The organism is Micromonospora sp. M61, from assembly GCF_018070245.1.
GTDB lineage: Bacteria > Actinomycetota > Actinomycetes > Mycobacteriales > Micromonosporaceae > Micromonospora > Micromonospora zamorensis.
Genome location: NZ_JAGPYA010000026.1, coordinates 1 through 57,671, shown reverse-complemented (window position 1 = coordinate 57,671; position 57,671 = coordinate 1). Strand labels below are relative to the sequence as shown.

48 protein-coding genes and 1 pseudogene (1 of these 49 running past the window's edge) are annotated in these 57,671 nt (G+C 70.2%); 22 read left to right on the top strand and 27 right to left on the bottom strand.

Translation table 11 applies throughout. The features are described from left to right. Together KBX34_RS16880 and galT are read left to right on the top strand one after the other, a co-directional pair. A protein-coding gene (locus KBX34_RS16880; protein WP_210795155.1) for a DeoR/GlpR family DNA-binding transcription regulator crosses the window boundary here: on the top strand, positions 1 to 46 show its final stretch. It extends 779 nt beyond the left edge of the window; 46 of the gene's 825 nt are visible here — the last part of the coding sequence; its start codon lies beyond the left edge, outside the window; it ends in the stop codon at positions 44 to 46. Beyond that, positions 43 to 1,119: a galactose-1-phosphate uridylyltransferase gene (gene galT, locus KBX34_RS16875; protein WP_210925763.1), complete on the top strand. Its 1,077-nt coding sequence runs from the start codon at positions 43 to 45 to the stop codon at positions 1,117 to 1,119. Before KBX34_RS16880 ends, galT begins: the two co-directional genes overlap by 4 nt. 325 nt (positions 1,120 to 1,444) lie before the next feature. On the opposite strand, the gene KBX34_RS16870 is transcribed toward galT, so the two are convergent. Then, positions 1,445 to 2,662: an NADP-dependent isocitrate dehydrogenase gene (locus KBX34_RS16870; RefSeq protein ID WP_091406326.1), complete on the bottom strand. Its 1,218-nt coding sequence runs from the start codon at positions 2,660 to 2,662 to the stop codon at positions 1,445 to 1,447. 138 nt (positions 2,663 to 2,800) lie between these two features. Here KBX34_RS16870 and KBX34_RS16865 point away from each other — a divergent pair, with 138 nt between their 5' ends. Then, positions 2,801 to 3,607, top strand: a complete 807-nt coding sequence (locus tag KBX34_RS16865; protein ID WP_210925762.1) for an MBL fold metallo-hydrolase — start codon at positions 2,801 to 2,803, stop codon at positions 3,605 to 3,607. A 152-nt stretch (positions 3,608 to 3,759) separates the two neighbouring features. Here KBX34_RS16865 and KBX34_RS16860 read toward each other — a convergent pair whose 3' ends face one another. Continuing rightward, complete coding sequence (locus KBX34_RS16860; RefSeq protein ID WP_088950131.1) at positions 3,760 to 4,710, bottom strand: malate dehydrogenase; 951 nt, start codon at positions 4,708 to 4,710, stop codon at positions 3,760 to 3,762. 140 nt (positions 4,711 to 4,850) lie between these two features. Continuing rightward, positions 4,851 to 5,711 carry a bifunctional methylenetetrahydrofolate dehydrogenase/methenyltetrahydrofolate cyclohydrolase gene (locus KBX34_RS16855; RefSeq protein WP_088950132.1) on the bottom strand — a complete coding sequence of 287 codons (861 nt, stop codon included), beginning with the start codon at positions 5,709 to 5,711 and terminating at the stop codon, positions 4,851 to 4,853. A 448-nt stretch (positions 5,712 to 6,159) separates the two neighbouring features. Between KBX34_RS16855 and KBX34_RS16850 the strand changes: the two genes are divergently transcribed. From KBX34_RS16850 to KBX34_RS16830, 5 genes are all read left to right on the top strand, one after another. Then, positions 6,160 to 7,761 carry an ABC transporter substrate-binding protein gene (locus KBX34_RS16850; RefSeq protein WP_210925761.1) on the top strand — a complete coding sequence of 534 codons (1,602 nt, stop codon included), beginning with the start codon at positions 6,160 to 6,162 and terminating at the stop codon, positions 7,759 to 7,761. 197 nt (positions 7,762 to 7,958) lie between these two features. Continuing rightward, positions 7,959 to 8,897, top strand: a complete 939-nt coding sequence (locus KBX34_RS16845) for an ABC transporter permease (protein WP_088950134.1) — start codon at positions 7,959 to 7,961, stop codon at positions 8,895 to 8,897. 17 nt (positions 8,898 to 8,914) lie between these two features. Continuing rightward, complete coding sequence (locus KBX34_RS16840; protein WP_088950135.1) at positions 8,915 to 9,871, top strand: ABC transporter permease; 957 nt, start codon at positions 8,915 to 8,917, stop codon at positions 9,869 to 9,871. A 65-nt stretch (positions 9,872 to 9,936) separates the two neighbouring features. After that, positions 9,937 to 10,968 (top strand): ABC transporter ATP-binding protein, encoded by a 1,032-nt coding sequence (locus KBX34_RS16835; RefSeq protein WP_099848537.1) that lies wholly within the window; start codon positions 9,937 to 9,939, stop codon positions 10,966 to 10,968. Then, positions 10,949 to 11,989 (top strand): ABC transporter ATP-binding protein, encoded by a 1,041-nt coding sequence (locus tag KBX34_RS16830; RefSeq protein ID WP_210795162.1) that lies wholly within the window; start codon positions 10,949 to 10,951, stop codon positions 11,987 to 11,989. Before KBX34_RS16835 ends, KBX34_RS16830 begins: the two co-directional genes overlap by 20 nt. A 111-nt stretch (positions 11,990 to 12,100) precedes the next feature. On the opposite strand, the gene purH is transcribed toward KBX34_RS16830, so the two are convergent. After that, positions 12,101 to 13,672, bottom strand: a complete 1,572-nt coding sequence (gene purH, locus KBX34_RS16825; protein WP_210925760.1) for a bifunctional phosphoribosylaminoimidazolecarboxamide formyltransferase/IMP cyclohydrolase — start codon at positions 13,670 to 13,672, stop codon at positions 12,101 to 12,103. Further along, a complete protein-coding gene (gene purN / locus KBX34_RS16820; protein ID WP_088950139.1) occupies positions 13,669 to 14,289 on the bottom strand; it encodes a phosphoribosylglycinamide formyltransferase in 621 nt (206 codons plus the stop codon). The genes purH and purN overlap by 4 nt, the downstream gene beginning before the upstream one ends. Before the next feature lie 329 nt (positions 14,290 to 14,618). Between purN and KBX34_RS16815 the strand changes: the two genes are divergently transcribed. Further along, positions 14,619 to 15,134 carry a DUF4190 domain-containing protein gene (locus KBX34_RS16815; protein ID WP_210925759.1) on the top strand — a complete coding sequence of 172 codons (516 nt, stop codon included), beginning with the start codon at positions 14,619 to 14,621 and terminating at the stop codon, positions 15,132 to 15,134. A 53-nt stretch (positions 15,135 to 15,187) separates the two neighbouring features. Here the strand turns inward: KBX34_RS16815 and KBX34_RS16810 are convergent, their stop codons facing one another. Beyond that, entirely contained in the window at positions 15,188 to 16,477 is a 1,290-nt protein-coding gene (locus tag KBX34_RS16810) for a DUF6350 family protein (RefSeq protein WP_088950141.1), read from the bottom strand. Between the two features lie 198 nt (positions 16,478 to 16,675). Here KBX34_RS16810 and KBX34_RS16805 point away from each other — a divergent pair, with 198 nt between their 5' ends. Next, positions 16,676 to 16,942 carry a hypothetical protein gene (locus tag KBX34_RS16805; RefSeq protein ID WP_088950142.1) on the top strand — a complete coding sequence of 89 codons (267 nt, stop codon included), beginning with the start codon at positions 16,676 to 16,678 and terminating at the stop codon, positions 16,940 to 16,942. A 96-nt stretch (positions 16,943 to 17,038) separates the two neighbouring features. On the opposite strand, the gene sucD is transcribed toward KBX34_RS16805, so the two are convergent. From sucD to KBX34_RS16790, 3 genes are all read right to left on the bottom strand, one after another. Then, positions 17,039 to 17,926: a succinate--CoA ligase subunit alpha gene (gene sucD / locus KBX34_RS16800; RefSeq protein ID WP_088950143.1), complete on the bottom strand. Its 888-nt coding sequence runs from the start codon at positions 17,924 to 17,926 to the stop codon at positions 17,039 to 17,041. Between the two features lie 2 nt (positions 17,927 to 17,928). Further along, on the bottom strand, positions 17,929 to 19,107 hold the full coding sequence (sucC, locus tag KBX34_RS16795) for an ADP-forming succinate--CoA ligase subunit beta (protein WP_088950144.1): 1,179 nt from the start codon (positions 19,105 to 19,107) through the stop codon (positions 17,929 to 17,931). Between the two features lie 426 nt (positions 19,108 to 19,533). Beyond that, positions 19,534 to 19,938 carry a cobalamin B12-binding domain-containing protein gene (locus tag KBX34_RS16790; protein WP_088950145.1) on the bottom strand — a complete coding sequence of 135 codons (405 nt, stop codon included), beginning with the start codon at positions 19,936 to 19,938 and terminating at the stop codon, positions 19,534 to 19,536. 504 nt (positions 19,939 to 20,442) lie between these two features. Here KBX34_RS16790 and KBX34_RS16785 point away from each other — a divergent pair. Both KBX34_RS16785 and KBX34_RS16780 read left to right on the top strand, forming a co-directional pair. After that, positions 20,443 to 21,150 (top strand): M23 family metallopeptidase, encoded by a 708-nt coding sequence (locus KBX34_RS16785; protein ID WP_210795165.1) that lies wholly within the window; start codon positions 20,443 to 20,445, stop codon positions 21,148 to 21,150. Positions 21,151 to 21,423: 273 nt separating this feature from the next. Then, a complete protein-coding gene (locus KBX34_RS16780) occupies positions 21,424 to 22,194 on the top strand; it encodes a M23 family metallopeptidase (protein WP_210925757.1) in 771 nt (256 codons plus the stop codon). A 96-nt stretch (positions 22,195 to 22,290) separates the two neighbouring features. Here KBX34_RS16780 and pcrA read toward each other — a convergent pair whose 3' ends face one another. Beyond that, the gene (gene pcrA, locus KBX34_RS16775; RefSeq protein ID WP_210795169.1) at positions 22,291 to 24,696 is read right to left on the bottom strand and encodes a DNA helicase PcrA; all 2,406 of its coding nucleotides are present in this window, start codon (positions 24,694 to 24,696) and stop codon (positions 22,291 to 22,293) included. 326 nt (positions 24,697 to 25,022) lie between these two features. Between pcrA and KBX34_RS16770 the strand changes: the two genes are divergently transcribed. Further along, positions 25,023 to 25,418 carry a chorismate mutase gene (locus KBX34_RS16770; protein WP_172862108.1) on the top strand — a complete coding sequence of 132 codons (396 nt, stop codon included), beginning with the start codon at positions 25,023 to 25,025 and terminating at the stop codon, positions 25,416 to 25,418. Between the two features lie 140 nt (positions 25,419 to 25,558). On the opposite strand, the gene KBX34_RS16765 is transcribed toward KBX34_RS16770, so the two are convergent. The 7 genes from KBX34_RS16765 to KBX34_RS16735 all read right to left on the bottom strand — a co-directional run bounded on the left by KBX34_RS16765 (position 25,559) and on the right by KBX34_RS16735 (position 33,804). Continuing rightward, complete coding sequence (locus KBX34_RS16765; RefSeq protein WP_210795171.1) at positions 25,559 to 26,572, bottom strand: ABC transporter ATP-binding protein; 1,014 nt, start codon at positions 26,570 to 26,572, stop codon at positions 25,559 to 25,561. Beyond that, the gene (locus KBX34_RS16760) at positions 26,565 to 27,608 is read right to left on the bottom strand and encodes an ABC transporter ATP-binding protein (RefSeq protein ID WP_371409660.1); all 1,044 of its coding nucleotides are present in this window, start codon (positions 27,606 to 27,608) and stop codon (positions 26,565 to 26,567) included. The genes KBX34_RS16765 and KBX34_RS16760 overlap by 8 nt, the downstream gene beginning before the upstream one ends. 10 nt (positions 27,609 to 27,618) lie before the next feature. After that, the gene (locus tag KBX34_RS16755) at positions 27,619 to 28,587 is read right to left on the bottom strand and encodes an ABC transporter permease (RefSeq protein ID WP_088950151.1); all 969 of its coding nucleotides are present in this window, start codon (positions 28,585 to 28,587) and stop codon (positions 27,619 to 27,621) included. Beyond that, the gene (locus KBX34_RS16750) at positions 28,580 to 29,506 is read right to left on the bottom strand and encodes an ABC transporter permease (RefSeq protein ID WP_088950152.1); all 927 of its coding nucleotides are present in this window, start codon (positions 29,504 to 29,506) and stop codon (positions 28,580 to 28,582) included. The genes KBX34_RS16755 and KBX34_RS16750 overlap by 8 nt, the downstream gene beginning before the upstream one ends. A gap of 148 nt (positions 29,507 to 29,654) precedes the next feature. Continuing rightward, on the bottom strand, positions 29,655 to 31,295 hold the full coding sequence (locus tag KBX34_RS16745) for an ABC transporter substrate-binding protein (protein ID WP_210925755.1): 1,641 nt from the start codon (positions 31,293 to 31,295) through the stop codon (positions 29,655 to 29,657). A gap of 581 nt (positions 31,296 to 31,876) precedes the next feature. Next, positions 31,877 to 32,563: a response regulator transcription factor gene (locus tag KBX34_RS16740; RefSeq protein WP_088950154.1), complete on the bottom strand. Its 687-nt coding sequence runs from the start codon at positions 32,561 to 32,563 to the stop codon at positions 31,877 to 31,879. 2 nt (positions 32,564 to 32,565) lie between these two features. After that, positions 32,566 to 33,804, bottom strand: coding sequence for an ATP-binding protein (locus tag KBX34_RS16735; protein WP_210795175.1), 1,239 nt, complete (start codon positions 33,802 to 33,804; stop codon positions 32,566 to 32,568). A 182-nt stretch (positions 33,805 to 33,986) separates the two neighbouring features. Between KBX34_RS16735 and KBX34_RS16730 the strand changes: the two genes are divergently transcribed. From KBX34_RS16730 to KBX34_RS16720, 3 genes and pseudogenes are all read left to right on the top strand, one after another. Further along, positions 33,987 to 35,810, top strand: a complete 1,824-nt coding sequence (locus KBX34_RS16730) for a PspC domain-containing protein (protein WP_210925753.1) — start codon at positions 33,987 to 33,989, stop codon at positions 35,808 to 35,810. Beyond that, positions 35,807 to 36,052: pseudogene (locus tag KBX34_RS34275) on the top strand (hypothetical protein); the annotation flags it as partial. The gene KBX34_RS16730 and the pseudogene KBX34_RS34275, both read left to right, overlap by 4 nt. Positions 36,053 to 36,615: 563 nt before the next feature. Further along, on the top strand, positions 36,616 to 37,869 hold the full coding sequence (locus tag KBX34_RS16720; RefSeq protein WP_210795178.1) for a phosphatidylserine decarboxylase: 1,254 nt from the start codon (positions 36,616 to 36,618) through the stop codon (positions 37,867 to 37,869). 126 nt (positions 37,870 to 37,995) lie between these two features. Here KBX34_RS16720 and KBX34_RS16715 read toward each other — a convergent pair whose 3' ends face one another. The 3 genes from KBX34_RS16715 to KBX34_RS16705 all read right to left on the bottom strand — a co-directional run bounded on the left by KBX34_RS16715 (position 37,996) and on the right by KBX34_RS16705 (position 41,710). Next, entirely contained in the window at positions 37,996 to 38,934 is a 939-nt protein-coding gene (locus KBX34_RS16715) for a phosphatidylcholine/phosphatidylserine synthase (protein WP_210795180.1), read from the bottom strand. Between the two features lie 347 nt (positions 38,935 to 39,281). Beyond that, a complete protein-coding gene (locus KBX34_RS16710; RefSeq protein WP_210925751.1) occupies positions 39,282 to 40,184 on the bottom strand; it encodes an NUDIX hydrolase in 903 nt (300 codons plus the stop codon). Positions 40,185 to 40,759: 575 nt separating this feature from the next. Further along, positions 40,760 to 41,710 carry an NUDIX hydrolase gene (locus KBX34_RS16705; RefSeq protein WP_099848569.1) on the bottom strand — a complete coding sequence of 317 codons (951 nt, stop codon included), beginning with the start codon at positions 41,708 to 41,710 and terminating at the stop codon, positions 40,760 to 40,762. 143 nt (positions 41,711 to 41,853) lie between these two features. Here KBX34_RS16705 and KBX34_RS16700 point away from each other — a divergent pair, with 143 nt between their 5' ends. After that, complete coding sequence (locus tag KBX34_RS16700) at positions 41,854 to 42,174, top strand: PspC domain-containing protein (RefSeq protein ID WP_210925749.1); 321 nt, start codon at positions 41,854 to 41,856, stop codon at positions 42,172 to 42,174. Positions 42,175 to 42,181: 7 nt separating this feature from the next. Here the strand turns inward: KBX34_RS16700 and guaA are convergent, their stop codons facing one another. Both guaA and KBX34_RS16690 read right to left on the bottom strand, forming a co-directional pair. Beyond that, positions 42,182 to 43,738 (bottom strand): glutamine-hydrolyzing GMP synthase, encoded by a 1,557-nt coding sequence (gene guaA / locus KBX34_RS16695; protein WP_099848573.1) that lies wholly within the window; start codon positions 43,736 to 43,738, stop codon positions 42,182 to 42,184. Positions 43,739 to 43,804: 66 nt separating this feature from the next. After that, the gene (locus KBX34_RS16690; protein ID WP_210925747.1) at positions 43,805 to 45,502 is read right to left on the bottom strand and encodes an FAD-dependent oxidoreductase; all 1,698 of its coding nucleotides are present in this window, start codon (positions 45,500 to 45,502) and stop codon (positions 43,805 to 43,807) included. Between the two features lie 161 nt (positions 45,503 to 45,663). On the opposite strand from KBX34_RS16690, the gene KBX34_RS16685 reads away from it, so the two are divergent. After that, positions 45,664 to 46,767 (top strand): LCP family protein, encoded by a 1,104-nt coding sequence (locus KBX34_RS16685; RefSeq protein ID WP_247668365.1) that lies wholly within the window; start codon positions 45,664 to 45,666, stop codon positions 46,765 to 46,767. Between the two features lie 6 nt (positions 46,768 to 46,773). Here KBX34_RS16685 and KBX34_RS16680 read toward each other — a convergent pair whose 3' ends face one another. Both KBX34_RS16680 and KBX34_RS16675 read right to left on the bottom strand, forming a co-directional pair. Continuing rightward, positions 46,774 to 48,231, bottom strand: a complete 1,458-nt coding sequence (locus tag KBX34_RS16680) for a M1 family metallopeptidase (RefSeq protein WP_210795192.1) — start codon at positions 48,229 to 48,231, stop codon at positions 46,774 to 46,776. Positions 48,232 to 48,341: 110 nt separating this feature from the next. Next, positions 48,342 to 49,763: a M1 family metallopeptidase gene (locus KBX34_RS16675; RefSeq protein ID WP_210925746.1), complete on the bottom strand. Its 1,422-nt coding sequence runs from the start codon at positions 49,761 to 49,763 to the stop codon at positions 48,342 to 48,344. Between the two features lie 184 nt (positions 49,764 to 49,947). Here KBX34_RS16675 and KBX34_RS16670 point away from each other — a divergent pair, with 184 nt between their 5' ends. Continuing rightward, positions 49,948 to 51,057, top strand: coding sequence for a sugar phosphate isomerase/epimerase (locus tag KBX34_RS16670; protein WP_210925743.1), 1,110 nt, complete (start codon positions 49,948 to 49,950; stop codon positions 51,055 to 51,057). A 72-nt stretch (positions 51,058 to 51,129) separates the two neighbouring features. On the opposite strand, the gene KBX34_RS16665 is transcribed toward KBX34_RS16670, so the two are convergent. Continuing rightward, positions 51,130 to 52,248, bottom strand: coding sequence for a GuaB3 family IMP dehydrogenase-related protein (locus KBX34_RS16665; protein ID WP_088950166.1), 1,119 nt, complete (start codon positions 52,246 to 52,248; stop codon positions 51,130 to 51,132). A 30-nt stretch (positions 52,249 to 52,278) separates the two neighbouring features. After that, positions 52,279 to 53,841 (bottom strand): IMP dehydrogenase, encoded by a 1,563-nt coding sequence (guaB, locus tag KBX34_RS16660; protein WP_088950167.1) that lies wholly within the window; start codon positions 53,839 to 53,841, stop codon positions 52,279 to 52,281. Positions 53,842 to 54,027: 186 nt separating this feature from the next. Between guaB and KBX34_RS16655 the strand changes: the two genes are divergently transcribed. Then, entirely contained in the window at positions 54,028 to 54,447 is a 420-nt protein-coding gene (locus tag KBX34_RS16655) for a DUF5319 domain-containing protein (RefSeq protein WP_088950168.1), read from the top strand. 191 nt (positions 54,448 to 54,638) lie between these two features. Here the strand turns inward: KBX34_RS16655 and KBX34_RS16650 are convergent, their stop codons facing one another. After that, on the bottom strand, positions 54,639 to 55,457 hold the full coding sequence (locus tag KBX34_RS16650) for a helix-turn-helix transcriptional regulator (RefSeq protein WP_099848589.1): 819 nt from the start codon (positions 55,455 to 55,457) through the stop codon (positions 54,639 to 54,641). Positions 55,458 to 55,710: 253 nt separating this feature from the next. Between KBX34_RS16650 and KBX34_RS16645 the strand changes: the two genes are divergently transcribed. Then, entirely contained in the window at positions 55,711 to 56,094 is a 384-nt protein-coding gene (locus KBX34_RS16645; protein ID WP_088952018.1) for a WhiB family transcriptional regulator, read from the top strand. Positions 56,095 to 56,851: 757 nt separating this feature from the next. Next, positions 56,852 to 57,412, top strand: a complete 561-nt coding sequence (locus tag KBX34_RS16640; protein WP_210925741.1) for a hypothetical protein — start codon at positions 56,852 to 56,854, stop codon at positions 57,410 to 57,412. The last annotated feature ends 259 nt before the right edge of the window (positions 57,413 to 57,671 follow it).

Here is a 57,671-nt window from a genome sequence, read left to right as displayed (position 1 = left end):
GGGCCGCGCGACGCGCACGCCGACGAGTGAGGGGACGGCGCCGTGAAGCGCACCGCGATCGACCTGGCCGACGGCCGGGAGCTGATCTACTTCGACGAGCGCGACGACGCCGTCCGCGACCAGCCGGACCGCCGCGACCTGCCGCCGCCGCCTCCCGCGTCCCAACTGCGCTACGACCCGCTGACCGACGAGTGGGTGGCGGTCGCCGTGCACCGGCAGACCCGCATCTTCCTCCCGCCGGCGAACGAGTGCCCGCTCGACCCGTCGGTGGGCGACCGACTGACCGAGATCCCCGCGCCCGACTACGACGTGGTGGTCTTCGAGAACCGGTTCCCGTCGCTGAGCGGCCGGTTCGCCGACGAGCCCGGGGAGATCACCCCGTTCACGTCGGTCCGGCCGGGCCTCGGGCGGTGCGAGGTGGTCTGCTTCACCTCGGACCACAACGCGTCCTTCGCCAGCCTGCCCCCGCGCCGGGTCCGCACGGTGCTGGACGCGCTCGCCGACCGCACCGAGGTGCTCGGTGACCTGCCCGGCGTGGAGCAGGTCTTCTGCTTCGAGAACCGGGGCGTCGAAATCGGCGTCACGCTGCACCACCCGCACGGGCAGATCTACGCGTACCCCTTCGTGACGCCGCGCACCCGCGCGCTGCTGGCCGCGGCCCGCCGGCACGCCGAGCGGACCGGCGGGGGCAACCTGTACGCGGACGTGCTGACCGCCGAGCGCGCCACCGGCGACCGGGTGGTCACCGAGAACGAACACTGGACGGCGTTCGTCCCGGCGGCGGCCCGTTGGCCGTTCGAGGTGCACGTCGCGCCGCGCCGGGTGGTGCCGGACATCCCGGCGCTCAGCGACAGCGAGCGGGACGCCTTCGGGCCGCTCTACCTGGATCTGCTGCGCCGCTTCGACGGCCTGTTCGACATGCCGATGCCGTACATCTCGGCCTGGCACCAGGCGCCGGTGCGCATCGACCGGGAGCTCGGCCACCTGCACCTTCAGCTGTTCAGCATCCGGCGCGCCAAGGACAAGCTGAAGTATCTGGCGGGCTCCGAGTCCGGGATGGGTGTCTTCATCAACGACATCTCCCCGGAACGCGCCGCCGAGTTGCTGCGCGCCGCCTGAGCCGCGCTGCTTTCCCGCCCTGCGGTGAGCGCTGCGAAACCCCTGCGGTGAGCGCTGCGAAACAGGGCGCGGGGGGCCCGGGACAGGGCCCCCCGCAGGGAAGGGACGGCTGGCTGTGCACGGCACAGCCGGGAAGGCTGGCTGATCGGCGCACGGGTGCCGCGGGTCGACCGAGGTCAACCTTCCTGGACGCGACTGGCATCTCGTCCATCCTGGTCAACGAGGCGCGCCGACGGCGGTGACGACCCTCGGCGCGTCAGCCCCGGACACGCCGAAGCCCGCCGGCTGAGACGCCGGCGGGCTCCGATGATGCGGTACGCCTGGATCAGGCGGCGATCTTGCGGGCCAGGTTCTCGTCGAGCGCGTTCATGAACTCGTCGGTGGTCAGCCACGGGGCGTCCCGCGAGATGAGCAGCGAGAGGTCCTTGGTCATCTGGCCGCCTTCGACGGTGTCGACGATGACCTGCTCCAGGGTGTTGGCGAACTCGGTGACCGCCGGGGTGCCGTCCAGCTTGCCCCGGTGGGCCAGGCCCCGGGTCCAGGCGTAGATCGACGCGATCGGGTTGGTCGACGTCTTCTCACCCTTCTGGTACTGCCGGTAGTGCCGGGTGACAGTGCCGTGGGCGGCCTCGGCCTCGACGGTACGACCGTCGGGGGAGAGCAGGACGGAGGTCATCAGACCCAGCGAGCCGAAGCCCTGCGCGACGGTGTCGGACTGCACGTCACCGTCGTAGTTCTTGCAGGCCCAGACGTAGCCGCCCTCCCACTTGAGCGCGGCGGCGACCATGTCGTCGATCAGCCGGTGCTCGTAGGTGATGCCGGCGGCGTCGAACTCGGCCTTGAACTCGGCCTCGAACACCTCGGCGAAGAGGTCCTTGAACCGACCGTCGTACGCCTTGAGGATGGTGTTCTTGGTGGACAGGTAGACCGGGTAGTTGCGGTCCAGCCCGTAGCGGAACGACGCCCGGGCGAAGTCCCGGATCGACTCGTCGTAGTTGTACATGCCCATGGCGATGCCGCCGCCGGGGAAGTTGGCGACCTCCATCTCCATCGGCGCGCCACCGTCGGCGGGGGTGTAGGTGATGGTCACCGTGCCCGGGCCGGGGACGACGAAGTCGGTGGCCTTGTACTGGTCACCGTGGGCGTGCCGGCCGATGATGATCGGCTTGGTCCAGCCGGGGACGAGCCGCGGCACGTTGGACATGATGATCGGCTCACGGAAGACGACGCCGCCGAGGATGTTGCGGATCGTGCCGTTGGGCGACCGCCACATCTTCTTCAGGCCGAACTCCTCGACCCGGGCCTCGTCCGGGGTGATGGTCGCGCACTTGACGCCGACGCCGTGCTCCTTGATGGCGTTGGCGGCGTCGATCGTCACCTGGTCGTCGGTCTCGTCGCGGTGCTGGATCGACAGGTCGTAGTAGTGCAGGTCGACGTCGAGGTAGGGCAGGATCAGCTGCTCCCGGATCTGCTTCCAGATGATCCGGGTCATCTCGTCGCCGTCGAGTTCAACGACCGGGTTGTTTACCTTGATCTTCGCCATCGACCGGCGCTCCTCTCGGGGGACACGTGCTCAAGCAGTACGAGCGTACTGCAATTGGGCCGGCAGCCCCCAGCCGGCCTCGACCGACCGGCGGAAACCGGGCTGCGCGGAACAGGAATGCCCTGGAATCATCGCCCGATGCCACTGAACCGCACCCTTGGGTCTATCACGGTCACCGCACTCACCGACGGTGAGGGTGCCTTCTTCCAGCCCCGCGCGGAGGCGTTCCCGCAGGCCACGGCGGCGCACTGGGCGGAGGCCGACCGGCGCGACCCGGGCTCGGTGACCGCCGACGGGCAGTGGTGGCTGCCGTTCCGCAGTTTTGCGATCCGCTCCGGCGACGGGCCGGTCACCCTGGTCGACGCCGGGATCGGGCCCGTCGACGCGCCGGCCGCGAGCTGGGCGCCCGTGCCCGGCCGGATGCCCGCCGAGCTGGACGCGGCGGGCATCGACCCGGCCGACGTCGACACTGTCGTGCTGACCCACCTGCACAGCGACCACATCGGTTGGGCCGTCACCGGCACGCCGGGCCGGCCATACTTCCCGAACGCCAGCTATCTGGTGCAGCGCGCCGAGCTGGACGCGGCGGAGACGCTCAACCCCGGACTGCCGGCCGGCCTGATCGCACCGCTGCGCGCCGCCGGCCAGCTCCGGGTGGTCGACGGCGAGACCACTCTCACCCCGGCGGTACGACTGCTGCCCACCCCCGGCCACACCCCGGGCCACCAGTCGGTGCTCCTGACCTCGGCCGACGAACGGATGCTGGTCACCGGCGACCTGCTGGTGCACGCCGTGCAACTCGTCGACCCCGACCTCGCGTACGCCCACGAGGTGGACCCGGACCTGGCCCGCACCTCCCGGCGGGCCGCCCTGCGCACCCACTCCCCCACCGTCCTGGCCACCCCCCACCTGGCCACCCCCTTCACCCCGCTTCCCCACCCCTAACCCACCTTCCGAGTTGGTTGATCATGAGGTTGACGGGGTTTTCGATCTCCATCACTGCCGCCAACCTCATGATCAACGGCGGATAGGGGGTGGGACGGGGAAGGGCCCGCCGGTTTGCCGGCGGGCCCTTCGGGTGGTTCTGGTTCGGGGAACTACATGCTGGAGATGTCGCCCTGCTTGGCGCGGACGGCTTCGGCCGCCTCCAGGAGGCTGGCGCGCTCGTCGGCGTCCAGGTCGGTCTCGACGACCCGCTTGACGCCCTCGGCGCCGATCTCGGCCTCGACACCCAGGTAGACACCGGAGATGCCGTACTCGCCGTCGACCCAGGCGCAGACCGGCATGACCTCGCCCGAGTCCTCGGCGACGGCCTTCGCCATCCGAGCCGCGGCGGCGGACGGGGCGTAGTAGGCCGAACCGGTCTTGAGCAGCGCGACCACCTCGGCGCCACCGTTGCGGGTCTTGACGACCAGCTCCTCGATCTGCTCGGCCGGCATCGCGTCACGCAGCGGCTTGCCGTTGACGGTGCTCTTCGAGGGCACCGGGACCATGGTGTCGCCGTGCGAGCCCAGGGTCAGCGTGCGTACCGACGCCACCGGCACGTTCAGCGCCTCGGCGACGAAGTTGCTGAACCGGGCGGTGTCGAGCATGCCGGCCTGGCCGAGCACCCGGTTCTTCGGGAACTGGGTGGCGAGCTGCGCCAGCGCGGTCATCTCGTCCAGCGGGTTGGAGACCACGATGACGACGGCGTTCGGGGCGTACTTGGCGACGTTCTCGGCGACCTGGCGGACGATCTTGGCGTTGGTCTCCAGCAGGTCCATCCGGCTCATGCCGGGCTTACGCGGCAGACCGGCGGTGATCACGACGACGTCGGAGCCCTCGATCTGCTCGTAGCCCTCACCGTTGGGGCCGGTGGTGACACCGACCACCTTGGTCTCGAAGCCCTCGATGGCCCGGGACTGGTTGAGGTCGAGCGCGAGGCCCGCGGGCTTGCCCTCCACGATGTCGGTGATCACTACGGTGTCGAAGACGTCGTACTCGGCCAGGCGCTGTGCGGTGGTGGAGCCGTAGAAGCCAGCCCCGACGACAGTGACCTTCTTACCCATGGTCGTCCCACTCCCTGATACCAGTCGGTTTTCCGGACCGTATCAGTCATCCTGGCACCGATCAGGCCAGGGGCGGCGGCCATCGCCGGGATGGGGCGAACGTCACCGCCGTCCTGGTTCGGCGCTACCGGCGCGCGGGCTCAGCCGCGCTCGGCGCGCTCGACGACGTTGGTGAGCAGCATGGCCCGGGTCATCGGCCCGACTCCGCCGGGCATGGGGACCAGGGCGCCGGCCGTCTCGGCCACCTCCGGGTCGACGTCGCCGGTGTAGCGGCCCTTGCCGTCCGCGCCGATCACGCGCGTGATGCCGACGTCCACCACGACGGCGCCGGGGTTGATCATGTCGGCGGTGAGCAGGCCCGGCACGCCGGCCGCGACGATGACGATGTCGGCGGCCCGGGTGTGCGAGGCGAGGTCGAGGGTGCCGGTGTGGCAGAGGGTGACGGTGGCGTTCTCGGAGCGGCGGGTGAGCAGCAGGCCGAGCGGTCGGCCGACGGTGTTGCCCCGACCGACCACGGCGACGGTCGCGCCGCGCAGCGCCACGTCGTGCCGGCGGAGCAGCTCCACGATGCCGCGCGGGGTGCAGGGCAGCGGGCCGTCGTAGCCGAGGACGAGCCGGCCCAGGTTGACCGGGTGCAGGCCGTCGGCGTCCTTGTCCGGGTCGATCAGCTCCAGCACCCGCTGGGTGTCGAGATGGGCCGGCAAGGGCAGCTGGACGATGTAGCCGTGGCACGCCGGGTCGGCGTTCAGCTCGGCCAGCACGTCGTCGACCTGCTGCTGGGTGGCGTCGGCCGGCAACTCCCGGCGGATCGAGGCGATGCCCACCTCGGCGCAGTCGCGGTGTTTTCCGTTGACGTACGCCTGGCTGCCCGGGTCCGCCCCGACCAGCACCGTGCCCAGCCCGGGGGTGATGCCGCGTTCCGCGAGTGCCTTCACCCGGATTCGCAGCTCGTCCTTGATCTCCGCCGCGGTTGCCTTGCCGTCCAGAAGCGTCGCCGTCACGTCCAGATCGTCTCACGGCCACCGGCCGCAGTTCCGACGGACCTCGCCCGCGCGGCTCGTCGCCACCTCGGCCACCACCGTTACACATGACCGTAAGTAACGTGTTGCACGTCACTCTCAGTCACTTTCTGTTCATTCGGTCACCGTCGAACCAGACAGGCGGGCCGAGCACGACGGAGATCGGATGGCCCGCCCGGGGAGCCCCATCCCGCTTCAGACCGGCACTGTCGCCCCCACGAACGACAAGACTTTTGCAGGCTGGCGAGGTTTACGGCGGTTTTCGCTAGCAGGCGGACCCGCCTTCGACAAGGGGACCACCCCCGGACCGTTACCCACCCGCAACCGCGTCGTTGTCAAAGGCCTATCCCCGACCTACCGTTGCCGCTTGTTGCGCAGCGTAACCCAGCGTCGGGCCTGACTGCGCAGCGTGAGGAGATGAGGAGGCTCAATGCGAGTTCGTAGACTCGCCGCCTGGACCGCCCTCCCGCTCGCGGTGACGCTGGGCCTCGCGGCCTGCGGCAGCGGCGGCGACGGTGGATCCAGCGGCAACGGCAATTCGGCGGTCAGCATCCAGATCGGCGAGCCGAAGCACCTGGTTCCCACCAACACCACCGAGACGTCCGGCTCGCAGGTGATCGCCGGCCTGTTCAGCCCGCTCGTCGACTACGACGCCCAGAACAAGCCTTACGAGGTCGCGGCCCAGTCGGTGACCTCGTCGGACAACAAGGTCTGGACGATCAAGCTCAAGGACGGCTTCACCTTCCACAACGGTGAGAAGGTCACGTCCGAGGACTACGTCAACGCCTGGAACTACGGCGCGTACGCCCCCAACGGTCAGGACAGCAACTACTTCTTCGAGAAGATCGCTGGTTACGACGACCTCCAGGGCAAGGCGCCGAAGGCCAAGGAGATGTCCGGTCTGAAGAAGGTCGACGACCTCACCTTCACCGTGACGCTCTCCGAGCCGTACATCGACTTCAAGACGGTGCTCGGCTACAACGCGTTCTACCCGATGCCGGACGCCGCGTTCTCGACCCCGGGCGTGCTCAAGGACTCCTACGAGCAGGCGCCCATCGGGCAGGGCCCCTTCAAGATGAAGGGCACCTGGCAGCACGACAGCAAGATCGAGGTCGAGCGCTATGACGCGTACCCGGGCGAGAAGCCCAAGGTCAAGAACGTTGAGTTCCGGATCTACCAGCAGCTGACCGCGGCCTACGCGGACGTCCTGGCGGACAACCTGGACGTGCTGCCGACGATCCCGACCGAGAGCCTGAGCACCGCGCCGAGCGACCTGGGTGACCGGTACCAGACCAGCCCGATGTCGTCGTTCCAGTTCCTCGCGTTCCCGACGTTCGACAAGGACTACAGCAACCCGGACGTGCGTAAGGCCATCTCGATGGCGATCGACCGTGACGAGATCACCAAGTCGGTCTTCAAGGGCTCTCAGCAGTCGGCGCGCTCCTTCGTCTCGCCGGTCCTGCCGGGCTACCGGGAGAACACCGCGGGCACGGCCGGCGAGTTCAACCCGACCGAGGCCAAGAAGCTCTACCAGGCCGCGGGTGGTCCGTCGAAGATCGTCATCTCGTACAACGGCGACGGCGGCCACAAGGACTGGGTCGACGCCACTGTCAACCAGCTCAAGGCCAACCTGGGTGTCGACGCCGTCGGCTCGGCCGAGCCGAAGTTCGCCGACCTGCTGACCAAGGTCGAGAAGAAGACGCCGGTGGGTGCGTTCCGGATGGGTTGGGTCATGGACTACCCGACCATGGAGGACTACCTCGGCCCGCTGTACAGCACGAACGGCTCGTCGAACTACTACGGCTACAGCAACCCGGAGTTCGACAAGCTGGTCAAGGAGGGTTCCGCCGCCAAGACGCAGGACGAGGCGATCGCCAAGTACCAGCAGGCGGAGGACATCCTGGCCAAGGACATGCCGGTGATCCCGCTCCGCTTCGGCGAGAACGTGTTCGGCCACTCGTCCAAGGTCAAGAACGTGCAGATGGACCTGTTCCAGCGGGTCAACCTCGTCAAGATCGAAGCGGCCAGCTGAGCTGACCACGGTGCGGGCCACCCGGGCGACGACGCCCGGGTGGCCCAAATCGCGCCACCGGAGCCGGGCCGCAGCAGCGGACCCGGCGTCGGTGGTGCCGGCTCCCCCGGGCCTGACGGCACGTCTCGGATATTTCGGGTACGACCAGAGATGCCGTCCTGCGACCCTTTCGCACATTTCCGGAGAGACTGCTAAGCATGTTCCGCTACATCTTGCGGCGCCTACTGCAGATGGTCCTGGCGTTCTTCGGGACCACCCTGATCGTCTACGCGCTGACATTCGCCGGACAGGGCGACCCGATCCAGGCGCTCGCCGGTGAGCGGCCGGTGACGCCAGCCCAACGGGCCTACCTGACCGAGAAGTACAACCTGGATCAGACGGGCGTCGGCGGCTTCTTCTACCGCTACTTCGACTACGTGAAGGACCTGCTCCAGGGCAACCTGGGCGAGTCGCTCACCGGTCGGAGCATCGGTGACATCCTCCAGCAGGCCTGGCCGGTCACCGTGCGGCTCGCGCTCATCGCCCTCGCCGTGGCGATCATCTTCGGAGTCAGCGCGGGCGTGATCGCCGGTATCCGCCGAGCCAGCATCTTCGACAACTCGACGCTGGTGCTGACCCTGCTGGTGCTGGGCATCCCGACGATCGTGCTGGCGCCGCTGGCGCAGTATTTCCTGGGCGTCAAGTGGCAGCTGTTCCCGCCCACCGCCGGCTCGGACCCGACGTTCTACGCGCTCCTGCTGCCGGGCATCGTGCTCGGCTCGCTGTCGCTGGCCACCGCGCTGCGGCTCACCCGGGCCTCGGTGGCGGAGAACCTGCGCGCGGACTACGTCCGGACCGCCCGGTCCAAGGGCCTGGTCAAGCGCCGCATCGTCATCGTCCACGTGCTGCGCAACTCACTGATCCCGGTGGTCACCTTCCTCGGTGTGGAGCTGGGCAACCTGATGAGCGGCGCGATCATCACCGAGGGCGTCTTCAACATCCCCGGCGTCGGCTTCAACCTCTTCCGCGGCATCCGCACCGAGGACGGCCCCCTCGTGGTGGGCATCGTCAGCGTGCTCGTCGTGGTCTACCTGGTCTCGAACCTGGTGGTGGACGTCCTGTACGCCGTACTCGACCCGAGGATCCGCTATGAGTGAGCGCAGCGAGGTGCCGCATGAGTGACTTCGAGACTGTGGCGGCGACCGAGAACCAGGCCGCGCGGCGTGGCCCCTCGGGCGAGCCGGGCACACCCAATCAGGTCGGCGCCGCGAACAAGCCCCGCAGCCTGGCCGGAGACGCCTGGCGGGACCTGCGCCGCAACCCGATCTTCTGGATCTCGCTGACGCTGGTCGTCATCTTCACCCTGATGGCGCTGCTCCCCGGGGTGTTCACCGCCAACAACCCGAACGACTGCCTGCTCTCCCGGCAGCACGCCGGGCCGTCCGGCGGGGCCATCTTCGGGTACGACTTCCAGGGCTGCGACACGTACTCCCGTGCGGTCTACGGCACCCGCGCCTCGCTGCTGGTCGGCGCGCTCGCCGCTCTCGGCACCGGGATCATCGCGCTGGTGATCGGCATGCTGGCCGGTTACTTCGGCCGGTGGGTCGACGCGGTGCTCTCCCGGGTGATCGACGTGGTGCTCGGCATCCCGCTGCTGCTGGCCGCGATCGTGCTGCTCAAGCGGGTCTCCAGTGACAGCCAGTGGGCACGGATCGGCGCTGTCGTCTTCGTACTCGCCCTGCTCGGCTGGACCACCGCCGCCCGCGTGGTCCGCTCCTCGGTGATCACCGCAAAGGAGCAGGACTACGTCGCGGCGGCCCGGATGCTCGGCGCCGGCAACAGCCGGATCATGTGGCGGCACATCCTGCCGAACTCGCTGGCCCCGGTCATCGTCGTGCTGACCATCGCGCTCGGCTCGTTCATCGCGGCCGAGGCGACGCTCTCCTTCCTGGGCATCGGCCTGAAGGCGCCCACCATCTCGTGGGGCCAGGACATCGACACCGGCCGCATCCACATGCGCGAGGCGGCCACGCCGCTGATCGTCCCGTCGGCATTCCTCGCGCTGACCGTGCTGGCGTTCATCATGCTCGGCGACGCGATCCGTGACGCCTTCGACCCGAAGCTGCGGTGACTCATGCGAGCGCGAGGAGTGAGCGAAGCGAGCCCCGCAGTCGCGAGCGAAAGGCAGGCACAGCCATGACCGTTCAACCGACGCCCGCCTCCGCCACGCCCGAGGGCGGCCACCTGCTGGAGTTGCGGGACCTGCACGTCGAGTTCCGCACCAACGAGGGCGTGGCCCGGGTGATCAACGGCGTGTCGTACCACCTGGACGCCGGCGAGACACTGGCCGTGCTCGGCGAATCCGGCTCGGGCAAGTCGGTCACCGCCCAGGCGATCATGGGCATCCTGGACACCCCGCCCGCGTTCGTGCGCTCCGGCCAGATCCTCTACCAGGGTCAGGACCTGCTCACCCGCTCCGAGGAACAGCGCCGGCAGGTACGCGGCAAGGAGATCGCGATGATCTTCCAGGACGCGCTCTCGGCCCTGAACCCGGTGTTTCCGGTCGGCTGGCAGATCGGTGAGACGCTGCGTCAGCGCTCCGGCCTGTCCCGGTCCGACGCCCGACGCCGTGCCATCGAGCTGATGGACCTGGTCAAGATCCCCGGTGCCGCCAAGCGGATCGGCGACTACCCGCACCAGTTCTCCGGTGGCATGCGGCAGCGCGTCATGATCGCCATGGCGCTGGCGCTGGACCCGAAGGTGCTGATCGCCGACGAGCCGACCACGGCGCTCGACGTGACCGTCCAGGCCCAGATCATGGACCTGCTGGCCGACCTGCGCCAGGAACGCAACATGGCGATGATCCTGATCACCCACGACCTGGGCGTGGTCGCCGGTGTCGCGGACCGGATCGCGGTCATGTACGCCGGCCGGATCGTCGAGCACGCCGACGTCCGCTCGCTCTACAAGGCGCCCGCCCACCCGTACACCAAGGGTTTGTTGGAGTCGATCCCGCGCCTGGACGTCCGCGGCGAGGAACTGTCGACGATCAAGGGGTTGCCGCCGAACCTGATGCGCATCCCGTCCGGCTGCCCGTTCCACCCCCGGTGCCCGTACGTCCAGCAGGTCTGCGTGGACGTCGTGCCGCACGACCTGGTCCTCGGCGACGGCCGGACCAGCGCTTGCCACTTCGCGCAGGAGGTCCGTGATGACAGCGCCGCCCGCTAGCCCCAACAAGGTCCGCGGCGAGACGATCCTCTCCGTCGACAACCTGGTGAAGCACTTCCCGATCACGCAGGGGGTGCTGTTCCAGCGGCAGGTCGGCGCGGTGAAGGCCGTCGACGGGGTGAGTTTCGAGCTCCGACGGGGCGAGACTCTGGGTGTCGTCGGCGAGTCCGGCTGCGGCAAGTCCACCCTCGCCCGGCTGCTGATGCGCCTGGAGACGCCCACCTCCGGAGGCGCGACCCTGGAGGGCAAGGACCTGTTCAAGGCCTCCGGGGGTGAACTGCGCCGGGTGCGCCGCAACATGCAGATGGTCATGCAGGATCCGTACACGTCGCTGAACCCGCGGATGACCGTCGGCGACATCATCGGCGAACCGTTCGAGATCCACCCGGATGCCGCGCCCAAGGGCAGCAAGCAGAAGCGGGTCCAGGAACTGCTCGACGTGGTCGGGCTCAACCCGGAGCACATCAACCGGTACCCGCACCAGTTCTCCGGCGGTCAGCGTCAGCGCATCGGCATCGCCCGCGCGCTCGCGCTGCGACCCGAGGTGATCGTCTGCGACGAGCCGGTGTCGGCGCTGGACGTCTCCATCCAGGCCCAGGTGATCAACCTGCTGAAGCAGTTGCAGAACGAGCTGGGGCTGTCGTACATCTTCATCGCCCACGACCTGTCCGTGGTGCGGCACATCGCCGACCGGGTGGCCGTGATGTACCTCGGCCGGATCGTCGAGATCGGCACCGAGGACGAGATCTACGAGCGGGCCACCCACCCGTACACCCAGGCTCTGCTCTCGGCGGTGCCGGTGCCCGACCCGGAGGCCCGCGACCAGCGCAACATGATCCGGCTGGTCGGCGACGTGCCCAGCCCGGCCGACCCGCCGAGCGGCTGCCACTTCCGCACCCGCTGCTGGAAGGCCCAGGAGATCTGCGCCGTGGAGGACCCGAAAACGGTCCCGAGAGCGGCGGACCCCCACCCGTCCGCCTGCCACTTCGCCGAACTCCGCCCCACAACCCCAACGGCCTGACCCGCCCGCCTCACACGTCGATCATGGAGTTGTGGTGGCCGATTTCTTGGCCGGCACCCCTTTTGCGGGGCACCACAACTCCATGATCGACGCGGACGGGGGTCTCGCGGCCTAGTGGAAGAAGTGGCGGGTTTTCGTCAGGTACATCGTTACGTTGGCCTTTTTGGCCGCTGCGATGACTTCTTCGTCGCGGATCGAGCCTCCGGGCTGCACGATGGCGCGGACGCCGGCGTCGATGAGGATCTGCGGGCCGTCGGCGAACGGGAAGAACGCGTCCGAGGCGGCGACCGAACCCCGAGCCCGCTCGGCGCCGGCGCGGTTGACCGCGAGCTGCGCCGAGTCGACCCGGTTGACCTGACCCATACCGACCCCGACGGTGGCGCCGTCCTTCGCGAGCAGGATCGCGTTGCTCTTCACGGCACGAACCGCCCGCCACGCGAACGCCAGGTCCCGCAGCAGCTCCTCGTCGGCGGCCTCGCCGGTCGCCAACTGCCAGGTCGCCGGGTCATCGCCGGGGGCGTCCACCCGGTCGGCGACCTGGGCCAGCACGCCACCGGTCACCGGCCGCAACTCCACCAGCGCCGGCGTCCAGACCGGCGCCCGCAGCAGCCGGATGTTCTTCTTGGCCTGCAACACCTCGACCGCGCCCTCGTCGAAGCCGGGCGCGACCACCACCTCGGTGAAGATCTCGGCCACCTGCCGCGCCAGCTCGACCGAGACCGGCCGGTTGACCGCGATGACGCCGCCGAACGCCGACACCGGGTCACAGGCGTGCGCCCTACGGTGTGCCTCGGCCACGTCCACGCCCACCGCGATGCCGCACGGGTTGGCGTGCTTGATGATCGCAACGGCCGGCTGGTCGGCGAAGTCGTTCGCCGCCCGCCAGGCAGCGTCCGCGTCGACGTAGTTGTTGTAGGACATCTCCTTGCCGTGCAGCTGCTCGGCCTGGGCCAGCCCCGCCGGGGCGTCCGGGTCGGTGTAGAGCGCAGCCGGCTGGTGCGGGTTCTCGCCGTAGCGCAGCGCCGCCGACTTGCGCAGCGCCAGCCCCGCGAACTGCGGCCACCAGTCGTCGGCGGGCGCCAGCTCCTGCGCGCACCACCGGGCCACGGCCACGTCGTACTCGGCGATGTCGGCGAACGCCCGGGCGGCCAGCGCGCGCCGCTGGGCCAGGGTGAAGCCCCCCTCGCCGAGCGCGCCGATCAGCGCCGGGTAACCAGCCGGGTCGGTGAGCACGGCGACCGAGGCGTGGTTCTTGGCGGCGGCCCGCACCATGGCCGGGCCACCGATGTCGATCTGCTCCACGCACTCCTCGACGTCGGCGCCGGAGGCGACGGTCGCCTGGAAGGGGTAGAGGTTGGAGACCAGCAGGTCGAACGCCGCAACCCCCAGCTCGTCGAGCTGCGCGACATGCGTGTCCTTGCGCAGGTCCGCGAGGAGACCCGCGTGCACCTTCGGGTGCAGGGTCTTCACCCGGCCGTCGAGCACCTCGGGGAACCCGGTCACCGTCTCCACCGGCGTCACCGGCACACCGGCGGCGGCGATGGTGCCCGCCGTGCTTCCGGTGGACACGATCTCCACACCGGCGGCGTGCAGGGCCTGAGCCAGCTCGACCAGCCCGGTCTTGTCGTAGACGCTGACCAGCGCCCGCCTGATCGGGCGGCGCCCGTCCTGAGTGGGACTCACGGAACCGTGACCTTCCTTCCGGTGATGGTCCAGCCTTCGCGGACCAGGCGACCGACCTGCTCGACGAGCTGGCGCCGCTCGGCTTCCTTGATGCGCTCGGTGAGCGTGTCCACGTCGTCGTCGTCGAGCACCGGCACCGCGACCTGCGCGACGATCGGCCCGGTGTCCATGCCTGCGTCGACGAAGAAGAGGGTGGCCCCGGTGAGCTTCACGCCGTAGGCGAGGGCGTCACGCGGACCGTGGATGCCGGGAAACGCCGGCAACAGGGTGTTGTGGGTGTTCAGGTAGCGGTCGCCGAAGGCAGCGAGGAAGTGCGGGCCGACCAACTTGAGGAAACCGGCGGAGATGACCAGGTCCGGTTGGTGCTTCGCAACGTGCGCGGTGAGCGCCCGGTCCCAGTCCTCCCGGGTGTCGTGATCACGGACCCGCTCGACGAAGGTCGGCACCCCCGCGGCCTCGGCCCGGTCCAGGCCCGCGATGCCGTCACGGTCCGCGCCGACCGCGACGACCTGCGCACCGTACGCGGGGTCGACGGCGGCATCCAGCAGCGACTGGAGGTTGCTACCGGAGCCGGAGATGAGGACGACGATGCGGGCGACAGGCGCGGGCTCGGTCACCGGGCCACCCTATCGGGCAGGTCAGGAAGCCCTCCGGCTGGGCGGCGCGCCGATCTTTGACAGTGCCGACGTGCATCGACCCGGTACGCTGCCGCTCGCTCGGACTTGACACCTCGTCGGTCCGAACCCCCGCACCGATCGGCACACCAGCGGTGTCGCTGCACTGAGGAGCACCGCGTGTCGCCCGGTCACCACCCCAACGGCAACCGTCGATCGGCAGCACCGTGACGATGTCGTGGTGCTGCCGCGCTGTGCATTCCGAGGACTGACAGCGATCATGGGTGGCAACAACAGCAGTAACTGACGGAACCAGTTCAAGGAGCTCTCGAATGCAACCCGGTAACCCCGGCCAGGACCCGTACGGCCAGCAGCCCAACCAGGACCCGAACGCACCCCAGCCGCCGCAGTACGGCCAGCCGCCGGCGGCCCCGTACGGCCAGCAGCCGATTTCGGGTCAGCCGTACGGCCAGCCGACCTCGGGACAGCCCTACGGCCAGGACCCGTACGGCCAGCAGCAGCCCCAGTACGGCGGCGGCGGTCCGACGTACCCGAACGCCGGCTACCCGCAGGGGGGCCAGGGGCAGAACAACACCCTCGGCCTGGTGTCGATGATCCTCGGTATCGCGTCGATCCCGCTGATCTGCTGCTTCTACCTGGGCATCCCGGTCGGCATCGCGGCCGTGGTGACCGGTTACCTCGCGCGGCAGAAGGTCGCCCAGGGCCAGGCGAACAACGCCGGGCAGGCCAAGGCCGGCCTGATCTGCGGCGCGATCGGTGTCGGGTTGGGCATCATCCTGATCATCCTCGGCATCGTGGCGAACGTGGCCCTGCCCACCCAGCCCTGACAAGCTCGGATCGACGGGGCGCTCCGGATTCGTCCGGGGCGCCCCGCGCGCGTCTACTGGGCGGGGGTGCGGGTGAGGGCCCGGGTGGCGGCGGCGCCGAGCAGTGCGCCGACCGCGATGACGACAGCGGCCACCGCACCGACCTGCCAGCCCACCGGCCCGACCTGTGCCAGCCGGCCGGCGCCCAGTGACCCGCCGGAGACCGCGGCGGCCACACCGAGCAGCACGCCGGCCACCAGCCCGGCCAGCACCGCCGGGGCCAGCACCTCGGCCCAGCGCTGCGGGGCCCGCTCCGGCCCGGCGAGTCGGGCCACCCGGCGGGCGAGCAGGCAGCCGGCCACCATTCCGGCCAGCACCGGCACCGCGAGCAGCAGGGCGCCCAAGCCGTCCACCGGGCCTCGTGGCAGACCGGCGAGCAGTGGCACGGCTGGCAGTGCGCCGACCGACACCTCGCTGGTGCGAACCGCGGTGTCGGTGCCGACCGCGAAGCCCGGCCCGAGCAGATAGCTGGCCGACCAGATCGCCGCGTTCGGCGCGTACGCGACGCTGACCAGGGTGATCCCGGCCTGCCCGGCGACCCCCGTCCGGTACGCCCCGATCATGTCCGCCGCGTCGCCGCCGCCGGTGGCCACCGCCAGGCCGGCCGCACCGGCACCCGCGCCGAGCAGGAGCAGCCCTGCCACCAGGCCGGTGCGAATGCCGTCCCGCACCGGGTTTGACAGCCGGGTGACGAGGAGCCGGGTCACGGCGGTGATGCGGGTGGCGCCGATCAGTGCGGCGAGTGTGCCGACCACCGCGAACGTGGCGCCCGCCCGGATCGGGGACACCGTCGGCCCACCGGCACCCACCAGCACTGCCGCGAGTGCGCCCAGCAGCGCGTACGCGATGCCGACCGCGCCTGCGGCGAGCAGCGCGCGGCGTGGTGAGCGGGTGTCCCGGGCGCCGATCGCGCGGCTGACGTGCACACCGGCCCGGCTGAGCCGCCAGAGCGCGAGCACGGTCAGCGCCAGCGGGGCGAGCCCGAGCGGGCCGGAGTCGGTGTGCAGCGGCACCCCGTGGCCGAGCAGCCAACCGGCCAGCGCCGTGCGCAGGGTGCTGACCAGTGTCGTCGAATCCGTGCCGAGCTGGACCAGGCCGAGCACGATGGCGACCGGCAGGTAGGAGGTGAGGGCGGCCCAGCCGGCCGCTACCCCCGCGGCGACGGGCAACGGCGCGCGCCCGCGTGGCGCCCCACCCGCGCGGGGCGCGGGCACCCGTCGGGCCCGGGCGGCACGATCGACCGGCCGGTCGTCGGCGCTCACACCGCCGGGACGGCTGGGACGGTCAGGGGTGACGGGGGACATCCGCTCTACTCTGGCACGTCGCGCGGGCGGTGGCAGTCCGTTAAGCCGCCCGAAGGGCGGCGAGTTGACCGAACCGGGGCCCAGGCCATCCGGCCCGGTCTAGCCTCGGCCAGAGGGGGCGCGAGTCGCCGCCACCCGGGTCGGGTCCGCCGGTCGCGGTCCGGCCGGCTCGCCGCCCACGACCGCCCGGAGGACGCCGTGACAACGCCGTACGCGCCATCCCCGCCCCCACCGGCCCGGGGACGGGACCGGACCACGCTCTGGGGCGTGCTGGGCATCGTGCTGGGGCTGATCTGCTGCGGCATCCTGGGCATCATCTTCGGCTACCTGTCCATCCGCGACGCCCGTCGGTACGGGCAGTCACCGCTACTGGGCTACCTCGCCATCGTGTTCGGCGTGATCAACATCATCGGCGGCGCGATCCTGCGCGCCACCGGCAACTACCCGTTCTGGAACAACGACTGAGCGGGCTGCGCCACCAGCGGGACGCGCCGGCAGCGCAGGTACGCCGAAGGGGGCCGACCGGCTGCGGTCGACCCCCTCCGGTGTTGCCTGACCGGCTCAGTTGCCGGACATGATCTCCCGCATCAGCTTCGCGGTCTCGGTCGGCGTCTTGCCGACCTTGACGCCGACAGCCTCCAGCGCCGCCTGCTTCGCCTCGGCGGTGCCGGCCGAGCCGGAGATGATCGCCCCGGCGTGACCCATGGTCTTGCCGGGAGGAGCGGTGAAGCCGGCGATGTAGCCGACCACCGGCTTGGTGACGTTGGTCTTGATGAACTCGGCGGCCCGCTCCTCGGCGTCGCCACCGATCTCACCGATCATGACGATGGCGTCGGTCTCCGGGTCGGCCTCGAACGCCGCCAGGGCGTCGATGTGGGTGGTCCCGATGATCGGGTCACCGCCGATGCCGACGCAGGTGGAGAAGCCGATGTCGCGCAGCTCGTACATCATCTGGTAGGTCAGCGTGCCGCTCTTGCTGACCAGGCCGATCCGGCCGGAGCCGGTGATGTCGGCCGGAATGATGCCGGCGTTGGACGCGCCGGGCGAGGCGATGCCGGGGCAGTTCGGCCCGATGATCCGGGTCTGCTCACCCTTCGCCACGTTGTACGCCCAGAACGATGCGGTGTCGTGCACCGGCACGCCCTCGGTGATCACCACGGCCAGCGGGATCGCGGCGTCGATCGCCTCGACCACTGCGGCCTTGGTGAACTGCGGCGGCACGAAGATGACAGTGACGTCGGCCCCGGTCTCGGCCATCGCGTCCGCTACGGACGCGAAGACCGGCAGCTCGGTGCCGTCGAAGTCGACCTTCTGGCCCGCCTTGCGCGGGTTGACGCCGCCCACCACGTTCGTGCCGGCGGCCAGCATCCGCCGGGTGTGCTTGGAACCCTCGGAACCGGTCATCCCCTGGACGATGACCTTCGAGTCCTTGGTCAGCCAGATAGCCATGATCAGACCCCCGCAGCTGCCAGCTCGGCGGCCCGCTCGGCCGCACCGTCCATGGTGTCCACCCGCTGCACGAGCGGGTTGTTCGCGCTGTCCAGGATCGCCCGGCCAGCCTCGGCGTTGTTGCCGTCGAGACGGACGACGAGCGGCTTGCTGACCTGCTCGCCCCGCTGCTCCAGCAGCGCCAACGCCTGGATGATGCCGTTCGCGACCTCGTCACAGGCGGTGATGCCGCCGAAGACGTTGACGAAGACGCTCTTCACGGCCGGGTCGGAGAGCACGATCTCCAGCCCGTTCGCCATCACCGCGGCGCTCGCGCCACCGCCGATGTCGAGGAAGTTGGCCGGCTTGACGTTGCCGTGCCGCTCACCGGCGTACGCGACCACGTCGAGGGTCGACATGACCAGACCCGCGCCGTTGCCGATGATGCCGACCTCGCCGTCGAGCTTGACGTAGTTGAGGTCCTTGGCCTTGGCGGCCTGCTCCAGCGGGTCCACCGCAGCCTGGTCGACCAGCGCCTCGTGGTCCGGGTGCCGGAACGCCGCGTTCTCGTCCAGGCTGATCTTGGCGTCGAGCAGGAGCATCCGGCCGTCGCCGTTCTTGGCGAGCGGGTTGACCTCGACCAGGGTGGCGTCCTCGGCGACGAATGCCTGCCACAGGCCGACGGCGATCTCGACCACCTGGTCGGCGACCTCGGCCGGGAAGCCGGCGGCGGTCACGATCTCGCGGGCCTTGGCCTCGTCCACGCCCTTCACGGCGTCGATCGGGGCCTTCACGACCTTGTCGGGGGTGTCGGCGGCGACCTGCTCGATGTCCATGCCGCCGGCGACGCTGGCGATGCAGAGGAAGGTGCGGTTCGCTCGGTCGAGCAGGTACGAGAAGTAGTACTCCTCGGCCACGTCCGCGGTCACCGTGATCATGACCTTGTGGACGGTGTGGCCCTTGATGTCCATGCCGAGGATGTCGGTGGCGCGGGCCACCGTCTCCTCGGCGCCCTCGGCGAGCTTGACGCCGCCGGCCTTACCTCGGCCGCCGACCTTCACCTGCGCCTTGACGACCACGCGACCGCCGAGGCGTTCGGCGATCGCACGGGCCTCTTCCGGGGTAGTGGCGACGCCGCCGGCCAGCACGGGCAAGCCGTGCCGCTCGAACAGGTCCCGCCCCTGGTACTCGTACAGGTCCACGATTGCGCGTCCCGTCCCGTCTCCGCGGCGCGCCGTCGCGCCGCCACCAGCGTTCAAAAAACAGTTTGACGCCTGTCATCAGTTGAAACAGGCCATTGGCCGCAGCCTAGCGAGGTCGGCACCACCGGCAACCGAGCGGGTGCGCGGTGTGCGGTAATGCACAACCGGACATCAGACGCGGCTGGTTTGCGGCCACGACACGGATGGCATCAACCATCCGGGCGATGTTGTCCGGCTTGCGTAACCCGGCCGTGGGGGCGTCGTTGAGTCAGATGTCGGAGCGCTGAGAAGCGTGACGACGGGAGACGGCCGATGCCCTGTCGGTCGAGGGGTGGCGGCGGGGCATCGTGCATAGAGGGGCCGGACGTGTGAGGGGTGCGTCCGGCCCCTCCCCCGTGCCCAAATCCGGGCGCTGAGCAACGAGACTCAGGAAACCGGCTGCGCCACGTTCTGCCGGACCCACTCGACAATCGCCTGAGTGGTGGCGCCCGGCGTGAAGATCTTCGCGACGCCCAGCTTCTCCAACTCGGGAATGTCGCCGTTCGGAATGATGCCGCCGCCGAACACGACGATGTCGCGGGCGTCCCGCTCACTGAGCAGTTCCAGCACCCGCCGGAAGAGCGTCATGTGCGCGCCGGAGAGGACGGACAGGCCGACCGCGTCGGCGTCCTCCTGGATGGCGGTCTCCACGATCTGCTCGGGAGTCTGGTGCAGGCCGGTGTAGACGACCTCCATGCCCGCGTCCCGCAGAGCGCGTGCGACGACCTTCGCGCCCCGGTCATGGCCGTCCAGGCCGGGCTTGGCGACGACGACCCGAATACGAGAGCTCATCAGCGCACACCTTTCACCGGCTTCACGGGCCTTCACCTGAACGAACGGTAACCCGGCGGGCCCGGCCCAGGAAATCGGGGCCGGAAACCGGGCTCCGCCGCCGGTCCCTGCCCGGCATTGTCGTACGGGCGCACCCGAAGTGGCGGGCAGCGGACTGGGGGCCGTCCGGGGAGGCCGCCGAGCCAGATCCGGGAAGGCTCGCCAAGGCACTCTGGCACTGCCCCGAGTCAAGTCGGACGACTCCGCCGGATCGGTCACGCTCGGCGACGAACGGGCAGCATCGGGGGCACCGTTTAGGGGCGCGATGCGTGACAATCATGGACGCAAACGGACAGATCGACACGCCAGTTTGGCGGTCTAGCTTGTGACTCGCCTGGTGGTTGGCTAACGTGTCCACGGTTGTCATCAGGTCCATGGACGGGTGACGACGCGGTCAGCGGACGTTCATTCGAGCTTCACGAACGCCCACCGGCCGCTTCGGAACCCCGACAACGGAGGGTGTGCGTGCGCCAGCGCCTGTCGTCTGAGCCCGATCGATATCGCGGTCGTCGCCGTGTGCCCACCCCACCGCGCAGCCGTTACGCCGCTGTCGTCACCACGGCGTTCGTCGGGGCCGGCATCGTCGCCCTCGGCGCGAGCGCTCTGCCCGACGCCAAGGACGTCAGCCCGTCGGTGCTCGACGAGCTCAAGCAGGCGTCGGTCACCAGTCAGGACGCTGCGGCCCGGGCCGAGAACGCCGACCGCGCCTCGCGGGACAGCCGCAGCAAGGACAGCGCCGAGCCCGAGGTCTGGCTGCTGCCGCTGCAGGGCTACGACTTCAACTCTCCCTACGGGATGCGCTGGGGCAAGCTGCACACCGGCGTGGACCTGGTTGCCGGCGAGGGCACTCCCTACGTGGCGATCCACGACGGGCTGGTCACCAAGGCCGGCTGGTTCGGCGGGTACGGCAACGCGGTGATCGTTCAGCACGCCGACGGCAGCGAGGCCATCTACGGCCACTCCTCCTCGGTGAGCGTGAAGGAAGGCCAGCAGATCAAGGCCGGCGACCAGCTTGGTCTGGTGGGCCAGACGGGCCACGCCTACGGCACGCACCTGCACCTGGAGATCCATGTCAAGGGCCAGCCGGTCGACCCGGTGCCATTCCTCCAGGACCGCGGAGTGGACATCCAGCTGCAAGTCGAGGCAATTTACAACGAGGTAGCCGCCTCCTGACGTTGCGTAACGACCGTTGACCGCCCGGATCTGTTGATCCGGGCGGTTTTTCGTTGCCCCGGCCGGATGGATGTATCCCGGGTCACAGCCACAATTGTGACCGGCGACACCACGGCGCATGATCACTTTTCCGGATAGAACACCATGGAGCGGGTCATATCTGGGCAGCCATCACTTCACGCGCCGCGCGGTCACCCGGTCCCCGCGCCCACCCCGGCTAGGTCCGACACCAGTATTTCGAGGTCAAGTGCCCCTCGACTGTGAAGGTCCGCCGTGCAGGAAGACAGCCCCGTCCAGAACGAGAACACCCCCGACGCCCCCCACACCGGGCAACCGCAGCGCGCCGGCCGGCGGAACCGCCTCATCGTGCTCAGCGCCGCCGCCCTGGTGGCCCTCGGCCTCGGTGGCGTCGCGGTCGCCACCACCGGCGGCGACCACCCGGCACCCGCAGCCGTCTCCCTCGACGCGCAGAGCCGGGCCGAAGCCGCCAGCCGAGCGGACCGCTCCGCCCGCGAGTCGAGCACACCGGTCACCCCCTCGGCCAGCCCGACACCGAGCCCGTCCGCGGCCACCGCCAGCCCGACGCCCGCGAAGACGGCCACCGCTAAGGCCAAGCCGAAGCCGAAGAAGACCACCAAGCCCACGCCCGCCTGGGTCAACCCGATGCCCGGCGCAGCCGTCACCTCCTGCTACGGGCAGCGATGGGGCACCCTGCACGCCGGAATCGACCTGGCGCTGCCCTCCGGCACACCACTCCGCGCCGCAGCCGCAGGCACCGTGACCCAGGCCGGCGACGCCTCCGACGGGTACGGCAACTCCGTCTTCATCGACCACGGCAACGGGTACCTGACCCACTACGCCCACCAGAGCCGCATCGCGGTCACCGTCGGCCAGAAGGTGAAGGCCGGCCAGGTCATCGGCTACGAGGGCGCCACCGGCGACGCCACCGGCCCACACCTGCACTTCGAGGTGCACCAGGGCATGTGGAACCAGATCGACCCGGCCCCGTTCATGCGGACCCGCGGCGTGGACCTCGGCTGCTGAGGCGACACCCCTGCGCGATTCGAGCGCAACAGCAGGGATGGAGGGGCCTGAGGCCCCTCCATCCCTGCTTCAGTGCAATGGTGCGGGCGCGACGGGTCAGAGCTTGTCGACCGGGGCGTGCCGCAGCACCAGCCACATGGTCTGGTCACCGAAGTCGATCTGCGCGCGAGCACCCGGGCCGTGCCCCTCGACGGCGAGCACCCGCCCCAGCCCGTACCGCTGGTGGTTGACCCGGTCCCCGGCTGCCACCTTGGGCCCCTGTGGCAGCTCGCTGGCCGTGGTCAGCCGGCTGGCGTCCACGCCGAGCCGCTGCGCCAACTGGGCCGCCTTCGGCGTACCCCCGGTGAAGTTGCCACGCGCGCCGGGCGTGCGGTCCGCGCGGCCTCCGACGCCGCCGCCCCCGCCGGCCCACGAGGTGTACGACCCTTCGGTGCGCTCCCAGTGCACCAACTCGGTCGGCAGCTCCTCCAGGAACCGCGACGGCGGGTTGTAGGACGGCTGCCCCCAGGCCGAGCGGGTCACCGCCCGGGAGAGGTAGAGCCGCTGCCGGGCGCGGGTGATGCCGACGTACGCCAGCCGGCGCTCCTCCTCCAGCTCGCGGGTGTCGCCCAGCGAGCGCAGGTGCGGGAAGACGCCGTCCTCCAGCCCGGTCAGGAAGACCACCGGGAATTCCAGACCCTTGGCGGTGTGCAGCGTCATCAGGGTGACCACCCCCTGGTGGTCGGGGTCGTCGGAGGGGATCTGGTCGGCGTCGGCGACCAGCGCCACCTGCTCCAGGAACCCGGCCAGGGTGGCCCGCTCCCCCTCCTCGCCCAGCGCCTCGATCCGCTCGGTGTACTCCCGGGCGACGCTGACCAGCTCCTGGAGGTTGTCCACCCGGCCGGCGTCCTGCGGGTCCAGGCTCTCCTCCAGCTCGGTGAGGTAGCCCGAGCGGGTCAGCAGTGCCTCCAACACCTCTTCCGGGGTGCCGGTCTCGGACAGCTCCCGGGCCCCGTCCAGCAGCGCCACGAAGTCGGCGATGCCATTGGCTGCCCGGCTGGAGATGCCCGGCGCCTCCCGGGCCCGCCGCAGCGCCGCGCCGAACGAGATCCGGTCCCGACTGGAGAGCGCCTCGACGCACGCCTCGGCGCGGTCGCCGATCCCCCGGCGGGGGGTGTTGAGCACCCGCCGCAGGCTCACCGTGTCGTCGTCGTTGACCACCGAACGCAGGTACGCCAGTGCGTCGCGGACCTCCTTGCGCTCGTAGAAGCGCACCCCGCCGACCACCTTGTAGGGCAGGCCGACGCGGATGAACACCTCTTCGAACACACGGGACTGGGCGTTGGTGCGGTAGAAGACCGCGACGTCGCCGGGGCGGGTCTCGTCGGCGTCGACCAGCCGGTCGATCTCCCGGGCCACCCAGTCGGCCTCGGCGTGCTCGGTGTCGGCCACGTAACCGACGATCTGCTCACCGGCGCCGGCCTCGCTCCACAGCCGCTTGGGCTTGCGGGAGGTGTTGCGGTCGATCACCGCGTTGGCCGCGTTGAGGATGGTCTGGGTGGAGCGGTAGTTCTGCTCCAGCAGGATCGTCCGCGCGTCGGTGAAGTCGCGTTCGAACTCCAGGATGTTGCGGATCGTCGCACCGCGGAACGCGTAGATCGACTGGTCCGCGTCGCCGACCACGCACAGCTCGGCGGGCTCCAGCCCGTCGGTGCCGGAGACCAGCTCCTTGATCAGCGTGTACTGGGCATGGTTGGTGTCCTGATATTCGTCCACGAGCACGTGCCGGAACCGCCGACGGTAGCTCTCCGCGACGTGCGGGTGCGACTGGAGCAGGTGCACCGTGGTCATGATCAGGTCGTCGAAGTCCAGTGCGTGCGCCTCACGCAGTCGGCGCTGGTAGAGCGTGTACGCCTCGGCCAGCGCCCGCTCGTTGGGCCCGGTGGCCCGTGCGGCGAACTGCTCCGGGTCGACCAGCTCGTTCTTGAGGTTGGAGACCTGGGCGGCCAACCCCCGCGCCGGGTAGCGCTTCGGGTCGAGATCCAGCTCGCGGGTGACCAGCTGCATCAGTCGCCGGGAGTCGTCCGCGTCGTAGATGGAGAAGGTCGACTTGAGGCCGGCGTGCTCGTGCTCGGCGCGCAGGATCCGGACGCACGCGGAGTGGAACGTCGACACCCACATCAGGCGCGCCCGCGGACCGACGAGCGCGGCGACGCGCTCCTTCATCTCGCCGGCTGCCTTGTTGGTGAAGGTGATCGCGATGATCTCGCCGGGATGGACGTCCCGTGCGGCGAGCAGGTAGGCGATCCGGTGCGTGAGCACCCGGGTCTTGCCGGACCCGGCGCCGGCCACGATCAGCAGCGGCGAGCCGGCGTGGCTGACCGCGTCGCGCTGCGGCCCGTTGAGCCCGGCGAGCAGCTGCTGCGGATCGAGGCGGACGGCGGCGGGCCGGGGCCGGTCCGGGCGGGCCGGCGCGGACTCCGGCGCAGGCGGGGACGCGGGAATGTCGAAGAGAGGATGCATCGCCCGACAAGTCTATGCCGCCAGTCGGACACTACGGTCTCTGGCGCTCGGCGGCTCGTGCCCGACCGCGTGCTCCCACCGCACTGCCCGCCAGTCGGGCAAAGATCGGCGTCTCCCCGCGGAATGCTTGCGCACCCGGCGCCGACGTGGGCATACTCGACGGCGTGATCGCTGCGCGCTACTACTTTTACTACGGCACCGGGAGTCCGGCTGCCGTAGGTCGCGCCTGATCGATTCAGACCTACGAAAGCCCCGGGCTCCTGGAGTCCGGGGCTTTTTCCGTCCCGGGTTCCGGGCACCGGGCACCACAGTGCGAGAGGTACCCGATGATGACAGACGTGATGGAGCAGAGCGGCGGCCCGACCCGACCGAAGGCCGAGCAGCCCGCGGCCAACGGGAGCGAGCCGGCGGCACCCCTGTCGCCGACGGCCGAGGCCGCCGGGCCGCCAGAGGCACGGACCGGCACCGAGGAGCCGTCCGCCTCCGCTCGGATCGTGCAGATCAGAGAACGGATCGACGAGATCGACCACGCCCTGATCACGCTCTGGCAGGAGCGGGCCGCGTTGTCCCAGGAGGTCGGGGTGACCCGGATGGCGTCCGGCGGGACTCGCCTGGTGCTCTCCCGCGAACGCGAGATCCTGGAGCGCTTCCGGGTCGCGCTCGGCGCCGACGGCACCCAGTTGGCCCTGCTGCTGCTCCGCGCGGGCCGCGGCCCGCTGTGAGCCGCGCCGGCCCACAGTGACTCACCCGGCCCGTGGGCCCCTCGTGGGCTCCCCTGCGCCACGCGGCGCCGGCCCCGGGGCACGGACAGACGAAACCGCCTGCCGTCGTCGTGGTGACGTCGGCAGGCGGTTCCGGTGACTCACGCCTCGTGGGTGGCGACGATCTGGCGCCGCTCCGCGAAGTGGCAGGCGCTCGGGTGGTCCGAGTCCCGTCGGATCTCCAGCAGCGGGACCTGCTCGGCGCAGACGTCCTGCGCCTTCCAGCAGCGGGTCCGGAACCGGCAGCCCGAGGGCGGGCTGATCGGCGACGGCACGTCACCCGTGAGCCGGATGATCGTCTTGTTGTTCCGCTGCGTCGGGTCCGGCACCGGCACCGCGGAGAGCAGAGCCTGGGTGTACGGGTGGGTCGGCCGCTCGTAGATCTCGTCCTCGGTGCCGATCTCGACGATCTTGCCGAGGTACATCACCGCGACCCGGTCCGAGAGGTGGCGGACCACCGACAGGTCGTGCGCGATGAAGACGTACGACAGCCCGAACTCGCCCTGGAGCTGCTCCAGCAGGTTCATCACCTGAGCCTGGATGGAGACGTCCAGCGCCGACACCGGCTCGTCGCAGACGATGATCTCGGGCCGCAGCGCGAGCGCGCGGGCGATGCCGATGCGCTGGCGCTGACCGCCGGAGAACTGGTGCGGGTACCGGTTGATGTGCTCCGGGTTGAGCCCGACCAGGTCGAGCAGTTCGCGGACCTTGGCCCGGCGGCTGCCCTTCGGCGCCACCTCCGGGTGGATCTCGAACGGCTCACCGAGCAGGTCGCCGACGGTCATCCGCGGGTTCAGCGAGGTGTACGGGTCCTGCATGACCAGCTGGATCTGCCGGCGGAGACGCCGCAGTGCCCCACCGGACAGCTTGGAGGTGTCCTGGCCCTTGTAGACCACGCTGCCGGCGGTCGGCTTCTCCAGGTTCATCAGCACCCGGGCGAGCGTCGACTTGCCGCAGCCGGACTCGCCGACCACACCGAGCGTCTCACCGGCGCGCAGACCGAACGAGACCCCGTCGACCGCCTTGACCTGACCGACGGTCTTCCTGAACACCACACCCTGCGTGACGGGGTAGTGCTTGACCAGGTCGTTGACCTCGAGGATGTTCTCAGACACGGTTCACCAGCTCCTCGGCGAAGTGGCAGGCGCTGGCCCGGTCGCGGCCGACCTGCAGCAGCGGCGGGATCTTCTCCCGGCACACCGGCTGAGCCATCGGGCAGCGTGGGTTGAACGGGCAGCCCGGCGGGATGTTCATCAGGTTCGGCGGGAGGCCCTTGATCGTCCGGAGCTGCTGCCCCTTCTCGTCCAGGCGCGGGATCGATTCGATCAGACCGATGGTGTACGGGTGCGCCGGCTTGGCGTACAGGTCGTACACGTTGGCTTCCTCGACGATCCGGCCCGCATACATGACCGCGATCCGGTCCGCGACGTCGGCGACCACGCCGAGGTCGTGGGTGATCAGGATCATGCCCATCTGCCGCTCACGCTGAAGCTCGGCGAGCAGGTCCATGATCTGGGCCTGCACGGTCACGTCGAGGGCGGTGGTCGGCTCGTCCGCGATCAGCACCTCCGGGTCGAGCGCCAACGACATCGCGATCATCGCGCGCTGCCGCATACCGCCGGAGAACTGGTGCGGGTAGTTGTTGAACCGGCTCTTGGCGTTCGGGATCTTGACCTGGTCGAGCATGTCGATCGCGCGCTTCTTGGCCTCCGCGCGACCCATGCCCCGCCGGACCCGGAACTGCTCGGCGATCTGGAACCCGACGGTGAAGACGGGGTTCAGCGCGGAGAGCGCGTCCTGGAAGATCATCGCGATGCCCTCGCCGCGGATGCGGCGGCGCTCCTCGTCGGACATGCGGAGCATGTCCTTGCCGTGGAAGCGGACCTGGCCACCGGTGACGAAGCCGGGCGGCGTGTCGAGGATGCCCATGATGGTCTGCGCCGTGACGCTCTTACCGGAGCCGGACTCGCCGAGCACGGCGAGGGTCTCCCCCGCGTCGACGTGGTACGTGACCCCGTTGATGACCTTTGCGACGCCGTCCCGGGTGCGGAACTCCACCCGCAGGTCGTCGACCTCGAGCAGCCGGCCGGAGGGACGTCCGGACCCGCCGGGTCCCGGCGCGGACTGCTCGGACACGAGAATGTCGGACACTGGATATCCCCTAGCGGAGTTTCGGATCGAGGGCCTCGCGGACCGCCTCACCGAGCATCACGAAGCTCAGCACTGCGGTGACGAGGAACGCGGCGGGGAAGAAGACCAGCCCTGGCGCGACTCGGAGGAAATCCTTACCGTCGCTGATCATGATGCCCCAGGACACCACCGGAGACTTCAGACCGACGCCGAGGAACGACAGGGTGGCCTCGGCGCCGATGAACGAGCCGACCATGATCGTGCCGTAGACCAGCAGCGGGGCCAGGCAGTTCGGCAGCAGGTGCTTGAGGATGATCCGGCCGGTGCCGGCGCCCAGGGCGCGGGCCGCGACGATGTAGTCGGCTTCCTTGGTGGCGAGCACCGAGGAACGCATGAGGCGCATCACGACCGGCCAGCTCAGCACGATCAGCGAGACGATCACCAGGCCCATGATCTGGGCCTTGCTGTTGCCGGAGCCCGAACCGTTGAACGTGGTCAGGATGACGATCGCACCGAGCACGAAGGGCAGACCGAAGAAGACGTCGGCGATCCGGCTCAGCAGCCCGTCCACCCAGCCACCGCGGTAGCCGGAGATGATGCCCATGGCACCACCGACGAGCAGGGTGCCGACCACGGACAGCACGGCGACGATGACGGATGCCCGCGCGCCGTAGATGACCCGGGCGTAGACGTCGCGGCCCTGCACGTCGTAGCCGAACCAGCCATTGGCGGACGGCTTGTCGAGGCTGCGGGACAGCGATCCGTTGACCGCGTCACCCGGGGCGAACAGCGCCGGGAAGGCCGCCATCAGCAGGAAGATCAGAATCAGGACGCTGGCGATCCAGAACAACGGCTTGCGGCGGAGGTCCCGCCAGGCGTCACCGAGCAGGCCACGGGGCTTTTCGTTGCTCTGCGGCTGACCTGCGGTAGCAGGGGCGGCGGAGTCGGTCGGGTGCGCGCCAGGGGTGCTGACGATTGATGCGGTACTCGGGTCACTCATAACGGATCCTCGGGTCCAGGGCGGCGTAGAGCAGGTCAACCAGCAGGTTCATCACGAGATAGACCAGCACCAGGACGACCACAATGCCCACCACGGTGGCGCTCTCCTTGGTCACGATCGCGCGGTACACCGCACGGCCGATCCCGTTGATGCCGAAGATCCCCTCGGTGACGATCGCACCGCCCATCAGGGCACCGAGGTCGGTGCCGAGCAGGGTGACCACCGGGATGAGCGAGTTACGCAGCAGGTGTACGCCCACCACCCGGCGCATCGGCAGACCCTTGGCGATCGCGGTGCGCACGTAGTCGGCGCGGCGGTTCTCCGCGATGCTCGTACGTGCAACCCGGGCGATGTAGGCCACTGACGCACTGCCCAGCACGAAGCCCGGCACGATCAGCTCGGACCACCGCATCTCGGAGGAGACGGTCGGCTTGACGATGCCCCACTGCACGCCCAGGAGCCACTGGAGCACGAAGCCGACGACGAAGACCGGCAGCGCGATCAGGAAGAGCGTGGAGACCAGGACCAGGTTGTCCAGGAAGCCGTTGCGGCGCAGACCGGTCAGCACGCCGGCGCCGAGGCCGATCACGGCCTCGATGGCGAGTGCCACCAGGGCCAGCTTCAGCGTGTTCGGGTACGCCGTGGCGATGATGTCACCGATCTCGCGCTGCGAGAACGTCTGACCGAAGTCACCCTGGAGCAGGTTCTTCATGTAGTTGGCGTACTGCACGAAGACGTTCTGGTCGAGGTGGTACTTCTCGGTCATGAAGGCGATGTACTGGTCCGGGCAGCGTCGCTCGCCGCACTTGCCGGCGAACGGATCGCCCGGAACGGCCCAGACGAGCCAGTAGATCAGGAACGTCGTACCGATGAAGACCGGCACGAGTTGGAGCAGCCGTCTCAACAGATAACGGCCCATGGGGTGGTCCTCCAGACAGGGGGCGCGTCGGACGGCCGACACGGTGGTGACAACGTGCGAGTGGAGTGTTGTAACACCCAGTCGCGGAACGGCCCCGGGTCGGGCTCACCGGATGTGGCGAGCCCGACCCGGGGTCAGACCGTTCGGATCAGAGCTCGACCGAGGTGATGTCGAGTTCGCCGACGTTGTTCAGCTCGAGCTTCTTGATCTTCTCCGAGTGGCCGGACTGCTGACCGTAGAAGTAGATCGGGATGCTCGGGACGTCCTGGTCGACCAGCTCGACGGCCTTGGAGAACGCGTCGTGCGAGGCCTCCAGGCTCGGCGCGGAGCTGGCCTGCTTCGCCAGGGTGTCGACCTCCTTGTTGCTGTACAGACCGTCGTTCGAGGAGCCACCGGTGACGTACAGCGGGTTCACCCAGTTCTCGACGTCCGGGTAGTCCTGCTGCCAGGCAGCGCGGTACGGACCCTTCATCTGGTGGGCGTTGATGGTCTGGCGGAAGACCGCGAAGGTCGGCACGCCCTCGGCCCGAGCGTTGATGCCCAGGTTGGTCTTGATCTGCTGCGCAACGGCGTCCATCCAGTCCTTGTGGCTGGAGTCCGAGTTGTAGTAGAAGACCATCTCACCGGTGAAGCCGCCGGCCTCGGTCAGCAGCGTCTTGGCCGTGGCCGGGTCGAACTTGCAGGCGGTGCAGTTGCCCGGCTTGGCGCCCGGGGTCAGCGGGTTCGCCCAGCTGTCGGCCGGCTTACGGGTACCGAAGAAGATCTTGTCCGAGATCTCCTGCCGGTTGATCGACAGCGACACGGCACGACGCAGCTTCGGGTTCTGGAAGCGCTTGTCGTAGGTCGGGAACGCGATCAGCGCGGTCGACGGCGTGACGGTCGACAGGCCCCGGTCACCGAGGTCGGTCTTCCACTTGTCACCGGCGAGCGCCGAGGTGGGGACAACCTCCATGAAGTCGAGGTTGTTCGCCAGCAGGTCGGCGTAGGCGGCCGTCTCGTCCTGGTACAGCTTGACGTCGACGTCCTTGACCTTCATCTTGTCGCGAAGGTTGTAGTCGTCGAAGCGCGTCAGCTTGATGAGGACGTTGTCCTCCCACGACACGAACTTGACCGGGCCGTTGCCGACCGGCTTCTTGCCGAACTCTTCCGGCTTCTGGGTGAAGAAGACGTCCGGGAGCGGCATGAAGGCGCTGTAGCCGAGCTTGGTCGGGAAGACCGCGGTCGGCGCCGCCAGGGTGACCTCGAAGGTCTGCTCGTCGACGACCTTCAGGCCGGACATCTTGTCGGACTTCGGTGCCGGGGCCTTCTGGGGGCCGTCCGCGCCGTCCGGGTCCGTGGTGTAGGTGTCCTCGAAGCCCAGGATGTCGGAGAAGAAGGTGCCGTTCTGCGCGCCGTTCGGCGAGTAGGCGGCCCAGTTCCAGGCGTCAACGAAGTTCTTCGACTTCACCTCGGTGCCGTCGTGGAACTTCGTGCCCTTCTTGATCTTGATCGTGAAGACCTTGGAGTCCGTGGTGTTGATGGACTCGGCCAGCGCGTTGCGCGGGGCCCCACCGTCGTTCGGGTACTCGACCAGGCCGGTGAACAGCCAGTCGATCACCTTGCCGCCGCCAGTCTCCGTGGTGTTCGACGGGACCAGCGGGTTCTCCGGCTGGACGCCGTGGACGGTGATCGCGCCGTCCTTGCTGGCGGCAGCGTCGTCGTTGCTGTCACCGCTCGAGCAACCGCTCGCGACAAGCGCGGCAGCCGCGCTGAGCGCGATTGCGCTCGTCGCCCGCTTCGAGACTCTCATTCCGAGGGGCCTCCTCTTTCTAACCAGGTTCCGTCGTGGGTTTCACGCACGTTTGGGGGTGACACCGCCCGACCACCCCGAGGCGCGGGTCGCCGGGACCACAGGGAATTTGGGGACACCCTGATGTTCCGATCCGCCGGGCTCCCTCACCGACGAGGCGCGACACGACGCAGGAGGCACAGCCACGAATCGCCGCGAGCGGCGAGGACGTGGTCGTTGGCCGTACGGAGTGCCACACACCGATGGTGAGGTGCTGCCACTGTGACACCAACTGGCCTCTTCCGTGAAGGTGCCGTTATCAAGCCGTTAGTTGCCCGCCGCGTTGCCGATACTTGAAAAATGATCATAAAACGGTCGGTGCAGGCAGCATTGAGCAGGAAATACGTTGCGCCACCCGTGAACCTGGGTTCGGCCCACGCGTACGAGGCGGGCCTCACCTCTGCCCGATGGGACGTACGTCACCATCCGTTTTTCGACCCGTCCGGATGAGGTCTACTACGGCTGCACGGGCACCATCACACGGCTGGGTGGCCGAGGGCGCAAAGATCGTCTGTCTGATCCTCCGGCCCGGTGACGTGCTGTCACACGAGCCGGCGGTCCGCCGCCCAACGGGAGAGCTCGTACCGGTTGGACATCTGGAGCTTGCGCAGCACGTTCGACACGTGCGTCTCCACCGTCTTGATGGAGATGAACAGCTCCTTCGCGATCTCCTTGTACGCGTACCCACGGGCCAGCAGCCGCAGCACCTCCCGCTCACGGTTGGTGAGCTGGTCCAGCTCGGGGTCGGCCACCGGCGCGTCCGGTCGGGCCGCGAAGGCGTCCAGCACGAAGCCGGCCAGCCGCGGGCTGAACACCGCGTCCCCGTCCGCCACCCGGCGGATCGCCGCCGCCAGCTCGTCCGGGGAGATGGTCTTGGTGACATACCCCCGGGCACCGGCGCGGATCAGCCCGATCACGTCCTCCGCCGCGTCGGAGACACTCAACGCGAGGAACTTGACCTGCGGGTGGGTGCGGCGCATCGCCTCCAGCACCGCGCGTCCGCCGCCGTCGGGCATGTGCACGTCGAGCAACACCACGTCCGGGCCGACGGCGGCGATCCGCGTGACCGCCTCGGCCACAGTGCTCGCCTCGCCCACCACCTCGACGTGGGCGCCCAGCTCCGCGCGCACCCCGGCCCGGAACATGGCGTGGTCGTCCACCAGGAACACCCGCAGCCGCTCGGGGCGGGCCTCCGCCGGGTCGAGGTGCTCGGTCGACTGCTCGGCCATGGTCATCTGTTCCTCTCCGCTGCGGACGAGTCCCGGGAGATCGGCAGGATCAACCGAACCTCGGTCCCCTCCCCCGGGCCGGACCGGATCTCGGCCCGTCCGCCGTGCCGCTTCATCCGCCCGATGATCGAGCCGCGTACGCCGTGCCGGTGGTCCTCCACGGTATCCGGATCGAAGCCCTTGCCCCGGTCCCGGACGAAGACGCTGACCTGATCCGGCTCCACCTCGGCGTAGAGCGACACGGTCTGCACGCCAGCGTGCCGGGCCGCGTTCACCAGCGCCTCCCGCGCGGCCGCGACCAGCGCCCCGACCTTCTCGTCGGTCTCCCGGTCCCCCACCACGACGGTCTCCACGGTGATCGCGAAGGTGTCCTCGACCTCGGCGGCGGCCTGCTCCAGAGCGGCGGCGAAGCGTTCGCTGGGCGACGCGGTGGGCTTGTAGAGCCAGTTGCGCAGGGAACGCTCCTGCCCTCGGGCCAGCCGCTGCACCGTCTTGACGTCACCGGCGTTGCGCTGGATCAGCGCCAACGTGTGCAGCACCTGGTCGTGCACCATCGCGGCCAACTCGGCCCGCTCCTGCTCGCGGATGCGCCCCTCGCGCTCCGAGCGGAGCTGGCTGTACGTCCGCCAGAGCACCGGCGCGGCGACCACGCCGACCCCGGCCAGCCCGACCAGCGCGAAGATCACGCCATTGATCACCGCGTCGAAGTTCTGCGCCGGCGAGTAGACCGCCGCGACGCCGATGATGCCGACCGCGACCAGCACTCCCCCGCCGATGAACCGGAGCACGAAGGCCCGCCGGTCACTCTCCTCGACGACCGCGCCGAGCCACGGCACCGGCATCGTGTCGCCCCACTGCCGCCGCCGTTCGGGCGCGGACTGGTGCCAGATGACCCCGGCGCCGACCGCGATGATGGCCACCAGCCAGCCGGCGGTGCCCGCCGCGCCGACCGAGTCGAAGACAATCACCTGGATCAACAGGACACCGAGCCCGATCCCCACGAACGGCAGGAGCTGGGCCACGTCGCGCCGGAGCGGCACCGCGGTGTCACCGGGCCGCAGCGGCACCACGGCCCAGAAGGCCGCGTAGAGCAGCAGGCCGAGCCCACTCAGCCCGAGCAGCACCATGAACGCGACGCGCACCCGCAGCACCGAGATGCCGAGATGGTCGGCGATACCGGCGGCGACGCCGGCGGCCATCCGGTGCTCCGGTGCGCGGTAGAGGCGCGGAGGCGAAGTCACGGTGCTGATCGGAAGCTCCCTGTCACGGTGGCGGGATGGGTCGAGGTCGGTGATTCGATCGTCACACGCTGCGGCGCTCACGACCACGGGGACGCCCCCGACATTCCGGCCCCCGGATCTCAGGGTGGGGTCAGGGTCGGGTCCTGAGGTCGAACGGGTGCACCGGGCAGCAGGATCGAAGCATGACCGAGGAAGCTGCCCCGCCACCCCGTCCCGGGTCGGCACAACCGGGAGGCACATCGCCGCCCACACCGGCCGCGACGGCCGGCGGATGGACCGAGCCCGGCACGTCCGGTCCGCACCCCGGCGCATCACCTACCGATCCGTACGGCGGCTACCCGCCGCCCCCCGGCCCGGGCCCCAGCTTCGCGGCCGGCACCGGTTACGGAGCCGGCGGCGCCGCGGGCACACCACCCGGGCAGGGTGGCGGTCCCGGTCCGTCCGCGCCGCCACCGCCGCTGGGCGGCACCGGCTTCACCTCGCGGTACGGGCTGGTCCGGCCACGCGAGGGACGGTATCTGGCCGGCGTCTGCGCGGCGATCGGGCGAGCCACCAATACCGATCCGGTGCTGTGGCGGGTGCTGCTCGCGGTGCTCGGGTTCTTCGGGGGCATCGGCATCCTGGTGTACGTCGCCGCCTGGCTGATCATCCCGAACGAGGGCGACACCGCGTCCCCGGTCGAGTCGATGCTCGGGCGCGGGCGTTCCAGCATGTCGCCGGTGACCGTGATCGTCCTGGGCATCCTGGTCGCGGCCAGCTTCGGCTACATCGTCACCGACGCCTTCCGTGCGGTGCTGCTCGGCGCGGCCATCCTGGTCGCCGGCGCGCTGCTGCTCAACCGGGACAGCCGCAACTCGCAGCCCGGTGCTCCGAGCGGGCCGGCGCCGTCCGCGCCGACCGGCTCCCCGCCCGGTCCCGTTCCGCCGGTGACCTGGCCAGCGCCGTCGTACGGCGTCGCGCCGTCGACCGGCCCGCTGACGACGACACCGGGGGCCGGCGGCGATCCCGCGTACGTCACCGCGACGACGGGGGGAACACCCACCATGGCGTACGACGTGCAGCCGACCGCTGGTCCGCAGCTCTCCGCCCCCACGCAGCCGGTGTCCGGGGTCGGTCCCGTGTCCGGAGTTGGTCCCGTGTCGGGGCAACCGGCCGGCACGACGGCTGTCCAGCCCGACTGGCCGACACCTTCCACCGGCTGGCCGAGCACCGCCGCCCCCAGCGTCGGCTGGCCGTCGGCACCCGTGACCGGCGCACCCGCTGCCCCGTCCGGCTATCCGACCGCCCCTCCGCCGTCCGGATACCGGCCTCCGTTCGCGCCGCACGGCCCGTACGCCTCGCCGACTCCGGCCGCGCCCCCTCCGCCCAAGCCACCCAAGCCGCCGAAGCGCCCCAAGGAGCGTTCGCCGCTCGGCGCGGTGACCTTCTCGTTGATCTTCCTGGTCCTCGGTGTGGTCGCCCTGCTCGACCTGCTGGACGTCTTCGCCATCAGCGCCTCGTCATACTTCGCGGCCGCGTTGGCCACGATCGCGCTGGGGCTGCTGGTCGGCACGTGGTTCGGCCGGGCCCGCTGGCTCATCGCGCTCGGCCTGGTGACCGCGGCGGCGCTGGGCACGGCGACGGTCGCCGAGTCCTACGACCGGATCCGGGGAGTCGACGGTGCGGTGACCTGGGCGCCCACCGACTATCGCGACCTCGCCGACCGATACGAGAACAGCTTCGGTGACGCGGTGCTCGACCTGCGCGGCATCGACTTCACGAAACGGGACAGCCAGGTCACAGTCGCCATCAACTTCGGCCAGGCGACCGTTGTCGTACCGCCGAACGTCGACGTCACCACGGTGGCCGACGTCAACGCCGGCGACGCCAACATCTTCGGCAACCGGTCCGGCGGGTTGGACGGTCGCCTGCGGGAGACCACCGACGTCGGCGCGGACGGGCCCGGCGGCGGGACCCTGCGCCTCTACGTCCACGTCAATGCCGGAAATCTGGAGGTGACCCGGTGAAGGCTCACCGCACTGATCTGGTGTCTTTCGCCTTCGGGCTCGTGTTCCTGGCGCTGTCCGGCTGGTGGCTGCTCGCCCAGCTGCTCGGGCTCGCGCTCCCCGCGGTCGGCTGGTTCCTGGCCAGCGCACTCATCCTGATCGGGGTCTTCGGGCTGGTCGGAGCCCTGCGCTCAGGCCGGTCGCCGCAACCGGAGGCGACCACCGAGGCCGCTGCCACCGAGACCGCTGCCACCGTCTCCGGCGCGAACGCACCCGTCTCCGGTGCGGCCGCCGTACCAACCGCTGGTGCCGCCGTACCGACCTCCGGCGCCCCGCTGCCGGTCTGGGAGGCCGAACGGTCCACCTGGGACGTTCCCCCCTCGGGTCCGAAACCGTGGGACGTTCCCGCCTCGGGTCCCACACCGGAGGCGCCGACCGCCGAGGTGATCCACCCCGCCTGGCTGGCTCATCCGCCCTCCGAGGAGCAGACCGCACCGGTCTCCGGCCCGCCCGACGACCGGAACGAGGAGCCGACCCTCGGGATCGACACCCGACCGGCCCCGGCGGAGGGGGACGAGCCGACCCGCCCCGACCACCCGGTCGAGGCCGTCGGCGACCAGTCGGCCGACGAGCGGGACGGCCGACGCGGGCAGGGGTGACCTTGGGCGCCTGCCGGGGTGGGCGTACTCCACCGCTACGGCGGTGCGGCTGACGCGAACGGACGCATATGCTGGCCGGTGGAGATCTCGCCTCCGCCGGCCGGCCCGTCCCGCCATGGCGGTCCCGCCGCGATTCCCGTCTCTACCCCGTCAGGAGCCCGCCCGACATGACCCAGTCCCCCGCCGTGCGTACCACCGGCCGGTCCGGTCCGGTCCGCATCGGCGAGCGAGCCGCCCGTACCCTCGTCACCGAGCTGGCCCGGATCAACGATCCCAAGGCCGCCCTGCTGGTCGGGGCGAGCCCGGAGTCCGCAGTGCTGGCCGCGGCGATCGACGCGCTGCTCCCCGGTGACCGGCTCACCGTGGTGCCCGCCGAGCCGTTCGGCGCTGCCGCGCTCCGCGAGCACATCACCGCCCAGGGTCGCTGGGTCGCCGACCGGGTGAGCGTCGTCGACTCGCTGGCCGAGGCCGAGCCCGCCGGGGTCGTCATCGCCGGCGAGGTGTTCGCCGGCACCGCCGAGGAGACCCGCAGCGGCATCGAGGGCCTGGCCAAATACCTCTCCGACGGCGCGGTGTTGAGCGTGGCGACCATCGCCATGCCGGGCCGGACCACCGGCGCGGCCACCGAGCTGGCTCGACAGGACGCGCTCTACGGCGTCGGCGCCGACCTGGTGCTGCGCAACTCGCCACCGGTGCGGGTCTACCGGCTGCGGTTCACCCCGGCCAGCCCGGCCACGGCCGACAGGTTGGCCCCCGCGCACCGCCCGTCGAGCGTTCCGCTGACCCGCGGCATGCACATCGACTCCAACGGCGTGGCCGCGGCGGGCATCGCGCTGGGCCTCGCGGCGCTGGCCCGGGTGGCGCGTCCGTCGTCCAAGCTCTGGCTGCTGCCGGCGCTGGCCGCCGGGCCGGTCGCCGCGTTCTTCCGCGACCCCGAGCGGGACGTGCCGGAAGACCCGAGCGCCGTGGTCGCCAGCGCGGACGGCAAGGTCCTGTCGGTGCAGCGGCTGCACGACGAGCGTTTCGGCGACGGCGAGTGGCTCCGGGTCGCGGTCTTCCTGTCGGTGCTGGACGTGCACGTCAACCGGTCCCCGGTCGCCGGCAAGGTGGTGGACTACTTCGTCGCCGACGGCGGCTTCGTCAACGCGATGAAGCCGGACGCCGAGCACAACGTGGCGGCGTACACCGTGCTGGACACCGCTCGCGGCACGGTGGTGGTCGCGCAGCGCACCGGGCTCATCGCCCGCCGGATCGTGCAGCGCGCGCCCATCGGCGCGCTGCTGGCCAGGGGCGAGCGCTTCGGGCTGATCCGGTTCGGCTCCCGGACCGACGTCTACCTGCCGGCCGATGCCGCTGACCCGCTGGTCGGGCCGGGCGACAAGGTCGTCGGCGGTTCCACGGTCATCGCCCGCTGGCGCTGACCCACGAACGAGGAAAGGGGCGCCGCTGTCCGCGGCGCCCCTTTCTCGTTGCTGCAATCAAGTGGTACGTGGTGCTGTGCTCAGGTGGTGCGGCGTGCTGTGCTCATTTGGCGCGATGTGCTGGGCTCAGGCGGTGCGACGCTGCCGCAGCCAGAGCACCGGCCCGCTGACCAGGTAACCCACCACGATCAGCGCGAACGTGATCCGGATGTCGACCAGTGCGCCGATCACCGGAGCCAGCCAGAGCCACGGGGGCAGCTTCACCAGGCGGGCGAGCTTGGCGTACGGGAAGCTCGAAACCATCGCGAAGGCCAGCAGCGCCACCCCGGCGACCAGCACGGCCCCGGGCACCGGCAGGCCGATCGCCACGGTCAGGGCGAGCACCGCAGCCGCCATCGTGGTCGGCACGCCGCAGAAGAAGCGGCCGTCCTTCGGCGAGACGTTGAAGCGGGCCAGTCGAATAGCGGCACAGGCCGCGACCAGGGCGCACGCCACCGCCGCCGCGGCGGTGGAGACGGAGCCGGCGAGCGAGGCGTAGACCACGACCGGCGCGGCGAGACCGAACGAGCACATGTCGGCGAGCGAGTCCATCTGCGCGCCGAACGGGCTGGCCACCCCGAGTCGGCGGGCCAGTGCGCCGTCCAGACCATCGAAGGCGACGCAGGCGATCAGGCAGAGCGCGGCGATGCGCACCTCGCCCTGCATCGCCAGGAAGATGGCCAGCATGCCGAGCATCAGGCTGGCCAGCGTGCAGGCGTTGACCAGGCCGAACTTCATCCGACGGGCGATGGTGCGCTCGCCGGGAAGCAGCGGGATGGTCGCGGCGGACGCCTCGTCGGCGTACGCCATCGGCGGCATCGCCGGGCTGACCGGCATCACCGCCTCGATCTCCGCCCGACCGACGTTGACAGCCGGCCGGCTGAGCCGGTCCAGGCCGTAACGACGGCGCTGCCGGTCGGCGTACCGGTGCTCGGTAGGAACCAGGTCGGTCCCGTGCAGGTCGTCGTCACGACGACCGACCCGGACCAGGAGCACCTGGCGGGCGAACGTGCTGCTGCGGCGCAACCTGCCCGCCCAGCGACGCCCTGCGGGGCGCGGACTGTCAGTAGTACGACGCCGGCGCCATGGGGCTCTCGGCACGTTTCCTCCATCACCGGATCGGCTGACCGCCGTGGGGGGCGGGTGTCCGGCTGTCTCGTGCCGGACCTTGCGTGGCCCGGCAGCCGTTTTGCGGAGTACACCATCGCATGGGAGAACATGGCTTGGCGATAGCTGCCGGCGGTACTTATATCTGGCTTAAACCGCTCGAACCGCTCGCTTGTTCCCATCCCGGGCTTCATCGCCCGTTTCCTCCACCATTCCCGCCTTTGACTGTACCGGAGGGTCACCAGTTCGGCTCACCGAGCGGCGTGCTATCGGCCACTCTGTCCGATTGCCAGCGCAGCGATGTCGCTCAACGGCAGGTCAACAGCTTCGGCGCGGGTGAACCAGCCGGCCCTCGCCGTCGAGCCCCCTGCGGATTCGGTGACCACCGCATCGGTAGGTACGTCCACCAACACCCGATAGATCACCCGTACGCCGTGCCAGTCCAACGGCCGACCTTCCGGGCCGAGCGCGGCAGGGTTGTGCAGATTGTCCACCCCGAGAAGCTCGACCACCCGACCGAGCTGACCACCCTCCTCGACCAACTCCCGGAGCAACCCGGTGGTCGGCTGCTCACCGTGATCGGTACCCCCACCGGGCAGGTGCCACAAGCCAGCCCCCGGATAGCCGTCCGCGATCTGCGTGAGCAGGATCCGCCCTGCCGGATCGGTCACCAGCCCGTACGCCCCGAAGCGCAGCCGGCGATCGGGGTGCGGCGGCGGAAACGACTGACCCGGCCGGTGCGACCCGGGCGGCAGCGGCGTGACCGGCAGGCCGAGCATTTCGGCGGTGAACGGTGTCAGCGACAACCCCGCCGCCTCGGCCAGGGTGAGCCAAGCAACGCGATCAACCAACCCACCACCAGCCTCAGCCGCCGGCTCATCACGCTGGGTCAACTCGAAGAACAGCCGGTCGGTGTGCAGCGAGACGTCCTCCGGATAGCTGGTCACGTCTGCGACCACCGCCCGCAGTCGACCCGCCGCAACGGTCAGCCCGGTCTGCTCGGCGACGGCACGAACCACGGCACGCTCGGGATGCTCGGCGTGCGCGACGGCACCTCCCGGCAGCCGCCACACCTCGGGAAACTCACCGCCCACCCCGTCCCGAACCACCAGCACCCGATCGCCATCCCACAGAACCCCATAAACCCCAACCCGCCGCAAGAACCCCATCCCCGCCCACTCCCGCCCGCCCACCAAGCCCACCAAACCCGTCGATCATGAAGTTATAGCCGTCCATCTCGGCGTGTCCTGACAATAACTTCATGATCAACGGGGCGAGGCGGGCAGGAGGGGTGCCCCGACGGACCTCGACCTGTGGCGCCGACCCTCCGCACCGGGCTGCGTTCAAACCGGCCTCAGCTCCGAAGGACCGCCCCCTTGCCGGAGGGTGCCCTTTCTGCGGATATGTCCGTGCTGCGTCAGGTCAACGCGTGGCTACGAGGCCGCTCAAGCAATGATCGACTCGGTTTTGCGGAAATCGGGGTGTCCTGGTGCTGGGATACCGCGACTTCAATGAAACCGAGTCAATCATTCGGCCGCAGCACTTCGCCGCGGGATTGCCGGGTATCCACACCCGCACGACCACACGCCCGCAAAACCGCCGGCAGCACGCAGCACGCAGCACGGACATCCCCGACGCCAGGCAGCGCGGCCGCGGTCACCTGCGCGCGCCTGACGCGAGATGCACCGAGCCCGCATCACCGCAGGTCACACCGGCGCCAGAACGAGGCCGGGATGACCACGGATCAGGTGAGCTGGGCGGCTTGGACTGCTTCGGCGGTCACCTCGGTGAGGTGGTGGGTGGGGAGAGCGCCCAGCTCCTCCCGCCCGAACCAGCGGGCCTCGCAGGTGGAGCCGCCCACGTCGGCCACGGTCAGCGGGTTGGGTTGGTCGACGACGACGCGGTAGAAGGCGCGCACCCCGTGCCAGTCGATCGGGTAGCCCTCGGGGCCGAGTGAGGCGGCGTCGCGGTGGCTGGCCACTCCGAGAAGCTCGACCAGGCGGCCGGTCTGCCCGGTCTCCTCGACCAGTTCGCGGATGAGGGCCGCTCCGGGCTGCTCGCCGTAGTCGGTGCCGCCGCCGGGCAGGTGCCAGCAGCCGGCGCCGGGGTAGCCGTCGGAGACCCGGGTGAGCAGCACCCGGCCGGCCGGGTCGGTGCAGACGGCGTACGCGGCGAAGCGCTGCGCCCGGTGCAGCCCGTCCGGGCCGGGCACCGCGTAGAACGAGGGGAACTCGGGTGCCTCGTCGGGCACCACGTCGGCCGAGGAGGCGGGCAGCCCGAGGGCGCGTGCGGTGAACGAGCGCAGGGGCAGCTCGCGCGCCTCGTCGAGCGTGTACCAGCGGGCCAGGTCGGTGGGACGCTCGCCGACCCGGTCGGCCAGTGTGCCGCCACGCACCGCCACCCGGTAGATCAACCGGTCGGTGTGGATGGTGATGCCGCGGTCCGGCAGTGCGCGCATGTCGGCGAGCACGTCGGCCAGGCCGGAGACGGCGACCGAGAGGCCGGTTTCGGCGGCGGTTTCACGGACGACTGTGTGGTTCGGGTCCTCGCCGTGGTCGACCGCCCCGCCAGGCAGCGACCACGTGCCGGGGGTGCCGGAGCGCTCCGATGCGCGGACCAGCAAGACTCGGCCTCTTGAATCAGCACAAACTGCGTATGCCGCGATCCTGCGGAGCGGCTCCAGCAAGGTGGTCACGGGACCAAATTCTCCCCGCGCCTGGTTACCGGAACGGAAAAGAGTCGGATTCCTGACTGTCTGACACCGATCAGGGATCGGTCAGGGTAAGGATCCGGGCGGTCACCGAGGGCGGGCCGGTCGCCAGCGCGGACAGTGGGGTCATGACATCGACCACCGCTCCCCACGCCCCGTACAAGCAGCTCCGGCGACCCACCACCGACCGCATGATCGCGGGGGTCGCCAGCGGCATCGGCCGCTACTTCGCCATCGATCCCACACTGGTCCGGGTGCTCTTCGCGGTCAGCGGCCTGCTCACCGGCGGGCTGGCGCTGTTCGCGTACCCGATCATGTGGTTCCTGATGCCGGAGGAGCCCACCGGCGCGCCGGCCTGGCCGCACCCGGCGGGCACCGCGCCGCAGCCCAACGCCCCGACGCCGCCCTACCCGCCGACGACCCCGTTCAACACGCCGCCGGCCGCCTGAGCGGCGCCTACTCCCACTCGATGGTGCCCGGCGGCTTGCTGGTCACGTCCAGGACCACGCGGTTCACCTCAGCCACCTCGTTGGTGATCCGGGTGGAGATCCGGGCAACCACCTCGTAGGGCAGTCGTGACCAGTCAGCGGTCATGGCGTCCTCGCTGGAGACAGGGCGCAGCACCACGGGGTGCCCGTAACTGCGCCCGTCTCCCTGCACACCGACGCTGCGGACGTCGGCGAGCAGCACCACCGGGAACTGCCAGACGCCGCGGTCCAGGCCGGCGGCGGTCAGCTCCTCGCGGGCGATCAGGTCGGCCTCGCGGAGCAGGTCGAGGCGCTCCTGGTTGACCGCGCCGATGATCCGGATGGCCAGGCCGGGGCCGGGGAACGGGTGGCGCCAGACCATCGCCTCGGGCAGGCCCAGCTGGAGGCCGAGCGCCCGGACCTCGTCCTTGAAGAGGGTGCGCAGCGGCTCGACCAGGGCGAACTTCAGGTCCTCGGGCAGACCGCCGACGTTGTGGTGGCTCTTGATGTTGGCGGTGCCGGTGCCGCCGCCAGACTCCACCACGTCGGGGTAGAGGGTGCCCTGGACGAGGAACTCGACGTCGCCGTGCGAGGCGATCTCGCGGGCGGCGGCCTCGAAGACCCGGATGAACTCCCGGCCAATGATCTTGCGCTTCTGCTCCGGGTCGGTCACGTCGGCCAGCGCGCCGAGGAACCGGTCGGTGGCGTCGACCACCTTCAGCTTGATGCCGGTGGCGGCGACGTAGTCCTTCTCCACCTGCTCGGCTTCACCGGCGCGCAGCAGGCCGTGGTCGACGAAGACGCAGGTGAGCTGGTCACCGACCGCCTTGTGCACCAGCGCGGCGGCGACCGCGGAGTCCACCCCGCCGGACAGGCCGCAGATGACCTCCTTGTCGCCGACCTGGGCGCGGATCCGGGCAACCTGCTCGTCGATGATGTTCTCGGGCGTCCAGGTCGGCTCGATGCCGGCGATGTCGTACAGGAAGCGGGTCAGCATCTCCTGGCCGTGCGCGGTGTGCCCGACCTCCGGGTGGAACTGCACGCCGGCACGCCGGCCGGCCAGGTCCTCGAAGGCGGCGACCGGCGCGCCCGCCGACTCGGCGGTCACCGTGAAGCCCGCGGGGGCCTCGGTGACGGCGTCACCGTGGCTCATCCAGACGGGCAGGTCCGCCGGGAGGTCGCGCAGCAGCACACCGGGTTCGAGCAGGCGGGGGCGCAGCGGCGTACCGCCGTACTCGCGGTTGCCGGTCTTCGCGACAGTGCCGCCGAGCGCCTGGGCCATCGCCTGGAAGCCGTAGCAGATGCCGAAGACCGGCACGTCGGCGCTGAACACGCCCGCGTCGATCTGCGGCGCGTCAACTGCGTAGACGCTGGCGGGGCCACCGGAGAGGATGATCGCGGCGGGGTTCTTCGCCAGCATCTCGGCGATCGGCATCGAGTGCGGCACGATCTCGGAGTAGACCTTCGCCTCACGGACCCGGCGCGCGATGAGCTGGGCGTACTGGGCTCCGAAGTCCACCACGAGGACGGGGCGAGGCAGGCTCATGTGCGCAAATCCTACCGACAGTCACGGCCGCGCCCGGCACCGGCTCGCCCCCCGCGCCCGCCGGCCTCAGGGCCGCAGCGCGCCCGGGGCGTCCGTCGGCACCGCCGGGTGGTGCGGGGGTACGGGTGCCAGCCGGCGGTACGGGGACCCGAGCGTCGGGCGGGGGTCCTCCTCGCCCCGGTTGGGCCAGAAGGACATCGCCCGTTCCGCCTGCGCGGTGATCGTCAGCGACGGGTTCACGCCGAGGTTGGCCGAGACCGCAGCGCCGTCGACGACGTGCAGCCCGGGGTGCCCGTACACCCGGTGCCAGGGGTCGACCACCCCGTCGGCCGGGGTGGCGCCGATGGGCGCCCCGCCGAGGATGTGCGCGGTCACCGGGATGTCGAACGGCTCGGTGAGTGAGCCGCCGGGGGTGCCGCCGATCTCGTCGGCGAGCAGTCGGGCGGCAATGTTGCCGGCCGGGATCCAGGTCGGGCTCGGGGTGCCGTGGCCCGGGCCGGTGACCAGTCGACGACCGAACAGGCCGCGCCGCCACCGGGTGGTCAGTGAGTTGTCCACCGACTGCATCACCAGGGCGATCACCGTCCGCTCCGACCAGCCGCGCACGGACAGCATCCGGGCGGCCAGCCGTGGCTGGCGCACGATGCTGCCCAGCCAGCGGCGTACCCGGTGGGGACCGCCGTCGACCAGCAGCGACTGGAGCAGCCCCATCGCGTTGGAGCCGCGCCCGTAGCGGACCGGTTCGATGTGGGTCTGCGGGTCGGGGTGGAACGAGCTGGTGATCGCCACGCCGTCGGTGAAGTCCAGCCCTTCGGCCCGGGCCTGCTGGCGTGCCACCGAGGCACCCAGGATCGCCTCGGAGTTGGTCCGGGTCAGCTCGCCCAGGCGGGGCGAGAGCCCGGGTAGCACGCCGTCGTCCTTCATCGCGTGCAGCAGCCGTTGGGTGCCGAGCGCTCCGGCGGCGAACACCACCTGGTCGGCGTGGATCACCTGGCGGCGGTGACGCACCCAGGCGCCGGTGCGGACGGTGTGCACCTCGTACCCGCCCTCCGCGGCGGGTTTGACGGCAGTCACCGTGGTCAGCGGGTGCACGACGGCGCCCAGCCGCTCGGCGAGCCAGAGATAGTTCTTGACCAGGGTGTTCTTCGCCCCGTGCCGGCAGCCGGTCATGCACCCGCCGCAGTGCGAGCAGCCGGTGCGCTCCGGCCCGGCGCCGCCGAAGTACGGGTCGGCGATCCGCTCGCCGGGGCGGCCGATGTGCACGCCCACCGGGGTGGCGTGGAAGGTGTGCCCCACCCCCATCCGCTCGGCCACCGCCCGCATGGCCCGGTCCGCGCCGGTGTTCACCGGGTACGTGGTGACGCCGAGCATCCGCTTCGCCTGGTCGTAGTGGCGGGCCAACTCGTCGCGCCAGTCGGTGATGTCCCGCCACTGTGGGTCGGTGTAGAAGGGCGGCAGCGGCTCGTAGAGGGTGTTCGCGTAGACCAGTGAGCCGCCGCCCACCCCGGCTCCGGAGAGCACCAGCACACCACCGCCGGAGCGCTTCGCGGCCGGGCGGAGCAGGGTGATCCGCTGGATGCCGTAGCAGCCCAGTTTCGGCGCCCACAGGAACCGGCGGGCACGCCAGGACGTCTGCGGGAACTCGTCGTCGGCGAAGCGTCGGCCGGCTTCCAGCACAGCGACGGAGTAGCCCTTTTCGGAGAGGCGGAGCGCGGTGACGCTGCCGCCGAAGCCGGACCCGATGACGACCACGTCATACCGCATGGATGCATCATTACTCGCCAGTAGCGCTCGCGCTAGCGCCCGATTTCGCGCGATCATGCTCCGGCCGACCGACCCGGCGCCTTCCGGCCGCAACCCGGAGCACCCGTCGGAGCGTTGTTCACCAGACAGGTGGAGGGAATTTTCAGATGATCCTCGGGTCGATGGCACCGCGCCGACGGTGGTTGCTGCTGGGGTTGACGGCCCTCGCGGCCGTCGCGCTGATCGCGGCCGGGGCGGTGGTGATCACCCGGCTGACCAGCGACAACAAGCCGGGCGGCGCTCCGGTGGCCGGCTCGCCGACGCCGACGCCGATTCCGACGCCCACCCCGAGCCCCAGCGGCCCACCGCCGGGCGCGGACATCACCGGCCCGCTCAACCTGCTGCTGGTCGGCGTGGACACCCGGGTCAGCGTGCCCGGATGGGAACCGCACTCGGACGCCGTGCTGGTGCTGCACGTGCCGAAGGGGTTGGGCCGGGCGTACCTCTTCTCGCTCCCCCGCGACCTGCTGGTGGACATCCCGGCGTTCCCGAAGGCCGGCTACAAGGGCGGCAAGACCAAGCTCACCCACGCGATGAGCTTCGGCAGCCGGGTGCCGGGCAAACCCAAGGAGCCGAGCACCGCCCAGGGGTACGAGCTGCTGCGCAGCACGGTCGCCGGGTACACCGGGCTGCGGATCGACGCCGGTGCGGTGCTCACGTTCAACGGGTTCGACAAGCTGGTCAACGCGCTGGGCGGGGTGGACATCTACGTCGACCAGCGGGTCGAGTCGATGCACCGCCGACCGGACGGCAAATACCGGGAGAGCGTGCCGGGCGGTTACACCGGTCCGCAGCAGGTCTACGAGAAGGGCGAGCAGCACCTCAACGGCTGGCAGGCACTGGACTACGCGCGGCAGCGCTACATCACCGGCGGCGACTACGCCCGGCAGCGTCACCAACAGCAACTGATCAAGGCGCTGACCAGCAAGATCCTGGACGAGGGCCTGGCCCGGCAACCGGAGCGGGTCGACCAGGTCGTCGCGGCGCTGGGTAACACGCTGATCTACGTGGGTGGGCGGCGGATCGTCGACATCGCGTACGCCCTCGGTGGGATGCCGGAGAACAAGTTCGTGCTCGTCGGCCTGCCCGGGTCCGGCGTCGGCAAGGGCAGCGCCTACCGCGGCGAACAGCTCACCGCCGTCGGCCGGAAGTTCATCACCGAACTCCGCGCCGGCCGCGCCGACGCCTACCTCGCCGCCAACCCCACCCTGGTCGTCAAGAACTGACCCCGCTCAGAGCCGCTTGGGCAGGGCCGGCTTCTTCGTGCCGTACAACCAGGCGTCGAAGAGCGCGTCGAGCTGCTTGCCGGAGACGCGCTCGGCGAGGGCGACGAACTCCGCCGTGGTGGCGGTGCCGTTGCGCTTCTCCGCCGCCCAGGTCTTGACGATCTCGAAGAACGCCTTGTCGCCCACAGCCACCCGCAGGGCGTGCAGGGTCATGCCGCCGCGCTGGTAGACAGACTCGCTGAACAACTCCTTGGCACCAGGCTTGCCCGGCGGCGTCTTCCACACCTGAGCGGACATCCGGGCGTACCGGTTGTCGAAGGCCTTCTTGGCCGTGTACGTCCTGGTGTGCTCGGCCCAGAGCCACTCCGCGTACGTCGCGAAGCCCTCGTTGAGCCAGATGTCCTCCCACCTGGCCAGCGCGACACTGTCACCGAACCACTGGTGCGCCAGCTCGTGCGCGACCACCTCGGTGTTCTCGCCCTGCCGGAAGAAGCCGGCGGAGTAGACCGGGCGGCTCTGCGTCTCCAGCGCGTACGAGATCCGGCTGTCGGTGACCACCACACCGCCGTACGCGTCGAACGGGTACGGCCCGAACACGCTCTCCAGATAGTCGGCCACCTTGACGGTCTGGGCGATCGACGTGTCGGCCGCGCCCTTGGCCACGTTGGTGGCGACCGCGTTGTAGACCGGGCGACCCTTGTGCTCGCCGGTGGTGATCCGGAACTTGCCGATCACCAGCGTGCTCAGATAGCTCGCCATCGGCGACTTCTCCGACCACTTCCAGGTGGTCCAGCCGTCCTTGCTGGCCTTGCCGCCCGGCACGCCGTTGCTGACCGCGGTCAGACCGTCGGGCACTGTGACCTCGAAGTCGTACGCCGCCTTGTCGGACGGGTGGTCGTTGACCGGGTACCAGGTGCTGGCCGACTCGGGCTGGCCCAGGGCGATGGCACCGTCCGGGGTGTGCAGGAACCCGCCCTCACCGAGCGTCTCGTTCTTCAGCGGCTTCGGCACACCCTCGTAGGTGACCTCGGCGACGAACCCGTTGCCGTTGATCAGGCCGGAGGCCGGCTTGACCACCAGCTCGTTCCGCTTCCGCTCATGGGTGGCCGGCGCGCCGTCCACGGTGACCGTGGTGACCGTCAGGCCGGCCAGATCGAGGTTGAACGTCGACAGGTCGGTCGTCGCGGTGGCCTGCACCGTGGTCGTACCGGTCAACCGGTCCTTCGCCGGGTCGTAGCGCACCTTGACCGTGTACCGCCCGACGTCGTAGCCGCCGTTGCCGTAGGTCGGGAAGTAGGCGTCCCCGACCCCCTCGGCACCGGCATTGAACGTCCGTGCCGGGGTGGGCGACGCGCTCGGCGCCGACGCCGCCTCCGGGGCCGACGAGTCGCATCCGGACAGTGCGAGCGCCCCGGTCACCAACAGACCGACGCCCATCCGTAGGTCGTGCCGCGTCACCCGCATCTCGAACCCTCCCCGGTACGGTCGCGGTGACGGCGTCCACCGCTCCGCGCGCACGTACGGTCCCCCGCCGTCCGCAGGCGGGAGCATATCGACCGGCCATCACGGCTCCGTCACGGCAGTGTGGGCGCTGATCCACCCACCAACCAGGCGTCGAAGAGCGGTCGAAGCTGCCGCCCCGCCACCCGCTCGGCCAGCGCGACGAGGTCCGAGGTGGTCGCGTTGCCCGCCGCCCGCTCGCTGGTCCAGGTCCGCAGGAGGCGGAAGAACGTGTCGTCACCGACGGTCCGACGCAGCGCGTGCACTGCGAGTGCCCCCCGCTTGTAGACGGCCGTGCCGAACATCGACTCCCGGCCCGGCTCGACCGACGGCTGCGACCAGTCGGTCGCCGCGTACTGGAGCTCGAAGTTGCGTTGCGCGGTCCGGCCGCCGTCGTGCTCCTCCCACAGCCACTCCGCGTAGCTGGCGAAGCCCTCGTTGAGCCAGATGTCGCTCCACCTGGTCAACGACACACTGTCGCCGAACCACTGGTGGGCCAGCTCGTGCGCCACAACGCTCGGGTTGGGTTGGTCGTCCGCAAAGAAGGCGGGCCCGTAGACCGGGCGGGACTGGGTCTCCAGCGCGTACCCGATCCGGTCGTCGGCGACCACGATCCCGCCGTACGAGTCGAACGGGTACGGGCCGAACCGGCTGGCCAGGAAGTCGACGATCGCCCCGGTGCGGGCCAGTGAGCTGGCCGCGCCGCCGTTCGCGGGCAGGCTCGCCGCCACCGCCGTGACCATCGGTCGGCCGGCGTGCGTGCCGGTCACCACCCGGTAGTCGCCGATCACCAGGGTGCTCAGGTAGCTGGCCATCGGGGCTCGCTCCGACCAGTGCCAGGTGGTCCAGCCGTCGGCGCTGCTCTTCGGGCCGGGCACACCGTTGCTCAGTGCGGCCAGGCCATCCGGGACGGTCACCGCCAGGTCGTAGGTGGCCTTGTCCGACGGGTGGTCGTTGACCGGGAACCAGGTGGCGGCCGAGTCGGGTTGGCCAAGTGCGACAGCGCCGTCGGCGGTGTGCAGGAAACCCCCGCTGCCCAACGACCCGTCGACCACAGCCGTGGGCACACCCGCGTAGTCGACCGCCACGGTGAACTGCCGGCCGCGCGGGAGCCCGGCGCGCGGGGTCACCACCAGCTCGCCGTCGCCGCGCCGGTGGTCGGCTCGTGCGTCGGCAACGGTGACCGCGCTGACGGTCAGGCCGGCCAGGTCCAGGTTGAACCGGGACAGGTCCTGGGTGGCCGTGGCCGTGATGACGGCGCGACCGTTCAGCCGGTCCGTCGACGGGTCGTAGCGAACGTCGAGGTCGTAGTGCGAGACGTCGTAGCCGCCGTTGCCGCGCCCCGGCACGTACGGGTCGCCCGCGTCGGCCGCGCCGGGGCTGAACCCGTCGCTGTCGCCCGTACAACCGGTCGTGGCCAGTCCGACGACGCAGGTCAGCGTGGCGGCGATTGCGGCCAACCGACTGCCGGCCGATCTCCGTCCGGTCCGGACCATGCACACCCCCTGCGGTACCTCCGGTCAGGACGAGCGTAGTCAGCGCCGCAGGCGACACGGCCCGTATTGACGATCATCAGTAACTTTCGTTGAATCAAACAAAAGTAGCCGTCGATCGGTACTTTCTTTCGACTTTGACCGACGTTAGTGTCGATCTCCGACCACCGTCGCGAAAGGTGGAACCATGCCAGACCACACCGCACCCGACGCCACCCCCACCGGCCGACTCAGCCGTCGGTCCCTGCTCGCCGCGTCCGCCGGCGCAGCCGCCGCGATCGGCGCGGCCGGCCTACCGGTCCTCGCCACCGGCACCCCCGCGCTCGCCAAACCCAAGGGCAAGCTGCGGGTCGAGCCGCTGATCCCGGCGAAGAACCGCGGCATCATCCTCTACAGCGTCCGCGACCGGATCACCGCCGCGCCCGACGACAGTGGAGTGCCCTACGGTTTCGAGCGCGTCCTCGCCCGGCTCGCCGAGATCGGCTACAAGGAGATCGAGTTCGCCGGCTACACGCAGAGCACCGAGATCCTCGGCCGGCAGATCACCCCCACCGAGATCCGCAAGATCCTCGACGACAACGGTCTGGTGGCCAACGGCACCCACACCTCGATCCAGCCGGCCACCTTCCAGCAGCAGCTCGACATCGCCGAGGAACTCGGCATGAAGAACATCGGCACCGGCAGCGACCCGACCAGCAGCGCGTACAAGGCCGAGTGGGACGCCGCCGCCGACATCTGGAACGAGCTGGGCCGGCAGGCACGGGCCCGGGGCATGCGGCTGTACACGCACAACCACGACGCCGCGTACAGCTTCCTGATCGACCGTGGCCCGCGCGACGCGCAGGGCCGGCAGACCCGGTCGTCCGGCATCCGCCGGCTGGAGTACTTCTTCGAGATCACCGACCCGCGGTACGTCTTCTTCGAGCTCGACATCTACTGGGCCTACGTGGCCCGCTACAAGCACCAGAAGTACGTCGACCCGGCCGGCCAGGAAGTGACCGACCTGTTCGACCCGATCCTCACCGTGGCCGACCGGACCACCCGGTTCCCGCTCTTCCACGCCAAGGACGGCGACCGGGACACCAGTGTTCCCAACGGATACCAGATGACCCCGCTGGGCGAGGGTGACCTCAACTTCCAGCAGTTCTTCCAGACCATCGGCGAGCGGAACTTCCACCACGCCAACTGGGAGATGGACACCGCCCCCGGCGGTGCCGACAACAAGGGCCAGTCGCTCGACTTCGCGGCGATCAGCTACCGCAACATGTCCGACCTGACCATCTACCTGGACAAGTGACTCCCGGCTGAACGCGACGAAGGCCGGCCCCGCAGCACCGCGGGGCCGGCCTTCCGGCGTCTGAGAGAAGGGTCAGCGGTCGAGGACCAGGCCGACCTTCTGGAACTCCTTCAGGTCGCGGTAACCGCACTTGGCCATCGCCCGACGCAGCCCACCGAACAGGTTGAGCTGGCCGTCGGCCTCGTCAGCCGGCCCGAAGAGCAGCTCCTCCATCGACCCGAGCGGCTCACCGGCAACCTCGAACGCGCCCCGAGGCAGCGACGGGTGACTTGCCGCCGAGTGCCACCAGGCACCACCGGCGGGGGCCTCCTCGCAGAGCGACAGCGGCTCACCGAGCATCACCGCGTCCGCACCGCAGCCGAGCGCCTTGGCGATGTCACCCGAGGTCTGGATGTCACCGTCGGCGATGAGGTGCACGTACCGGCCGCCGGTCTCGTCCAGATAGTCGCGGCGGGCCGCCGCCGCATCCGCGATCGCGGTCGCCATCGGCACCCGGATCCCCAGCACCGACTCGGTGGTCGACCACTCGTCGCCACCGATGCCCACGATGACCCCGGCCGCACCGGTACGCATCAGGTGAAGGGCGGTCTTGTAGTCCGTGCAACCGCCGACGATCACCGGCAGGTCGAGGTCGGCGATGAACTCCTTGAGGTTCAACGGCTCATCGGTGGTCGACACGTGCTCGGCCGAGACGATGGTGCCCTGGATGACCAGGATGTCCACCCCGGCGTCCAGGATCACCGGAGCCAGCGCCAGGGTGTGCTGCGGGGAGACCCGCACCGCCACAGTGCCGCCACCGGCGCGCAGCTCACGAACCCGCTCGGCGATCAGGTCCGGGCGGATCGGCTCGGCGTACACCTCCTGGAGCTTCTTGGTGGCGCGGGCGTCCTCGTCGAGGCCGGCCAGCTCCTCCAGCACCTTGGTCGGGTTCTCGTAGCGGGTCCAGAGCCCCTCGACGTTGAGCACACCGAGGCCGCCGAGCTCACCGAGCCGCACCGCCGACGCCGGGCTCATGGTGGCGTCGGAGGGGTGGCCGACGCACGGGATACCGAACGGGTACGCGTCGAGCTGCCAGGAGGTGGAGACGTCGTCGACGTCCCTGGTCCGGCGGCTCGGCACGATGGCGATGTCGTCCAGGTGGTAGCCGCGCTGCGCGGTCTTGCCCAGCCCGATCTCGACCACGTCACGCATGGGGGACTCCAGATGGTTGGGGGTGGTGGGTCAGCGGGTGTGGTAGTTGGGCGCCTCGACAGTCATCTGGATGTCGTGCGGGTGGCTCTCCTTCAGCCCGGCCGCGGTGATCCGGATGAGCTGGCCCCGGCGGTGCAGATCGGGGATGTTCTCCGCACCGGCGTATCCCATGGCCAGTCGCAAACCGCCGACCAGCTGGTGGGCGACCCGGGAGAGCGGCCCCCGGTAGGGCACCTGACCCTCGACGCCCTCCGGGACGAGCTTGTCGTCGCTGAGCACGTCCTGCTGGAAGTAGCGGTCCTTGCTGTACGACTTGGCCTGACCCCGGGACTGCATCGCGCCGAGCGACCCCATCCCGCGGTAGGTCTTGAACTGCTTGCCGTTGACGAAGATCAGCTCGCCGGGGCTCTCCTCGCAGCCGGCCAGCAGGCTGCCGAGCATCACCGTGTCGGCGCCGGCCACCAGGGCCTTGGCGATGTCGCCGGAGTATTGGATGCCACCGTCGCCGATCACCGGCACGCCGGCCGGCCGGGCGGCACGGGCCGCCTCCATGATCGCGGTCACCTGCGGCACACCGACACCGGCGACGATCCGGGTGGTGCAGATCGCGCCCGGACCCACGCCCACCTTGACGCCGTCGGCGCCGGCGTCGACCAGCGCCTTCGCGCCGGCGTACGTGGCCACGTTGCCGCCCATGATGTCGACAGTGACGTCGGCCTTGAGCCGGCGGACCATGTCCAGCACGGCCCGCTGGTGACCGTGCGCGGTGTCCACGATCAGCACGTCGACGCCCGCGTCGACCAGGGCACGGGCCCGCTTGTACGAGTCCTCACCGACGCCGATGGCGGCGGCGACCCGGAGGCGGCCGGCGTCGTCCTTGCTGGCGTCCGGGTACTGCTCGCTCTTGGTGAAGTCCTTCACGGTTATCAGGCCACGCAGCCGGCCCGACTCGTCGACGATCGGCAGCTTCTCGACCTTGTGCTGGCGCAGCAGCGCGAGAGCGTCGTCCTTGCTCACGCCCACCCGGGCGGTGACCAGCGGGGTGTGGGTCATGATCTCGCGGACCGGGGTGTCCGGCTCGGAGACGAAACGCATGTCGCGGTTGGTGACGATGCCGACCAGCTGGCCGTCGCCGTCCACCACGGGGACGCCGGAGATGCGGTAACGCCCGCACAGCTCGTCGACCTCGCGCAGCGTGTCGTCAGGGCTGGCGGTCACCGGGTTGGTGATCATGCCGGACTCGGAGCGCTTGACCAGGTCGACCTGGAGCGCCTGGTCCTCCATCGAGAGGTTGCGGTGCAACACGCCGATGCCGCCCTGGCGGGCCATGGCGATCGCCATCCGGGCCTCGGTCACCGTGTCCATCGCGCTGGAGAGCAGCGGAATGGACAACTCGACGTTGCGGGTGAGCTTCGTCCGGGTGTTGACCCGACTGGGCACCACGTCCGACTCGCCCGGCTGGAGCAGCACGTCGTCGAAGGTGAGGCCGAGCGGAACCACCCGGGCGGAGCCAGCCGGCAGCTCGGGCAGGTGGCCGCCCAGGTCGGCGTGCTCCACGCCGGCCGGAAGATCGGTGCTGGGCGAATTTTCCACGATTGCTCCCCTGAGCTGCTCGGATGGGCTTCAGCGAGGTGGCGCGGGCGGGCACCGGAGCGCGCCACGGTGCCGGCACGTCGCCTCATCGTACCCAGTGACCTGGGCGACCCGTCTGTGGCGGCCCGGCCCGGCGCACGGCCCGGGGGGCGGACGTCCGCGCCGCGTTGGGTCTACGGTGAAGGGGTGCACGACGAGCCCATCGACCCGTTCAATGGCGACCCGGCCGATCCCACAGCGGGTCTGGATGAGCCGGGCGATGACCCGACGCCGGATCCGCTGACCGACGTCGAGCGGCAGGACGTGCTGGAAGACCTCGCCGACCTGGAGATCTACCAGGCCCTGCTCGCCCCGATCGGGGTCCGTGGCCTGGTGATCGAATGCGAGGACTGCCGAGAGCCCCACTACTTCGACTGGGACCTGCTCCGGGGCAACCTGCGCCACCTGCTCAACTCGGGCCGCCCCCGGGTGCACGAGCCCGCGTACGACCCCGACCCGGACCACTACGTGACCTGGGACTACGCCCGGGGCTACGCCGACGGCGTGCACGACACCCTGACCGAGGGCACCGAGGACGAGCCGGGCACCCCGACCGCAACGCAGTGACGGTCGGGTGCGTGGACGCCGTTTGATGGTGCCGTGCGGCGCCTGCCGGTGACCGTGACGTGCGGCGTGGCGCTCGCCGATGACTGCGCGGCAGCGCGGCGTGGCGCGTGCCGGTGGAGTGCGGCGCAGCGCGGCGTGGCGCCTGCCGGTGGAGTGCGGCGTGGCGCGTGCCGGTGACCGTGGCGTGACCCTCAGGCGACCAGCCCGGCGCGGAAGCCGGCTGCCACCGCGTGCGCCCGGTCCCGGGCCCCAAGCTTGCGGAACAACCGGCGAGCGTGCGTCTTGACCGTGTCTTCCGAGACGAACAACTCCCGGCCGATCTCCGCGTTGCTCTTACCCTCGGCCATGCCGAGCAGCACCTGAAGCTCGCGCTCGGTGAGCCCGATCGACGCCCGGGTGGGCCGGGCGTTCGCAGCCGGCCGGGCCGGATCGGTCTGATCCGCCGACGACTCGCCGGTCGCCGACTCGGCCTCGTCGTCCCCCCGCTGCACCGGCACCGACGGCATCCCCGCCGACCCGTCGCCGGGCGTTGCCGGCCAGCCGGGCTCGCCGGAGCCACGCGGGGACGGCCCGGAGCGACCAGAACCGCCTACCGCCGCGGCATCCCGGGCCGGATCGGTGATCCGCTGCCGGGAGGCCCGGCCGGGCGCTGTGAGCAGCAGGAGGGCCTTGGCCACCGCGCTGGTCAGGTCGTGGTCGACGTTCTGAATGAGACCGCGGGCACCGGCGCTGATGGTGGCCGCCGCCGCCTCGGACTCTTCGGTGCCGAGCAGCAGCACCGCGGCCTGCGGCGCGCGGGCCAGGACCCGACGAACGAAGCCGGCGCTGTCCGGCCGGGTGAGGGCCGTGTCGGCCAACACCACGTCGGCCGGTCGCTCGGCCAGCCGCAGCATCACCTCAGGATCGGAGACTGCGGTACGAACAATTGCTGACAACCCCAGCCGCGCGGCAGCAGAAGCAAGGTGCTGGGCCGCGAGTGGTGTCCGAACGCACACAAGGACGGTACGCACTGTGGTCTCCTCTCCGCCAACGAGCAGACCATGACGGGGTCGGCTCGGGAGGGGGTTCCCGGCAATCCTTCGAACTTTTCCGACAGATAGGGCAAAAGCCGCAATTTGTAGGACGTTTTCGATCACACACGTGTGAGTCGGCTGCGGCCCGGGTACCGGGAGGTCCAGGCCGGGAACGGTGCGCCTGCGCGGCCCGCCGCACGGATGCCGGCCACAAGGATTCTCGCGGAGCCGCGCGGGAGGAGGGGTGCTGATGTCGAACGTACGTAGACTGCCCGGACCCATCGTCGATCTCTGGGACTGGCAACGGCTCGGTGCCTGCCGAGGGCGGGACAGCGCCCAGTTCTTCCACCCGGACGGCGAGCGTGGCTCCTCCCGACTGCGTCGCGAGTCCGCCGCCAAGTCGGTCTGTCGCGCCTGCCCGGTCCGGGCCGAGTGCGCCGCACACGCGCTGTCGGTCCGTGAGCCGTACGGCGTGTGGGGCGGCTTCAGCGAGTCGGAACGACTGCGACTGCTCGCCGTCGGCTGGGAGGACCTGGCAGACCGCCGGCACGCCCGGGTCGACGTCGCACGGCTGGAGGCCCGACTGGGTCACCCGCACAAGTCGACCGTCCCAGCCCAACGCAACGTCGCCTGACCCGACACATACCTGACGTCCGCGAAACCGCGTCCCTGGTTCGGGGGCGCGGTTTCGACGTCTCCACCCCTGGGCGGCCTCAACATCCCCGGGTCCTAGGCGGCTCGGCCTCCCCCGCCCGGGCCCGTGGAAAGCTCCAACATCCGCATGATCGACACGAGTTCAATGATGTCGGGGTGTCCCGCCGTCTCGGACACCTCGATATTGGCAAAGCCGAGTGGATCATGCCCAGAACGGAACGGGCTGAGGCCGGCCGCGCCGCCGTATGGGAGGTTTGTCCGGTCTGAGGGGTTGAGCCGAGAGCGCCGATGGCCGCGGTACGAGGTTCGGGGCGTTTGGCCTGTGACCGGGTGCACCGGTGGGTCGGAATGATGGCCGGGGCGGGGTCGTTACACACTCTGATGATCGCAGGACCACCGCCTCACCGCCCCGCCTACGGGTTGGTAGCGGGGTTGGAATGCCGACCCGGCCCGCATCGTTGAAGCCTCCCCAGCCCCGCCCCATCGGGTGCCACGGAATGACCCGGCCCCCGGAATGACCCCGGACCCCCGGTCGTTACACATGGACCCGGCGCCCGAGCCCTCCGGCTCGCAGGCCGCCGACCCGGCCCCCGCAAGCCCCCCCGCTTGGCGGTGCCGATCTCCCTAAGACTTTTTTCCTTTGTTTGATGCAGCGCCGGACGAGGTGCTCACACCCCTTGTGTCGCCGACCCCCATTGGCGGTGCGGGTGTTTCCTACCCCCGAAGGAGCTACCCCCATGAACACGATCTTCCGTAAGAGCATGGTGTCTGTTGCTGGTCTCGCGTTCGCCGGTGGTGTCTTCGCCGGCCCGATCGCCGCCCACGCCAACCCCGTGGATGCCAAGCCGGTCGCGGTGGCGGTGCAGTCGGCCGCCCCGAAGCCCCAGGGCGACCAGTCCCACATCACCCTCAACGATGAGCAGACCGCCAACGTCAAGGCGATCATCGCCGCCACGAAGAAGGCCGGCCTGCCTGAGCGCGCCGCGGTGATCTCGATCGCGACGAGCCTGCAGGAGTCGAAGCTGGAGAACCTGGGCCACCTCGGCGACGCCAATGACCATGATTCGCTGGGCCTGTTCCAGCAGCGCCCGACCAGTGGTTGGGGCACCCCGGAGCAGATCACCGACCCCGCCTACTCCACCACCGCGTTCCTCAAGGGCCTCCGCCAGGTCGACGGCTGGCAGGACATGGCGCTGACCGACGCCGCGCAGACCGTCCAGGTCTCCGCCTACCCCGACGCCTACGCCCAGTGGGAACAGCAGGCCACCGACCTGGTCGGCCAGCACTGGAACAGCTGACCCACCAACACACACCGCACAGCACAGCTGGCCGGCACCCCCACCCGGGGTGCCGGCCAGCGGCATATCCCGCACAACCACAAGAACACCGACAACCAGGCCCGGCAGACCTTGGACACTTTCCGTCAGCGCGGCGGGCTCAACCGGTGGTTGCAACACCCTTCCGTGATGTTCGTTGGGGTGGTTATGGCGTCGAGGTTGAGTCCGTTTGAGCGGGAGCAGATCGGGTTGGGTCGGGCTGCGAGTGAGTCGTTGCGGT

Bases quoted from the DNA above. Each gene is read 5' to 3' on its own strand.
- KBX34_RS16675 (WP_210925746.1), bottom strand. From the start codon at position 49,763: ATGGTCCGGACCGGACGGAGATCGGCCGGCAGTCGGTTGGCCGCAATC.
- KBX34_RS16740 (WP_088950154.1), bottom strand. From the start codon at position 32,563: ATGGCCGAGCAGTCGACCGAGCACCTCGACCCGGCGGAGGCCCGCCCC.
- KBX34_RS16790 (WP_088950145.1), bottom strand. From the start codon at position 19,938: ATGAGCTCTCGTATTCGGGTCGTCGTCGCCAAGCCCGGCCTGGACGGC.
- KBX34_RS16730 (WP_210925753.1), top strand. From the start codon at position 33,987: ATGACCGAGGAAGCTGCCCCGCCACCCCGTCCCGGGTCGGCACAACCG.
- KBX34_RS16870 (WP_091406326.1), bottom strand. From the start codon at position 2,662: ATGGCGAAGATCAAGGTAAACAACCCGGTCGTTGAACTCGACGGCGAC.
- KBX34_RS16745 (WP_210925755.1), bottom strand. From the start codon at position 31,295: ATGAGAGTCTCGAAGCGGGCGACGAGCGCAATCGCGCTCAGCGCGGCT.
- KBX34_RS16865 (WP_210925762.1), top strand. From the start codon at position 2,801: ATGCCACTGAACCGCACCCTTGGGTCTATCACGGTCACCGCACTCACC.
- KBX34_RS16645 (WP_088952018.1), top strand. From the start codon at position 55,711: ATGTCGAACGTACGTAGACTGCCCGGACCCATCGTCGATCTCTGGGAC.
- KBX34_RS16860 (WP_088950131.1), bottom strand. From the start codon at position 4,710: ATGGGTAAGAAGGTCACTGTCGTCGGGGCTGGCTTCTACGGCTCCACC.
- KBX34_RS16640 (WP_210925741.1), top strand. From the start codon at position 56,852: ATGAACACGATCTTCCGTAAGAGCATGGTGTCTGTTGCTGGTCTCGCG.
- KBX34_RS16845 (WP_088950134.1), top strand. From the start codon at position 7,959: ATGTTCCGCTACATCTTGCGGCGCCTACTGCAGATGGTCCTGGCGTTC.
- KBX34_RS16770 (WP_172862108.1), top strand. From the start codon at position 25,023: ATGATGACAGACGTGATGGAGCAGAGCGGCGGCCCGACCCGACCGAAG.
- KBX34_RS16685 (WP_247668365.1), top strand. From the start codon at position 45,664: ATGGCACCGCGCCGACGGTGGTTGCTGCTGGGGTTGACGGCCCTCGCG.
- KBX34_RS16755 (WP_088950151.1), bottom strand. From the start codon at position 28,587: ATGAGTGACCCGAGTACCGCATCAATCGTCAGCACCCCTGGCGCGCAC.
- sucD (WP_088950143.1), bottom strand. From the start codon at position 17,926: ATGGCTATCTGGCTGACCAAGGACTCGAAGGTCATCGTCCAGGGGATG.
- KBX34_RS16840 (WP_088950135.1), top strand. From the start codon at position 8,915: ATGAGTGACTTCGAGACTGTGGCGGCGACCGAGAACCAGGCCGCGCGG.
- KBX34_RS16665 (WP_088950166.1), bottom strand. From the start codon at position 52,248: ATGCGTGACGTGGTCGAGATCGGGCTGGGCAAGACCGCGCAGCGCGGC.
- KBX34_RS16720 (WP_210795178.1), top strand. From the start codon at position 36,616: ATGACCCAGTCCCCCGCCGTGCGTACCACCGGCCGGTCCGGTCCGGTC.
- KBX34_RS16830 (WP_210795162.1), top strand. From the start codon at position 10,949: ATGACAGCGCCGCCCGCTAGCCCCAACAAGGTCCGCGGCGAGACGATC.
- KBX34_RS16815 (WP_210925759.1), top strand. From the start codon at position 14,619: ATGCAACCCGGTAACCCCGGCCAGGACCCGTACGGCCAGCAGCCCAAC.
- KBX34_RS16835 (WP_099848537.1), top strand. From the start codon at position 9,937: ATGACCGTTCAACCGACGCCCGCCTCCGCCACGCCCGAGGGCGGCCAC.
- pcrA (WP_210795169.1), bottom strand. From the start codon at position 24,696: ATGCATCCTCTCTTCGACATTCCCGCGTCCCCGCCTGCGCCGGAGTCC.
- KBX34_RS16670 (WP_210925743.1), top strand. From the start codon at position 49,948: ATGCCAGACCACACCGCACCCGACGCCACCCCCACCGGCCGACTCAGC.
- KBX34_RS16850 (WP_210925761.1), top strand. From the start codon at position 6,160: ATGCGAGTTCGTAGACTCGCCGCCTGGACCGCCCTCCCGCTCGCGGTG.
- KBX34_RS16700 (WP_210925749.1), top strand. From the start codon at position 41,854: ATGACATCGACCACCGCTCCCCACGCCCCGTACAAGCAGCTCCGGCGA.
- KBX34_RS16750 (WP_088950152.1), bottom strand. From the start codon at position 29,506: ATGGGCCGTTATCTGTTGAGACGGCTGCTCCAACTCGTGCCGGTCTTC.
- KBX34_RS16810 (WP_088950141.1), bottom strand. From the start codon at position 16,477: ATGTCCCCCGTCACCCCTGACCGTCCCAGCCGTCCCGGCGGTGTGAGC.
- KBX34_RS16690 (WP_210925747.1), bottom strand. From the start codon at position 45,502: ATGCGGTATGACGTGGTCGTCATCGGGTCCGGCTTCGGCGGCAGCGTC.
- KBX34_RS16680 (WP_210795192.1), bottom strand. From the start codon at position 48,231: ATGCGGGTGACGCGGCACGACCTACGGATGGGCGTCGGTCTGTTGGTG.
- KBX34_RS16710 (WP_210925751.1), bottom strand. From the start codon at position 40,184: ATGGGGTTCTTGCGGCGGGTTGGGGTTTATGGGGTTCTGTGGGATGGC.
- guaA (WP_099848573.1), bottom strand. From the start codon at position 43,738: ATGAGCCTGCCTCGCCCCGTCCTCGTGGTGGACTTCGGAGCCCAGTAC.